This window comes from Achromobacter sp. 413638 (assembly GCF_043119405.1).
Taxonomy (GTDB): Bacteria; Pseudomonadota; Gammaproteobacteria; order Burkholderiales; family Burkholderiaceae_B; genus Achromobacter.
In genome coordinates, this window is the sequence record NZ_JBICCO010000014.1 from 1 (window position 1) to 56,437 (window position 56,437).

Below are 56,437 nucleotides of genomic sequence, written 5' to 3' on the forward strand. Positions count from 1 at the left end.
CCCCCCCCCCCCCCCCCCCCCCCCCCCCCCCCCCCCCCCCCGCTTCGACCGCCGCGTCGACCTGCTCGACCGAGGCTTCGGCCAATTCAGTCAGCAGCGCCCCGGTCTTCGGATTCAGGATCTTCTCTTTGGCTTCCGCGCCCGCGATAAAGGCGGAACCGATCAGCAGTTCATGGTCAAACACGCGACTCTCCTGTTTACGAAATTAGCTTGCGGACGGGCCATGGGCCATCAGGCCGGAACGGCGGCCACCGCGTCCACGGCCCCGGCGCCCCGGACGCCCGCGGCAAGAATGAAATCCGCCGCCTTCTCGGCGATCATGATCGTGGGCGCATTGGTATTGCCACTCACGATGGTCGGCATGATGGAGGCGTCGATGACGCGCAGGCCGCTCACGCCCCACACACGCAGCCGGTCGTCCACGACGGCCATCTCGTCGCTGCCCATCTTGCAAGTCCCCACCGGGTGGTAGACGGATTCGACGTTCTCCCTCAGGTACTGGTCGATCTGGGCATCGGTCGTGGCCTGCGGGCCGGGGGCATACTCCACGCCTCGATAGGGGTCGAACGCCTTTTGCGCCAGGACTTCCCGGCCTATGCGTATCCCCTCGCGATACACACGGATGTCATCCGGATCCGAGAAATAGTTTGGCTGAATGCGCGGGTGCTGCGTGGGATCCGCCGACTGGATCTTCAACCAGCCCCGACTCTTGGGGCGCGAAATATTGAACAGCGGCGTGAAGCCGTGCTCGGGAATGACGACCCGACCGTTTTCGCGGTACATGATCATCTCGAAGTGGTACTGGATGTCCGGGGCGATCAGATCGGGCTGGCTTTTGACGAAGGCCAGCGCTTCCACGCCGTGATACGCGCCCGGGCCTCCCTTGTCCCACATATAGCGCGCCAGGGCGGCGGCGGCGCGAACGGGACGGATGTAGGTCAGGAGCGAGTTCGGCAGCGTCGAGCGGCATTGCACGCCCACGGACAGGTGATCGTGCAGGTTCTGGCCCACGCCCGGCAGCGCCGCCGTGACCTCGATGCCCAGCGAGCGCAGATGCGCCGGATCGCCAATGCCGGACAACTGAAGCAGCTGCGGCGAGTTGATCGCGCCGCCCGACAGCAGCACCTCCTGATGCGCGCGGAGCACTTCCTTGCGGCCACGGCGAAGGAACTCGACGCCGACCGCGCGGCCGCGCTCGACGATGACGCGCGTGGCCAAGGCCTTGGTGATGATCCTGAGGTTCTTCCGCTCCTTCACCGGATGCAGGTAAGCAAAAGCCGTGCTCGCGCGGATTCCCTTGTCTTCGACGGCCTTGATCGTGCTGTCGCAGGGCCCGAATCCCTCCTGCTCGCCGCCATTGAAGTCATCCCGGTACGGGTATCCGGCCTGTACGCCAGCCTCGACGAACGCCTTCGACAAGGGGTGATGAACACCGTAGCGGCTCGTATGCAACGGTCCATCGTGCCCATGGATCGGACTGCGCGGTCCGTTCCAGTTCTCGGCGCGAAGAAAATAGGGCAGGCAATCCCGGAAGGACCAACCGCTATTTCCCAACGCCGCCCAATGATCGTAGTCCGTGGCGCTGCCTCGGATGTAGATCATGCCGTTGACACAGCTGCATCCGCCCAGGACCTTCGCCCGTGGCCAGAACAGCCGTCTGCCGGCCAGGTGCTCCTGGGGCTCGGTGTGGTAGCCCCAGTCGATCTGCCCGGTTTTCATCAATTGGAAATAGCCGGCCGGCATGCCGATGAAGGGGCTGCGGTCCCAGCCGCCGGCCTCGATCAGCGTGACGTCGACGGCCGGATTCGCGGATAGTCGATTCGCCAGGACACAACCCGCGGACCCGCCGCCGACAATGATGTAGTCCGTCACAGTGCTGCCCTCGCTCGCAGGTTATGGGGGAAAGTCATGACACCAGACCCGCGCTCATCGGCTCGAGCCGCGCATCGACGATGCGGTTGACGGCGTCGATGAAGCTATCGATGTCCTCGTCGGTCATCGGGGTCGACAGGAATGCCTTGCCGGTGCGGGCGATATGGAAGCCCGCCAAGGTCAAGGCGCGCTGAAGCGCGACAACGCGCCTGGTTTCCTCGGGGGTGGAATAGCCCGAGCGGTAGTCGGTCACTTTGCGGCCATGGCCGAACACCATGAAGCTGGACCCGAAGCCGGTGACCTGTCCTGGAAAGCCGGACCGCGCGAACGCCTGGTTCAGCGCCGCCATCAGCCGGGAATTGAGCTGCGTCATGCGATCAATCGCGGCGTCGTCAAGCAGATCCAGCGTGACCTTGCCCGCGGTCATCGTGACCGGATTGGCCGTGAAGGTGCCGCTCCACGGCAAGCCGGGCTTGCCCTGGCGATGGTCGTAGATCCGCATGAACTCGCGCCGCCCCGCCACCGCGCCGACGGGAAAGCCGCCGCCGATGATCTTGCCCAGGGTAGTCAGATCCGGCTGGATGCCCAGCAGCGTCTGGACGCCGCCGGTGTGACACCTGAACGAGATGACTTCATCCAGGATGAAAAGCGCCCCGATCTCGCGAGTCACGCGTTCAATCATGTTGGTGAAGCGCTGGGTCGCCTGCACGAACCCCAGATAGCTTGGCACCGCGTCGAGCAGGACGGCCGCGATGTCCGCGGCATTCGCCCGGATGATCCGCTCGGCGGCTTCAACGTCGTTGAAGGGGATGACCACCACGTCGTCCGTCACCCCTTTGGGCACCCCTTTTGAATAGCCGATCGAGTTCGGATCCTCGCCCCAGTTCGACGGGGAAGAATCCAGGCTGACCTCGGCGTAGTCATAAGCGCCGTGGTAAACGCCTTCCGCCTTGACGATCTTGGATCGGCCCGTGATCGCGCGGGCGGCTTTGATCGCGCTCATGACGGCTTCCGAGCCAGAGTTGCAGAATCGCACCTGTTCGAAGCTCTCGGCCCTTGCGCATATCGTTTCCGCCAGCGCCACCTCCTGCTCCGTGGGAAGCGTAAAGGCGGTTCCATTGCCGACCTGGCGCCGAACGGCCTGCACGACGCCCGGATGCGCGTGGCCGTGGATCAGCGAGGCGAAGTTGTTCAACAGGTCAAGGCGGCGCGTGCCGTCCACATCGACCACGTAAGCCCCTTGGCCATGCGAGGCGTAGACCGGGAAAGGCTCCTGCCATGGCAATGTGCGCGTGATACCGCCGGGCAGCACTTTCAAGCCGCGTTCATACAGGTCCCGGGAACGGGAAGCCAGGTCTGGCCATTGAGCCATGATTGCACTCCAAAGGGTTGAAGAACGATGAGGACGTCGCGCGCCGTCAGGCGTGACGGCGCACACGGGTATTGGCGATCGGCTCGCTGGAATAGACGCCGAACCGCGGCTGCGTGGCGCGTTCCAGCGCGCTGTAGCCGTAGTACAGCTCGGCCATCATGAACGTCCAGGTGAACAAGGCCGCGGTGTAGAACAGCGTGCGGTCCGCGTCATCGCCGGGCAACGGGACATAGTCGTACAAGACGGCGATGGCCAGGCCGCTCAGCGCCACGACAGCCGTGCCCATCGCATGCAGCGTCTCGCCCGCCTTCTGCAGCCGCCAGGCGAAGTACGCCAGAAAGACCAGGAAGACCAGGCCCATCAGCAGGTAGAACGGCGGTTTGTAGACCGCCAACGCCGGCGCATGGTCGGCCGCCACCAGCGCGGCGGCGCCCGCGAAGCCGAGCAGGAAATAGAGGACATCCGCGAGGCGCGACGGCTGGTAGTTGTGGGTCACCGCCATCATGCCGGCGACCGCGACCACCGGAAAGCCGAAGGACCGCGAGAACGCATCGAAGAAATGCGCGACGCTGTAGCCGGACTCCCACCCGAAGAGCGCCCACAGCAGGAAATGAGAGCCCGAAAGGGCCATGATGAACCATTCGATCCCGCACAGATAATTGCGCTTCCTGAGGAACTTCACGCCATAGATGACCCCGGCAAGAATCAGCAGGACATCGGCCAGCAAAAGGAAAATCGCATTCATGATGAAGGGGCCTCGGTGAGAGTCGAGCTGATTGATCCCGAGCCGGCAGCGGCGTGCCGGCCCCGGACTCATTCGTGCAGCATGGCGCCGAATCGCTTGATGCCGCGCCGCATCAGCTGTTGCGCGCCGGGCGACCACGGCCCCATTTCGAAGAAGCCATGGATCATTCCCGGACCTGGCATATGCTCCGCCGGGCTGCCGGCCGCGTTCATGGCCGAGGCGTAGGCAGCGCCCGAGTCGCGCAACGGATCGAATTGCGCCGTCATCACCAGCGCCGGCGCCAGCCGGCTCAGATCCTTGGCCCGCAGCGGCGCCAGGCGCGGATCCGTCGGGTCCAGATAGGCGCCCGCGTAATGGCGGTAGAACCAGTTGATGGTGGCCACATCGAGCAGGTATCCCTCGCCGTTCTCCACGACGCTGGGGTACTGCGCCGTCACATGATCCACGGCGGGATAGATGAGGAACTGCGCGGTCAGCGCGATACCTTCATCGCGCAACCGCTGCGCGACGACGGCCGAGAAATTGCCGCCCGCGCTGTCGCCGGCGACGCCGACATTGTGGTTTCCGCCCAGCTCGTGCGCATGCGCCACGATCCACTTCGTGGCCGCGACGGCATCTTCAACGCCGGCGGGAAATGCATGCTCGGGCGCCAGCCGGTAGTCCACCGCCACCACCACGGCCATCGCGCCGCGACAGATCTCGCGGCAGATGTTGTCGTGCGTGTCCAGGTCGCCAATGACGAATCCGCCGCCGTGGAAGTAGGCCACGGTCGGAAACGGCCCGTCGCCTTCGGGCCAGTACACGCGGGCCTTCAATGGCCCGGCGGCGCCGCCGACGGTCGTGTCCCGCACGCGGGCCACGGGTACGACCTGCTCGGGCGTCAGCGCGCCGGCCGTCGTTGCCAGATAGAAGGCCCGGCCTTCCTCCGGCGTGCCTTCGTGCAGCGGCTTCGCGCCGGCCTCGGCCAGCAGCTGCATGGCGCCGGCTATATGGGGATCGAGAGACATGGAATGACTTCCTTTGTTCAGGGATGAGGGGGTCGCCAGCGCGCCGGGTGCTCAGCGGTAGGCCAGGGCCGCTTCGTCGGGCCGTGCCGCGGGGAACGAGACCCGCTCCTCTTCGTACTCCAGGCCTTGCTTCCAGGGATGACGATCGCCCTGGCGAGGCAGCAGGTGCAGCGCCCGCATGATGTAGCCCGAGTTGACGTTCTCCGGATCGATCCAGGGCAGGCGCGGCATGTCTGCGTCCGCGACAGGCACGGTGGGAACCACCATGTCGTGGCCCGCCTGCGCCATGTGCTCGACGATGCGGCACGCCAGATCGGTGACCAGATCCGCGCGCAGCGTCCAGCTTGAGCGGAAGTAGCCCATGACGTAGGCCATGTTGGGAACGCCTTCGATCATCATGCCGCGATAGCTGACGCGCTTGGCGAAGTCCACCGATTCGCCATCAACGAAAAATGGCACGCCGCCGAATATCCGCATATTGAAACCCGTCGCGGTGACGATGATGTCGGCGTCAAGATGCGCGCCGCTGACCAACCGGACGCCCGTGGCGTCGAAGCGCTCGATGCCGTCGGTGACCACTGACGCCTTGCCGGAGCGGATGGCGGCGAACAGGTCGCCGTCGGGAACCAGCGCGATGCGTTGCTGCCATGGGCGATAGCTCGGGTTGAAATGCTTCTCCACGTCGAAGCCCTCGGGCAGGAGCGCGCGCGCCTGCTCGACGATCCACGCGCGCATTTCCTCGGGATGTTCGAAGGACATGCGAACTTCGCCGTCCACCTTGGCGACGAAGGCGCGCCGCATGATCTCGTGCACCCAGTCGGGGCGCACGCCCAGTTCGCGCAGCTGGGTCTCCAGCGGATGGATGGGAGAATCCGCCGCGAAAAACGTGGGCGAACGCTGCAGCATTGTCACGTGCGCCACGGCGTCCGCCAAGGACGGGATCAAGGTGGCGGCCGTGGCGCCCGAGCCGATGACGACCACGCGCTTGCCCGTGCAGTCGAGTTCTTGCGGCCAGTGCTGCGGATGCACCCACTGCCCCTTGAAATCACGCATGCCAGGCCACTCGGGCGTATAGCCCTTGGCGTGATCGTAGTAGCCCGAGCACATCCAGAGAAAACCCGTCGTCAGCGTCAGCGTCTCGCCCGAATGCGTGCGCGTGACCTCCAGCGTCCAGCGCCTGTCCCGGGACGACCACCGGGCGGCCGTGATCTTGTGCCCGTAATGGATATGTCGCGCCAGATCATTTTCCTCGATCAGCTCCCCCAGGTAGGCGCGGATCTCGTCGGCCGTGCCGATGGCGCGGCCGGTTTCCCAAGGCTTGAAGCTGTAGCCGTAGGTGTAGCAATCGCTGTCCGAACGCGCGCCGGGGTAGCGATGCGTCCACCAGGTGCCCCCGAAGCCGTCCATCGCTTCGAGCACGGCGAATGAGTGATCGGGAAATCGCTTGTGCGTGTTGTATGTGGCGCCAAGACCCGAAATGCCGGCGCCCACAACGATAAAGTCAAGATGCTGGCCGTTCACGAGCGCGGCCTGAGGTTGCTTGATCACGGTTCTCTCCAGGTTGCCTGCAATTGGAAATCAGAGCTTGAGGTAGTCGCCCAGTTCGCTGTAGTTGACCTGCCAGAGGCCGGGCGAACCGATGGGGTACTGCGAGCGGAATCCGAGCAGGCGCTGGACGCGCGGCGAAAGCTGTCGAACGATGTCCATGCTGACCAGGAAGGGGTAGGCCTCTTCGCCGGTGAGAAAGCCGGGGTTGAAGGCGAAGGCCACGCCTCGGCGGTACTGGTCCGTGGTCAAGTTGGCGCCGCCGCCATGAGCGGTCTTGCCGCTGTACAGGAGCACATCTCCAGCCTTCATCCTGGCGGCGATGGTCTGCTCCGGCGTGCCGCGATCCTCGAAATCCTCCCAGTGGTTGCTGCCGGGGATGATCCGGGTGGCGCCGTTCTCTTCGGTGTAGTCGGTGAAGGCGATCATGAAATTCAGGGCGGCCTCGGGCCCCTTGGGTCCCATGCCGATGAACGGATACCAGTTCTCCAGGTCGCGGTGCAGCATCTGCGCCTTGTTGCCGGGGCCGATTTCAATCACCTGCGCGGTGGTCATCCAGTACGAACCGGATTCCTCAAGGAAGATCGCGTCGAGCAGGTCATGCACCAGATCACAGTCGAGGATTTCCTCGCGGAAGGTCTTGCTGTACGTGACCAGATTTGTCAGACGCTTGGTGTTTGCGCCGTGGAATTCGGCAATCAACTCGATTTCGTGCGTCGATCCCGGCGCAAGGGCGTCCATCGGCCCCTGGATTTCGGCGTTGAAGCTGTCGATCTGTGCCTTGGCGAGGAAGTTCTTGATGATGACGCCGCCATCTTGCTTGAGGATCTGGAGGATCTCCGCGATGGGCGTCGAGGTCGTGACGGTGCGCAAAGCGCTGGTGGGCCGGGTCATGAAGCATCTCCTTTGTGTCGGATAGCGTTGACTTATTTTGTTGGTCAAATGACCAACTGAATGCATCATGAAATATGCCAAGCCATACCGTCAAGGTCGGGAAAACCCGTCCTCCGGAGATAAAATTTCGCGTTTATTCAGCTGTTTTAAACATATTCTTCGATCACGACCAGGAAAAAAATGCCCGGCATCTCCATAAGAAATCGCCCGTTATTTAATTGGTCAATTGACCTTTAATTATTCAGGACGCTTACATGGCGCCGCAGGACTGAGCCGACCGTTCCCGCAACGGGAAACGCGAGGTCGCCACGCCGATGGCCAGCCTGATCGCTCATGGGCGTGACGCGATGACCGCTCCAGGCCGATGTATTCGTCCCTTGCGACTGGCTCCGCGGGCGGCCCGGCGAAGAAATGCGCCTGTTACGATACGAATTTCCGACATCGTCAGCGCTTCCTCATTCCAGGCGCGCGTCAGTCGCCCGTCATGCCGACCCCGCAAGCCCCTTTCATCCACGAAGGGATCGCGGTCGCTGGGGAGCAGCTGGAGCGCATCGGGCCTGGGCTCCCTCGGTCTGGGGCGCGATGGATTCGATGGCCGCCCGCCACGATGCGTACTCCCCTCGCGCCGCCTGCCCCAGCCGAGGGCTCACTCGCCTCGGGCGAGAACTTGGTTGACAGCCTCATGGCGCCATCCTCGCTCTTTGCGAAACCCGGGACGGTCCACCGGATTCACTGATTGCATGCCGCCAGAATCACCAGGGATCCGACAGACTTCCATCCGTGCCATGACCAAACACCAAAGCGAAAACACGTCGTCCGCCGCCGCCAGGACAAGCGCGCAGGGCGTGAGAGCCGAGCAGTCCGAGCGCAAGCGCGCGGCCATCCTGAAAGCGTCGAAAGAGGTGCTGGCGCAAGGCTATGCAGAATTTTCGCTGCGCAAAGTGGCCGCCGCCGCCGGCGTGCGACTCAGCACCGTACAGCATCATTTCGGCGATCTGGAGTCGCTCATTCTTGCAACGATCGACTCCTCGACCGAGGAGTTCATGCGCTATTCCAGACAACTGGCGCAAGGCCAGTACGAGTCCCCGACCGATGACCTGAAGGTCTTCCTCGACGACGCCTGGACGTTTGTCCGTAACGTCAACGTGCGAAACCTCTACCTGGAAGTGTGGGCAATGGGCCGCCACCGTCCCGTCGTCGCGGACTCGATCAAACGGATCTACACCGAATACATCCAGGCGTTGATCCTCATCCTGCGCAGGATCAACCCGAACCTGACGCAAACCGAAGCCCACACCACCGCCACGTTGATCTCCTGCCTGACCGAAGGCGCCATCGTGATGGCCCACTGGGGCAGCCAGGACGCCCCCGCCCTGGGCCTTCTTGGCATACGCCTGAAAACCGCATGTCTTGCCCTTGTGGAACCGTCTGATGGATGTCGTGGCTCCATCTGAATCGATGCGTCGATCGGATTTTGCCACCGATGACAAGGCGGGCTCGACAGAGAACATTGCAGAAGGTCGGCACCAAGTTGACGGCTTTGTTGCCTGCAACGGACCAGCCGCCCCGTTGCAGCCCAAACCAAAATGGAGACTTGCGCCGGTCTCCGCGCTCGGGGCACAAACTGCTTAGTTGTTGTGCCGCGTGGTTGCCATGCGACGCCTCCCGACAGAAACCCGCCCTTCACAAGGGAGCGAGTTTTGCATTGCCATGGGCATGCTCACGGTGAACCGGCTGCCTGCCAAGCCGCGCGGCGAAGGTTCGATTCCCTCAGTTCACTCCACATGGTGCCGCAGCTCAGTGGACAGATCGCAGCGCGCCGGATTCATGCCCTGATATCCTCGCTCCGCTTCACCCGAGCCTTGATTGTGCATCGCAAAATGTTCAGCTAGAATTCAGGATCCTCATCTTCTGAAAAGGCGGCTTCGTGAGTTTGGATTCAGGCACCCGCTGTCGATTGCGCATCGACATGCATCACGTCTAACCGGATCGCAGCACGAACTCGCCCCGCTGGATCCTGTAGGACAGGATTCGGCACCCCTTCGAGCTTCGTCAAGAAGCCTCGGAAAGCCCCAACATCCCTGCCTTGATCGGCGGCACACGCTTCATGTGTGCATGCCACCCATGCCCACGAGCGCCCGGCATCTACCAATTGGAGGTGGCGATGCGCTTTTTGAAGTTTTTCCTGCAGTTTGTCAGCCCTCGCGGCGCCGTCGCTCGCCAGGCGTTGGCGCTTCGCCCAGCTCCTTCGGGACACAAAGATCGTCAAACGCGATGCTCTATCCAATGCACGATCGAACACGCAGGCGCGCCGAGAAGACGCGTGCATGCGTACCTGGTCGGCGCGGGCTCTGACATACCCCACACCAAAGTCACTTGCACGACGGCTGAATTGAGCGCCGGCGCCCCGCTATAGCTGGCCCGATGTCGATACCCATCACTCGTCGAGCGGCTCGCCGGCCGCCTCGATCGCCTTATAAGCCGGGCCAAGGGCATTCTTCCGTGGCGCACCAAAAGTGGTTGTTGAAGAATCAGCGATTCCGATGCCGATACGCCGCGAGCGCGCAATAGCGCGCGCGCTTTACGTGCCGACCTGACGCCAGGCTTGGTGACGCCTCGGACATCACGCGTCTCTACCCAGAGACAGGCGGCAAGCCATGTCGGCTCAGGAAGCTGTGGACATACCAGGTCTTGCGCGGCGCCGCTCCCGCGCACAGAACCATGTGATCTTCAGTTTTGTCCTTGTGAAGCAGGCAGTTTCCGTGACTGCCTGCAAGCGTGTCGATTTCGCAGGCCCACGATGATTCAAATAATGAAAGACATTGCATTCATCGCAATTACGTTTGGTATTTTGTGCGCAACTATCCGTGCATCGCTAAAGCGGGAACAACGACGGAGAAGGAAGGATGAATCGAATGCGCGCAGAAAGAAACCGACTCAGGTTTAAGTCATGAAACGCGCCGGGGCATCGCCCCGGCGTCGTGGGGATTGCAATCTGCCCCTGGCTAAGCTCAACGCCAACGCCAGTCCAAATGGATAAGTGCTCGCTAAGCGCGCCATAGCGAGAGGAGAATGCGCGACGTAGAGGATTCGAACCTCTGACCTATTGCTTAGAAGGCAATTGCTCTATCCAACTGAGCTAACGTCGCCCTGAAACCCGCCCCTCCCGACCACGCGCCGGGAAGATCAGCGCCCTATGCGACCACGTTGCGGTCACGTTGCGGCCAAACTGCCGCCGCGCGATGGGTTTGATGCCCGGAAAGGCTCCGGGCGGGCGCATTTTACCTTGTTGCGCGAAGCAAGGGAAAAAGACGGGAAGGCTCCCCTATTCCTCGCCCAGGTCCGTGTGCGTGGACACCCAAAGCACCAGCGCGTCTTCCTTGCTGACGCTGATGACGCGGTGTCCCATGCGGCTGTCGATGTAGAAGCTTTCGCCCGCGCGCAGCCGGGCCGGCTCGTAGAACTCGGTGTACAGCTCGACCTCGCCGCTCAGCACGTAGACGAATTCCTCGCCATGGTGGCGGCTCCAATCCTGGAATTCCTCGAACGAGCGCGCTTTGACCCGGGTGTGGAAGGGCATCATGCGCTTGTGCGACAGCGCGGTGCATAGCAGGCGGTGGTCGTAGTACGGGGTTTCGTACTGGCGCCCTTCCCCCTGTCGGCCCAGGCTGCGGCGGCCGGTGCCCATGTGGGCGTCGGACGGGGTGAACAGCTCGGCCACGTCCAGATCCAGGCCGGCGGCGATCTTGATCAGGTTGTCATAGGTGGGCGACAGCAGGCCGTTCTCGATCTTGGACAGAGCGGACGCGGACACGCCGGTGGCCGCCGCCGCCTGCTTCAGCGTCCAGTCCCGCGCCTGGCGCAGGGCTCGCAGCCGTTGTGCCAACACGCTCTGTTTGTTGCCTTGCATCTGTACACCCTGTCAGCGCGACCGGCGCTCCCGCCACCAGTCGCGCGCTTGATAAGACCAATATGTGAGCTGGACCGCCGCCCGGCCCAGCGCGCCGCCATTCCAGGCCAGTCCGAAGGGCTGGAACAGCTGATAGCGGTGGCTGTCGCCGGTGATGCCCTCGGCCACCACGCGGCCGCCGATGGAGGCGGTGTTCATGCCATGCCCGCCAAAGGCCGTGCAGTACCAGACGTCCGGCGCCAGCAGGCCGATCTGCGGCATCAGGTGGCGCGCGTAGGCCATGCGTCCCGACCAGGCGGTTTCCACGCGCAGGCCCTGCAATTGCGGGTAAACCGACAGCAGTTCGCGGCGCAGCGTCTCGGCCAGGTCGGGCGGGTCGTCGATCCGGGTGGTGATTCTACTGCCCCAGCCGATGCGCCCGCCATCGAGCACCCGGTAGTAGTTGCCGGCGCGGCGGTCGTCGCCGATGGCGGCGTCGCTGCGGATGGCTTCGCGCACGCGCTCGCCCAGCGGCTCGGTCAGCATGATGTAGGTGGCGATGGGCAGCATGGCCCGTCGCAGCGCGGGTTGCAGCGCGCCGGTGTAGCCGCCCGTGGCCAGCACCACGGTGCGCGCCTCGACCCGGCCGCCGGCGGTGGCGACCTGCTTGACCGCGCCGTCCAGCGCCAACTGCTGCGCCGGCGTATCCTCGTGGATGCGCACGCCCAGCCTCGCGCACTCCCGCGCCAGGGCGCGCGCGTAGTTGAGCGGATGGAAATGGAAGGACGTGGGATCGTCCACGCCCTGGAAATAGGCCTCTGTCACCAGCCGCTCGCGCAGCTGGGCGCGCGACAGCACGCGCACGTCGCGTTCGAAAACGCGCTGCTGTTCCTCGCACCAGCGCTGCAGCGCGTCGCCGGCGTCGTAGCGCACCACGCGCAGGCGGCCGTCGACCTTGTGGGCGTCGCGGATGTCCAGGTCGCGGATGTTGGCGCGGATGACCTCCACGCCCTCCATCGACAGCCGGTAAAGCGCGCGGTAATGATCCTCGTCCACATGGCGGCGGATGGCGTCGGCGCCGGCCGAGAACGCGGGCGAGACCGAGCCGCCGTTGCGGCCCGAGGCGCCCCAGGCGATGCGGCTGCCTTCCAGCAGCGTGACCTGCCGGCCGCGCCGGGCCAGTTCCAGCGCGACCGACAGGCCGGCCAGGCCGCCGCCCACCACGCAGACCTCGGCGCTTTCCGGGCCGGCCAGGGCCGGATAGCGGGTTCGCGGGTCGGACAGCGTGCGCTTGTAGTAGGTGTCGACGTACTCGGTGGGCATGGTGCTCGGCGGCGTCCGTTCTAGTTGAGGCTGGCGCCTTGCAGGCCGCCGGCCAGCCGCTTTTCCAGCCAGTTGGCCAGGCGCAGCAGCGGATAGCAGTACAGGAAATAGATGGCCGCGATCATGGCGTAGATGAACAGCGACTTGGCCGGGAAGGTGATGATGAAGACCTCGCCCTGGCGCGTCAGCTCGGTGATGCCGACCACGGACAGAATGGCCGTGCTCTTGATCAGCATGACGTACACACCGCTCATGGGCTGCACGATCAGCCGCAGCGCCTGCGGCAGGATCACCAGCCGCAGGATCTGCAAGGGCTTCAGGCCCAGCGCCATGGCGCCCTCGGTCTGGCCGCGCGGCACGGCCTCGATGGCGCCCCGGATGATCTCGGCCACGTAGCAGGACGTGTAGACCGACAGCGACACGAAGGCCGCCGTGGCCGAGTCCCAGTGCAGCCAGGCGATGCCGGAGCTGGGCAGCACGAAGTAGAAGATATAGAGCTGCACCAGGAACGGCGTGCCGCGCAGCACGTGGATGTACAGCCCCAGCAGCTGGTGCAGGCCGCGGATGCGGTAGCTGCGGACCACGCCGATGACGAAGCCCAGCAGCGAGCCGGCGATGATGGCGAAGAACGAGATCTTCAGCGTTTCCCAGAAGCCCTTGAGCAGGAAGGGCAGCACCACGCCGGCGGTCGACAGGTAGGATTCCAGCATGCTCACCTCGCGTTCCAGGCCGGGCCGGCCAGCCACAAGCTGACGCCGCGCGACAGCAGCAGCATGACGCCGTAGATCAGCAGATAGCCCGCGGCGATGGTCAGGAAGCTCTCGTTGGGAACGATGCGCTCGCTGTTCATCTGCACGCCGGCGGCCACCAGCTCGAACACGGTGATCAGCGACAGCAGCGAGGTGTCCTTGATCAGCACTGCCGTCTGGCCCAGCAGCGGCGGCAGCGTGTTGGCGAAGGCCTGCGGCAGCACCACGTAGCGCAGGCGCTGGCCGTAGTTCATGCCGCAGGCCTTGGCGCCCTCGACCTGGCCGCGCGGCACCGACTCGATGCCGACGCGGATGATCTCGCTCATATAGGCCGCGTGGTGCAGCGTCATCGCCATGATGCCCAGCGCCATCTCGCTCCAGCCCTTGGCGCCGGGTATCAGCATGGGCACCGCGTAATAGACCAGATAGATCTGCACCAGCAGCGGCGTGGCGCGCACGAACTGCACATAGCCGGCCACCGGCCGCCAGCAGGGCGCGCGCGGCGACATGCGCGCCAGCGCCAGCGGGATGCCGGCAAGCACGGACAGCGCCAGGCTGGCGCCGGCCGCGATCAGCGTGTTGGCCAGGCCGGCGGCGAACTGGCCCGCGTACTGGCTGACGATGCGCCAGTTGTAGTAGTCGATCAACCAATCCATGCGCGCTGCCCCTGGCGGACGGCCTCAGTGCTCTTTCTTCCAGTCGGTGGAGTACCAGTACTTCACCTGCTCGGGCAGCGTGTTGTCGGCGGTCTTGAGCGTCTGCCAGTTGTCGAGCCAGAACTTCAGGCGGAAGGCGTTGGGCGCCACCGCGAAGGCCAGCGGCTCGCGCACCATGATGCCGTCCAGCACGCGCAGGTTGCCGAAGTCCATCAGGAACTGGTTCGCGGTCGACATGGACATGATGCCGGCGTCCAGCCGTCCGCTGGACAACGCCTGGCCGACCGGCGCGCTGCCGCCGGAGAATTCCTTGAGCGTGGCCTTGGGCAGCATCTTCTTGCCCACTTCAGCGTAGGTGCTGGCGCCCAGCGCGCCCACCGTGACGCCGGCCTTGTCCAGCTCGGCGTAGCTCTTGTAGGGCGAATCCTTCGGCACCACCGCCACCGTCTCGGCGTAGAACATCGGCGCCGAGAACAGCACCTGGGCCGCGCGCTGCGGCGTGGGCGTCATGTCCGCCGCCACCATGTCGGCCTTGCCCGACAGCAACGCGGGAATCAGGCCCTTCCACTCGTAGTCCTGCAGCACCAGCTTCACGCCCAGGTCGTCGGCCATGCGCTGGGCCACCTCGACCGCCAGGCCGGTGCGCTTGCCGTTCTTGTCCATGAAGCTCATCAGCGGTCCGGAGGTCTGCACCGCCACCCGCAGCTCGCCGCGCTTGATGATGTCGCCCAGCTCGTCGGCCTGCGCCGGCAGCGCCGCCGACGCCGCCGCCCAGGCCACGCAGGCCGTGCCCAGCCATTGCTTGATCTTGAACATGCTCTACCCCTTGAATGTGTGGTCTGACGTCATGCCGGGCCTGCCATCCGCGCGCCGGCGGCGCCCGGTTTCGCCGGGCCGGCGCGCATGCCGCTCGCTGGCGGCGACTGTATCGGCCTTGCGCCGCCGCTACAGGATCTTCTCCAGGAACGCCCGCGTGCGAGCCTCCCGGGGACTGCCGAACACCTCGGCCGGCGTGCCGGCCTCGATCACGCGGCCGGCGTCCATGAACAGGGCGCGGTCGGCCACGTCGCGGGCGAAACCCATTTCATGGGTCACCACCGCCATGGTCATGCCGTCGCGCGCCAATGCGCGCATCAGCTCCAGGATGCCGCCCACGGTCTCGGGATCGAGCGCCGACGTGGCCTCGTCGAACAGCATGAGCTTGGGATCCATGGCCAGCGCGCGCGCGATCGCCACGCGCTGCTGCTGGCCGCCGGACAGCTGGCTGGGATAGCGGGCGCCGTAGTCGGCCATGCCGACGCGGCCCAGCAGCTCGTGGGCGTAGCGCTCGGCCTGGGCGCGGTCGCGGCCGCGCACCACGCGCTGCGGCAGCGCCACGTTGTCGAGCGCGTTGCGATGCTGGAACAGATTGAAGTGCTGGAACACCATGCCCACGTCGGTGCGCCAGCGATTGATGTCGGTGGCGGGATCGGTCAGGGACACGCCGTCCACCGTGATGGCGCCGCTGTCGATGGTCTCCAGGCCGTTGAGCGTGCGCAGCAGCGTGCTCTTGCCCGAGCCGGACGGGCCGACCACCACCATGACCTCGCCCCGGCGCAGCTCGCAGTCGATGCCGGCCAGCGCCAGGTGGGCGGGCTGCCCGTCGCGCCGGTAGGTCTTGGTGACTGCCTGGACTCGCAGCAGGGGTTCAACGGCCATCAATGCTCCCGATCGGGTGACGCGGGATGCGGCGCAAGCGCGCCGGCATCCGGGGGGTTTCGCATTTACAGCTTGAGTTTCGTATAGTAAATTTTTTTCCGAAATCGCCACTTAGGCATAACCCTGCCCCGCACCGCTACCCAAGGAACCGGCATGGACACTTCATCTGACATCCTGCGCGCGCTCGGACTCGACCCGGCCGCGCTCACCGGCGGCACGCTGGCCGCGCGCAGTCCCATCGACGGCGCCGAGCTGGCGCGGGTGCGCGAACACAGCGTGGCCCAGGCGCATGCCGCCATCACCCGCGCCCGTCAGGCCAGCCTGGCCTGGCGCGACGTGCCGGCGCCGCGCCGTGGCGAGCTGCTGCGCCTGTTCGGCGAAACCCTGCGCGGCCACAAGCGCGAGCTGGGCCGGCTGGTAAGCCTGGAGGCCGGCAAGATCCTGGCCGAGGGCGAAGGCGAAGTGCAGGAAATGATCGACATCTGCGACTTCGCCGTGGGCCTGTCGCGCCAGCTGTACGGCCTGACCATCGCCTCCGAGCGTCCCGGCCATCGCATGATGGAGACCTGGCATCCGCTGGGCGTGGTGGGCGTGATCAGCGCCTTCAACTTCCCGGTGGCCGTGTGGTCCTGGAACGCCGCGCTGGCGCTGGTCTGCGGCAATGCCGTGGTGTGGAAGCCGTCGGAAAAGACGCCCTTGACCGCGCTGGCCTGCCAGGCGCTGTTCGCGCAGGCCGCGCAGCGCTTCGGCGATGCGCCGGCGGGACTTTCCGAAGTGCTGATCGGCGGCCGCGAGATCGGCGAGGCGCTGGTCGATTCCCATGCCGTCGCCCTGGTGTCGGCCACCGGCTCGACCCGCATGGGCCGCCAGGTCGGCCCGCGCGTGGCGCAGCGCTTCGGCCGCGTGCTGCTGGAGCTGGGCGGCAACAACGCCATCATCGTCGGCCCCAGCGCCGACCTGGACATGGCCGCGCGCGGCATCGTCTTCGGCGCCATCGGCACGGCAGGCCAGCGCTGCACCAGCACGCGCCGCCTGATCGTGCACGACAGCGTGGCCGACGAGCTGCTGCGCCGCCTGCACCAGGCCTACGCCAGCGCCCCCATCGGCAATCCGCTGGACGCCGGCACGCTGGTCGGCCCGCTGATCGACCGCGCTTCCTACGACGCGATGCAGTCGGCGCTCAAGGCCGCGGTCGAACAGGGCGGCAAGGTCACCGGCGGCGAGCGCGCGCTGGCCGAACAGTATCCCGACGCCTGGTACGTGCGCCCCGCCATCGCCGAGATGCCGGGCCAGACCGACGTGGTCTGCCACGAGACCTTCGCGCCCATCCTCTACGTGATCCGCTACACCGACTTTTCCCAGGCGCTGGCGCTGAACAATGCCGTGCCGCAAGGCCTGTCCTCGGCCATCTTCACCAACGACCTGCGCGAGGCCGAGACCTTCCTGTCGGCCTCGGGCTCGGACTGCGGCATCGCCAACGTCAACATCGGCACCTCGGGCGCCGAGATCGGCGGCGCGTTCGGCGGCGAGAAGGAAACCGGCGGCGGCCGCGAATCGGGCTCGGACGCGTGGCGCAACTACATGCGCCGCGCCACCAACACCATCAACTACTCGCGCCAGCTGCCGCTGGCCCAGGGCATCAAGTTCGGCGAATAGGGACGGCGCGCCGGCCGGCCCGGCGCTGTTTCAATGCCTACATAAGCACAGGCGGGCTTACAGACGGTTGCGGAGGGCGATGCTACATTGCTTCGTCCTTCTGACCTCTTCTTCCCCTATGAGCATTGACCGTCCGATACACGCCCTGCACGTCCTGTCCGCCGCCCTGGCGCTGGGCATGGCCGGCACCGCCGCGGCCGGCGTGTCGTACCGGCTGGACCGCCCCTCGGCCGCCCCGGGCGACACCGTCACCATCGAGGCGGTCTACTTCAACGAAGGCAATGCCCGCGCCACCTGGGAGGCCCCGCCCGAGCTGGTGCTGCAATGGCGCGGCCAGGACGGCCAGATCGTGCGCAGCCTGGCGCGCCTGCAGGGCGAGCAGGCGCGCTACAGCGTGCCCGTCAACAACTTCGCGCGCCTGGCCTGGTCGGCCGAGGTGCCCGCCAGCGCGCGCGGGCTGCAGGCCGTTTCCATCGAGGGCCAGCCCGCCATGATGGCGCTGGACGCCACCGGCCGCGACAGCGGCACGCTGGCCAGCACGCCGGCGCAGGGTCCGGTGGTGGATGCACGCAGCGGCCAGCCGGTACCCGCGCCCGAAGTCGCCGCCGCCGGCGCCTCGCCGCAGGGCGGCCCCTCGCCCGACGCGTCCGCCGCGCCCGGCCAGGCGGACGCCTTCTCGCGCTTTCGCAGCGCGATCTCCGAATACAAGCCGGTGTATTTCGATATCGGCACGCGCGGCAAGACCACCGCGCGCTTCCAGATCAGCGCCAAGTACCGCCTCTTCAGCCCGGCCGCCAACCGGCCCGCGAACTGGTACGAGAATTTCTATCTGGGATACACCCAGACCTCGCTCTGGGATCTGCAGAGCGACTCGATGCCCTTCATCGACACCACCTTCAATCCCAGCGTCTTCTGGCTGTCCGACAATCTCTGGTCCTCGGAAAGCCAGAACTGGCGCCTGGGGGTGAACGTCGGCGCGGAGCACAATTCGAACGGCAAGGACGGCCCCGATTCGCGCTCGGTCAACGACGGCTATGTCGAACCGCGTTTCCACTATCGCCTCGACGGCGGCAGCACGCTGACCTTCGCGCCCAGGATCAAGGCGTATTTCGGCGTGGCCGGCGAGAACCCGGACTACGCCGACTACGCCGGCCGCGTCGACTGGCAGCTGCGCTGGGCCCAGGACAACGGCGCCGTGGTCACGGCCCTGTACCGGCAGGGCGACCAACAGCGCCGCACGACCCAGCTGGATTTCGCCTGGCCGCTGCAGCGCACCTGGCTGAACATGAACGGCTACCTGCACCTGCAGTATTTCAACGGCTATGGCGAGACGCTGCTGGGCTACAACCGGCGCGAGGACTCGCAGTTCCGCGTGGGCCTGTCCATCGTGCCCTGAGGCCCGGCGGCAGCCGGCGGCTCACAACGCGGCCCGCGCGCCATCGAAGGCGCGCGGGCCGCGTCGCCACTATTCCACCGCCAGCTCTTCCCAGCCCAGCTCGCGCGTGCGCGCCAGCGCCTCGGTGACCTGCCGCGCCGCATCGCGCGCGGCCTCGGCCAGAGGCTGGCCGGCCAACAGCGCGGCGGTGATGGCCGCCATGAACACGTCGCCGGTGCCATGCACCGACGGCGGAATGGCGATTTCCGGATGGCTGACCACCGTGACCTCATCGCGCGTCACCACGGCCAGGCGCAGCGTGCCGGGCTCGGCCTCGGCCGGCGCGGCGCTGGTGGCCACGATCCAGCGCGGGCCGCGCGCGATCAGTTCGCGGGCGGCGGCCACCACTTCATCCAGCGTGACCAGCTTGCGGCCGACCAGCAGCTCCAGCTCGAAATGATTGGGCGTCATGCCGTCGGCATGCGGCACCAGCAGGTCGCGGTATTGCGCGACCAGGCCCTCGTTCACGTACAGCCCGTCGTTGCGGTCGCCCATGACCGGATCGATATGCACCTGGATGTCGGGCCGGGTGGCGCGCAGCGCCGGCAGCCAGCGCGCCAGCGCGTCCGCCTGGGCCGGCTGGCCCAGGTAGCCGCAGACCACGGCCCGCGCCACGCGCGTCACGCCCCGGTCTTCCAGCCCCTGCAACAGGCCGTCGAACCAATCCATGGGCACGGCTCCGCCATGCAGCGTCGGATAGTGCGGCGTGTTGCTCAGGATCACGGTGGGCACGGCCAGCGCGCGCCAGCCGGCCTTGCGGAACACCGGCATGGCGACGTTGTTGCCGACGCAGCCATAGACGACCTGGGATTGGATGGAAATGATGTCCACCTGGACGGTGGCGGCGGGCAGCGCTGCGCCTGGCGTTGGGGCAGCGGAAGTTGCGGTCATGCTGCAAGCTCCTCGGGGGAACGGATAGGGGATCGCCGCCAAGCGGCGGCGTCCGCTTATTCTAGTCCCGCCCCCGGCTACTCCCCCGGCCGGGCCGTGACCAGCCAGCCGGCCCCGTCCAGCACGGCGCTGTCCAGCCCCGTCAGATGCGGCAGGTAGGGATAGGCCAGCGCCGACACGATCTGGCATTGCGCCAGTTGCGGGTGCTCGGCATTGAGCAGGTACTGCAGGCCGCCCGCCGCCGAGGGCACGCGCAGCAGCGCGGTCTCGCCGCGCGCCAGCCAGGCATTGCCCAGCGCGCGCGTGGCCTGCAGGTCGGTGAGCCAGTTGGCCGGCGCATCGCTGTCCTGTACCGCGCTCTCCGGCGCGACGACCTCCAGCAGGAAGTAGTGGCGCGGCAGCGCGCGCGGGTGCGCCACCTCGGCCTGGGCCAGCCGCGCGAACACGGCGGCGGCCGGACTGGCGTCCAGCACCACCACGGGCGCGCCGGGGCCATGCCAGCGGCCCGGCGGTCGCCCCCGGGGCCGCAGGTCCTGGCTGTTGCTCAAGCGCCAAAGCGCGATCATGGGCCGTTTCCTTCGTCTATGTTGACCAGCCATTGCTCGATCATCGCCGCATACCGGCCGTACTGGCACAGCAGCAGCGGCACCCGGCCGTGCAGGCGGCGCTTGGGCTGGCACAGCCAGCGGTGCGCCAGCTCGCGCTCGCCGAAAACCAGCTCGGCCAGCCACGCGACCCGCAGCGCGCGATAGAGCACGCGCAGGTCGGCCAGGTCCAGGCTGGCCTCGCGCGCCGCCTCGCGCGCGCGGCCCGGCTCGGCTTCCGGCACCAGCGGGAACCATCTGCGCATCTCGTCGGAAAAGGTGGCGCGCAGCGCCTGAATCAGGGCCGCCGCGCTCTGGACGCTGACGGGCGGATCGGCCTGGCCCAGCGCCTGCAGCAGCCTGTCATCCAGGCGCCGCGCCAGCGCGGGCACAGGCTCCGGCGCCTCAGGGCTTGGCGCTCGCGACGGCGCCGCCGGCCGCCGGGGCGGCCGCGGTTTGCTCGAAGGCGGCATTGAGGGCCGCGCCATCGATACTGACGGTTCCCGCATTCAGCAAGCCCTCCAGATAAGCGCGCGCGGCAAGTTCCTGACGCTGGCTGCGCAGCGCGGCGCGCAGTTCGCCCTTGACCTGATCGAACGGAGTCACGCTGGCCGGACGCAGGTCCGCCAGCTTCAGGATATGAAAGCCCGCGGCGGACTGCACCGGGGCCGACACGTCGCCGGTCTTGAGTTGCTCGACCGCCGGGCGCATCTCCGGCGTCAGCTGGGCCAGCGGCAAAAAGCCGATGTCGCCGCCCTGTTCGCGGCTGCTGGCATCCTGCGAATTGGCGCGCGCCAGCGCGGCGAAATCGGCCTTGGGCGCCTGGGCCCGCTTGACCAGTTCCTGCGCCTGCTTGCGCGCGGCGGCCACGGCCTCGGCGTCGCCCAGCGGGGCCGGCAGGAAGATCTGGCTGACGCGGTACAGCGCGGGCTGTGCCAGCTGCGGCTTGGCGCGCTCATACGCGGAGGCCAGGTCGGCCTCGGTCGGATAGTCGTCGGGCGCGCGGCTGACGGATTCCAGGTAGCTCTGCATCAGGATCTGTTCCTGCGCCGCCTGGAAAGCGCGCTTGACCTCGGGCTTGTCCTGCCACCCCTGCACCCGCGCCTGTTCGATCAAGGCCTTCTCGGCGAGCCGGGCGCGCAGCCATTGATCCAGGCCCGCGCGATTGTCCTTGAGCTGCGCGCGCGCCTGCGGCGGCAGCGCCTGCAGCTGGCGCTGCAGCTCGTCCCGATCCACCTGCACCGCGCCCAGCGTGGCCACGGCCGGCGGTTTGACGCCGGCGGCGGGCGCGGCGGCCGCCGCCGGCTTGGCGGCGGCTTGCGGCGCGGGCTTGCTTTCGCTGCTCTGGGCGGGACTGCCGCGCATCAGCGCGACCGCGCCGGCCGCGCCGGCGACCAGCAGCACGGCGGCGGCGATACGGACTTTCGTGGGCTGTTTCAGGATGCTGTTCATGGTCTGTCTCACAAGCTGGCAAGCGCTCGCGGCGGGCGGCGGACACGGACCGGATCCGCCATCGCGGACGCCGGCCCGGGGCGCCGCCCCGCGGGCCTTAGTGCGTCGTCGGCTCGGCCGCGGATTCGGCCTGCGCCTCGGACAGCGATTCCTGGGACTGCCCGGCTTCCTCGCCGGCGCCCGGCGTGGCGTTGGCGCGCAGGAACAGCAGGAATTCCTGCAGCAGGCGGTCCCACAGTTCGGTGGTGGCGAGCAGATAATTCTCGGACACGCCGCCGGCCACGATCACGTCCAGTTCCAGCACCAGGAAGGCGCCTTGCACGGTCAGCCGGGCGAAGCGCTTTTCCACGTTCCAGCGCTCGGCCAGGCCGGCCGGCAGCTCGCCCTGCACGCGCAGCGCGCAGCTCAGCGTGTAGTCCAGGAACTGGCCTTCCGGCAGCGCCGGGTTGCCCATGCGCGCGGCAAAGCCCACGCCCTGGCTGGCGCTGAGCAGCTGCACCATGCCGTTCTGCTCGGACACGGTGACGCGGTAGCCGGCCGATTGCAGCACTTCCTGCAGGCGTTCGGCGCTTACGTCGAGAATCAGGTTGGAGTCGGTCATCGTCATTTCCTTGCGGGTTTATTTGGTTTGGGCCTGCATCGCGGGCGAGGCCGGGACCTGCGCGTCGTACAGCTTGTCGCCGTACTCCTGCGCCTGTTCCTCGAACTTCACGCGCGCGCTGCGGGCGAAGGGCTGGCGCATGGCCATCATGTCGCCCGTGCTGACGCGCTCGTAGGCGTTCAGGATGTCCTTGCCGGCCTGGTACATCTCGCGGTTCTTGGCGACGCAGCTCTTGACCTGTTCGTCGCGCTGGGCCAGCGCGCCGGCCAGCTTGGCGCGCTCGCTTTCCTTGGTGCGCGCCAGGACCAGCAGCTCGTCGTAGGCGCCCTTGAACTTGCCCAGCTGGGCGTTGCTGGCGGCGATCTGCGACTGGGCGCTTTCCAGCACGGCGCTCTGCTGCTGCGACAGCTTCTCGGCCTGGCCCTGGGCGCGGGCAAGCTGACCGCGCAAGGCTTCCAGCTCCTTCTGCGCCGCGTCGCGCTGCGCCTCGGCCGCCGCCTTGGCGGCGTTGACCTGGGCCTGCTCGCTCTGCATCTGCTGCAGCTGCTGCGTGGTGCTGCGCAGCTGCGCGCGCAGCTTCTCTTCCATGCTTTCGGCTTGCGCGGCGCCGCCCAGCGTCAGGCCCGCGGCGCACAGCGCCGCCATGGCCGCCAGCCGGCGGCCGCGCCCGGCCGACAGCGGCGCGGACCGGCCGGATTCATCCCATACGGTGTGCATGTCCATGGCCTCAGAACCTGGCGTTGATCTCGAACTGCATGGTGTCGATGGCCAGCGGCGCGCCGTAGACTTCCTTGGTGCTCATCCAGCGCAACACGCCATAGACGTTCTTGTCGAAGGCGTAGCTGCCGCCGATGTAGTAGCCGCGCGCGTTGGTGCCGCCCTGGTGGAACGACGAATCGTTGAAGCCGTCGGGCAAGGCATCCGGCTGGATGTACTTGTAGCCGACGAAGGCCAGCCAGTCGCCCTTCTCCTTCAGGTCGAACGAACGGCCCAGCGTGGCCTGCAGCATCCAGGCATTCGGACCGCTCTGCACTTCGCCGTTCTCGTTGAAGTTGTTGACCAGATGACCCTGCGAGCGGCTCCAGATCTTGCCCTTGCTGTAGGCCAGGTTGCGGATGTAGTTGCCGTTCAGGCGCAGGCCCAGGCCGTCGAACACGCGCGTATCCCAGCGCAGGTTCACGTCCAGCAGGTCGAACTTGGACGCCAGGCCCACGAACTGCGGCTGCGGCGTGGCGCCGGGGTTGGCCGGATTGGCCATGATGTCGCGCAGCAGGAACAGCGTGTTGCCCTTCTGCATGAAGGCCGGACGCGACCAGTCGGTGTCGCAGTTCTGGTCGCCGTTCCACGGCGAGCAGGGGCTGGAGCGCTTGCCCGCGATATTGTCGAAGTGGTAGTAGGCCAGCGAGCCGCGCAGCGTGTTCCTGTTGTTGACCTTCCACTCGGCGCCGGCCTGGGCGGCCAGCAGCCATTTGTCCTCGCTCTTGCCTTCCTTGAAGGACGACGAGTTCCAGCCGTTGGCGCTGTACTCGGTGGAGAAGGCGCCCAGCGTGCCGAACAGCGTCACGTCGCGGCCCTGCAGCGGGTGCTTGAAGATCGCGGCCACGCCGTCGAAGTTCAGGTCGTTCGAGAACAGCATGTCGGTGGAATCGAACGGATTGCCGATCCGTCCGCCGGTGACGGTGGCCCACTTGGTCGGACGGTAGGTCAGGTAGGCCTGGTCCAGCCAGATGTCCTTCTTGGACATGCCGCCGCCCAGCGTCTGCGAGGTCGACACCGGGCTGTCGTCGCTGCCCGTGGCCAGGCGGATGCCGGCGGTCCAGGACTCGGACAGCTCGGCGCGCACGCCCAGGCGGGCGCGCACGCGCAGCTGGTTGCGGCGGTCTTCGCGCGTGTTCAGCATCGGCGGGTAGCTGTTGCCGCCTTGCGGATTGACGTCGTACGGCCCCTTGGCGTTCAAGCGCGCGAAATCGGTGATTTCGTTGCTGTTGCTGCCCGAGTACAGGCGCGACTCGTCGCGCACGCGCACATCGCCCTCGACCGTGATGCGCGAAACCCAGTCGGGGAAGGTGTTCGGCTGGGCCCAGTTCTCTTCCTTGGCCTGGGTCATCACTTCGGCCTTGACCTCGTCGCGGATCTGGTCGCGCACGGTCTGCGGGATGTACGGCACGCGCACGTCGCCGGCCTGCGCCACGGCGGCGCCACGGTCATTGCCGGTCGCGCGCGCGCTCTTGGCCTCGGCCTCGGCCTGCGCCACCAGCGCGTCGGCCTGGTCCTGCTTGATCACGCCCTGCTGCACCAGCAGGCGGATCAGGTTGACGGTCGCGTTCTCGGACGGGGCCGGCGCGGCCTGCGCCGGCAGCGCCACGGCGCCCGCGGCGGCCAGGGCCAGCGCGGCGGCCAGTCGGTTGAGTTGGAACTTCATTGTCTTGACACTCCAGGGATCTGTTCGGTTCGTGATTTCAGGAGGGACGGCGGCCGGTCAGCGAGGCGCGGATGGGCATGCTGACCGAGGCCGGCGGACGTTCGTCCAGCGCAGGCACCGCGCGCAAGGCCGCCACCACGCGGGCGTCGACGTCCGCATCGCCGCTGGACTTGGTGAGCTCGACGCGCGTGACCTGCCCGCTCGCCGTCAGCCAGATGTTGGCCTGCAGGCGGAAGGTCAGGTTGCGGGTGCGCTCGTCCTCGCGCAGGATCTTCTGCAGCGCGTAGGCGAGGTACTGGCTGTACGTGGCGTTGCCGGCGCGGCCGCCGCCGCCGCCCGACATGCCCTTGCCCTGGCCGGCGCCGATGTTGAAGGCGTCGTTGCCGGCCTGCGCGTCGCCATCGATCTGCATCGGGTTGGCGAGGTCGTCGGCCGGCCGAGGCGGCGCCTCGTCCTGCGGCTTGGGCGGCTCGGGCGTGGGCACGGGCTCAGGCTCGGGCACGGGCTGCTGCTCTTCCTTGGGCTGCTCGGGCTCCGGCGGTTTCTCGGGCTCGGGCGGCGGCGGAGGAGGCGGCGGCAGCGGAATGATGGCCGACACCTTCGGCGGCTCGCGCCGCACGCCGGACATGTCATTGGCCCAGCGCCACAGCAGATAGGCCGCGGCGGCCAGCGCCACGGCCACCGCCGCCAGCTTCAGCCAGCGCAGCGCCGGACGCCGCGCGCGCGGGGAATCGGATTCAGGAAACGACATGACGTTTGCCTCGGCCCCTATTGCGGCTTGCCGGTGACCAGGCCGACCTGGGCGAGTTCCAGGCGGCGCAGCAGATCCAGCACTTCCACGACCTTCTGGTACTGCACGGCGGCGTCGCCGCGCACGATGACCGGGAAGTCGGGATTGAGCGCTTTCTCGGTGCGCAGCCTGTCCTCCAGCTCGGGCAGGGTGACGGGATAGGCGTCCAGGAAGACCTGGCCGGCATCGTTGACGGAGATCGCCTTGGTCTTGGGCTGCGACAGGGCCATCGAAGAGCTGGCCTTGGGCAGGTTGACCTTGATGCCGGCGATCTGCGCGGTGGCGGTCAGGATGAACATGACCAGCACCACCATCAGCACGTCGACCAGCGGCGTGATGTTGATGCCGTCGACGGGCGCGTCGTCGTCATCATCCTGGGCGGCGGATACGGAAGCCATGGGATCTCCTTATGCTTCGGCGGCGGCGGGCTGCGCGTCGCGGACCGCGGGGCGGCCGGCAGCGCGCGGCGCGGGATGGTGGGCGGCTTCCTGCTCCTGCGTCTCGCCATGCACTTCGGCCAGGCGCGTGACGAACTCGTCGACGAACACGCGCATATCGGCGCTGACTTCCTTGTTGCGCGAGACCAGGCGGTTGTAGCCAAACAGGGCCGGGATGGCGACGAACAGGCCCATGGCGGTGGCCAGCAGCGCGGCGGCCATGCCGGGCGCGATGGCGTTGATGTTCACGTCGCCGGCCATGGCCGTGCCCAGGAACACCACCATGATGCCCAGCACCGTGCCCAGCAGGCCGATGTACGGGCCGCCGGCGATGGCGTTGGACAGCGAGCCAAGCTTGGCGCCCAGCACCTGGTTTTCCTTGGTGCGCACGGCGTCCATCGAGGCGCGGATGGCTTCGATGGTGGCGGCCGAGATCGAGCTGGTGTCGGCGCCCTGCTCGCGGCGGGTGCGGATTTCATTGACCGCCACGCGGTACAGGCGCCACAGCGAGGCATGCTCCAGCGAGCGCGCCAGGTTGGCGTCGTCGGCCAGCAGTTCCAGGCGCTTGCCGACCTTGGCGAACGATTCGCGGAAGGCGTCGTTGGCACGGGCCACGCGGGCCACGTTGCGGCTCTTGCGAATCATGATGAACCAGGACTGCACCATCATCACGACCAGGATGGCGATGATGACCCAGGCGTCGATCGGCACGGCCTTGAGCAGGAAGCCCAGGCCGCCGAAACCGAAGCCGGACTGCTCTTCGTCGGTGCCATAGGCCACCAGGCGCGATTCGGCGCCCTGCGCGGTGGCGTCGGCCAGGATCAGCGCGGCGGGGCGGGCGATCTTGGACAGGCGCACTTCGTCGATGGCGCCCACGAACGGCGCATAGACCGGACGGGCGGGCGCGGCTTCGGCCGGCGCCTGACCGTCGGCGGCGGGCGCGGCGGGGGCAGCCGGGGCGGCGGCCGGAGCCGGCACGTCACCGCCCAGGGCGGCGACGGTGTTCAGCGGCGGCAGGCTGGCGGCCAGCGACGACGAGACGCGGCCATTGACGTACAGGTTGACCTTGCTGCCGTCGGCCGTCACGGCCACGTGCTGCCAGGCTGCCGGGGCCAGGGGCTGGCCGGGCTGGCTGCGCTGGCCGTTGACCTCGACGAAGGGCACGCCTTGATTGATACCGACCAGCAGCGAATTGCCGGCGTCGCGGCGGGCATAGATCAGCTGTTCGCCTGCGGGTTGGTCGGCGCGCACCCAGGCGCTGAACGTGAAGGAACCGGCGGCCGGGATGGCCAGCGAGGGGCTCGCGGGCAGCATCAGCGGCGCGCCGCCAGCGAACTGCGCGGCGCGGCCGATCACGCCGTCCACCGCGGCGGTGGTCGGGGTCTGGGCGTGGTTGCTGTAGGCGGTGGTGTCGCGCGGCGGCGCGCCGGCGGCGCCGTCGAAGTGGTAGACCAGCGTGTAGTTCGGGTCGAAGGTCAGCTGGCCATTGGCCGAGGCCGGGGCCTTCTGGTTGCCGTAGTACATCCAGATGTCCTGGCGCTGGCCGTCGGCCAGCTCGGGCACGTCCACCCAGATCAGGGCGATGCCCAGCAGCGGATCGAAGGCTTCGAGCTGATGGTTCAGCACGGTCTGATCATCGGCCGCGACGAAACGGATGTCGGCGCCCTTCTCGCTGATGCCGTCGAAGGTGAAGTTGCCGGTGTGCAGGCGCACCAGCAGCGGCGAACGGCCGGCGGAGCCGCCCAGCGGCGCGCCTTGCGGCGTGGTGTCCACGGTGATCTGCTTGCGGTATTGCCAGTCGGCCTGCCACCAGGCGTTGGCGGCCGCCGGCGCTAGGCCGGCCAGCACGGTCAGTAGGAACATCAGTAAACGTTGCATGGTCAGGACTCCGGGAGGAATGCGGTTGCGTGCGCGCTCAGAAGCTGGCGCGCAAGTTGAAGTTCAGGCGGGGATCGTGTTTGCGGGTGTTGGGACCGTCCTTGAGCGGGTAGCCCCAGTCCAGCGAGCCGCTCAGCCAGTCCAGCACCTGCATGCGGGTGCCCAGGCCCACGCTGGCCAGCGAGTAGCTGGCGTCCTGCTCCGGCAGCGTTTCGCGCAGGCGCAGGGTGGCGGCGTCGGCGAAGGCGTAGAAGCGCCACTCGTTGACGTTGGGGCCCAGCCAGCGGGCCAGCGACGGCGTGCGCCACTCGACCGAGCCGAGCAAGCCGTCATCGCCGGTGCGCTCGGCGGCCAGGTAGCCGCGCACGCTGGTGGCGCCGCCGGCGGAGAACTGCTCGTTGGACACCAGGGCGCCGGACGAAATCTGGAAGGCGCCGCGCAGGCCCAGCTGCCAGTCGCCGAGCAGGTTGTGCGTGTGGGTGCCGTCGCCGCGCAGCAGCGCGAAGCTGGGGCTGGCGCGATAGCGTTTATCGTCGAATTCCTTCCAGCCGCTGCCGATGCCGAAGGACGAGCGCGTGGCGCCGACGATCGACAGGCCCACGCTGCTCTGCGAGGACTCGGAATAGCGGTAGCCGTTGTACGAGAACGTGAACGGCAGGTACTTCAGTGGGATGAGTTCTTCGTTGTTGCCGAAGCGCGTGGTTTCATCGAACTTCTTGTAGTCGATGCCCATCGTCAGCGAGTTGTACCACTCGCCCTGCGGCTCCATGCTGTAGGTCGCGCTGACGCCGAACGAGTGGCCCTTGCCCAGCACGTTGGTGCCGCCGATGGTGGCCACGTTGCTGTCGCTCTTGTAGCCGGAGAACTGCAGGCTCCAGCGGTTGGACAAAGGCATCGAGTACGAGCCGGACCAGACCTTGGCGTTGTCGGTCTGCTGCGGCGCGGTGAAGAAGGTCAGGCTGACGGAATGGCCCAGCTGCCACAGGTTGTCGTAGCCGATCGAGGCGGTGCTGCGCAGCTTCTTGGTGTCGGCGCTGTAGTCGTTGTTCAGGCCCACGCTGGCGTGCCAGGGGCTCTTGTCCTCGACCTTCAGGTCCACGTCCATGGTGCCCGGCATGCGGCCTTCCTTGACCAGCGGCACCACCTGGCGCGAGGCGCCCCGGTTCAGATTGGTCAGCTCGGCCTGGGCCTTGTTGAAGTTCGGCACCTCGCCTTCCTGCAGCGCGGGCACTTCGTCGCGGATGGTCAGCGGCGAATAGTGCTTGGCGCCGACCACGCGCACGCGGCCCACCTTGGTTTCCGATACCTGCAGGAAGACGATGCCGTCGGCCACCTGCTGCTCGGGCAGGTCCACGTACACCGACTGATAGCCGCGCTCCTGGTAGATGGTCTGCAGGGCCTCGCGCGCGGCCTCGATGTCGGACAGCGTGCGGTCCGGCCCCAGGTACGGATAGACCGCCTTCTCGATATCGCGCGCCTCCAGCACGGTGTTGCCGCGCACGATGTACTCGTTGACGTTGACGCGGCGCTGGTCGGCTGCCGCGGCGGCGGCATCGGCGGGCGCGGCGGCCTGCGCCCAGGCGGCGCCGGCCGCCAGCGTCAGGACGATCGCTCCCGCTGCGCGCAAGGCGCTGCCCTTACTCTCGAAATCATGCATAGCGATGCACTCAGTTCCTTTTATGAAAACCGGTCAGTGGCCGGCCGCTACCGTGCAGTGCGCTTGACAATCTCGTGACGGATTTCTGCCCGCATGTCCTCGTCCGCAGCTTCTGCTTGTTACTAGACGTACTGGCGAGCCCGGGACTGCGCGTTGTAAGAAAAATTTCACGTAACAGCGCCGGCGCCCCTGGGAAGCGCACCCGAAACAAAAAAAGGGCCCGGAAATTTCCGGGCCCAGCGCTGTTTTTTGGCCTTGCCTATATGACGCCCGCATGACGGACAGGGAATGGAATGCGGATCAGGGCGAGCGCCGCCATGTCATGGGCAGCGCGCAGTCTTGACGCCCCGCCCGCGTGAGCGGGCGCCATGCAGGAGATGGGAGATGAAGCGTCTGTGGCGCGCGGGCATGCAGGGGACGCACGGCGCGTCTTATACCCGTCACCTATGGGCGCGAGCCTGTCCCTATACTAGATTGATGCGCCCGGCGGCCTCGCGCGAGACCCCGCTGGCGCCCGAGCCGGCCCGCCGGCACACAAGAAAACAAGGAGCGCGCATGCGCCTGCACACCCTGTTCCTGGCGGCGGCCCTGGCCGCCGCCTCCTCGATGGCCGCCGAAACGCAGGGCCAGCCATCCGGCGCGGCAACGTCCGGCGCGACGACGCCCGACACCAAGACCGGCAAGGCGGCCACGGCCTGCATCGACACCGAGGTCAACGGCTACCACGCCCTGTCCTATGAATGCCTGAACCAGAGGATGGCGCCGGACGCCGCGCCCAAGCCGCCGCCCACGCTGGAGTCCGAGGCCATCACCCACCGCCCGCCCAACCAGATGGGCCTGCCCACGCCGGCCACCATCGGCAACCGCATGGGCAATACCTTCGGCACCTCGGCCTACCCGCAGCGGCCCTAGCCCTGAGGCGCGCGCCGGCAGCGCTCAGCCCTGGCGCGAGATGAAATAGATCTTCTTGACGAACTGATCGACTTCCCAGCGGCCGGTATAGCCTTCGGGCATGACAAAGCTCGAGCCTGGCACCAGCTCGTGGACGGTGCCGTCCGGATCCACCAGGCGCGCCGCGCCCTCGACGATATGGCCGAACTCGACATAGCCGGTGGTGTTGGCCTGGAAGCTGCCGGCCGTGCTTTCCCAGACGCCGGCCTCGGCCTTGCCGGCCAGCCCTTCGAAGGCCGTTTCGGTGCGGAACGCGGCGTCGCCGGAAATGGGACGCCGGGGCTTGCCCGGCACGGGATGCTTCAGGGGGCCGGGATCGATGCGGACCAGCCGCGATTGGTCATGTTTCAAAGCGGATCTCCAGATGGGGGGGCCGGCGGGGCGCAATGCCGCCGAGGGCACCAGGAATAGACAGTGGAATCGCGCGACCTCAGTGGGCAGCCACCACCAGCACCTCGGCCTGCGTCCGTCCCACGGTACGCATGCGGTGTGGCAGTTCGGAATCGAAGTACAGCGAATCGCCGGCGTCGAGCCGGAACTGGCGCTCGCCCACCTGGACCTCGATGGCGCCCTTGAGCACCAGCAGGAATTCCTCGCCCGGATGCGGGAACACCGCCGTCGCGTCGGGGAATTCGCGCGGCGGGTGCACCACGAAGGGTTCCATGGCCTTGACCTTGCGGCGACCGGCCAGCGATTCATAGCGGTATTCCGCGCCCAGCCCGCCGCGCTGCAAGGCCTCGCGATCGGCCACGCGCACCAGGCTGACGAGTTCGTCCTGCGCGTTCTGGTCGGAGCCGACCAGCTGCGACACGCCCACGCCGTAGGCTTCGGCCAGGCGCAGCACGGTGGAAATCGACGGCTCGCTCAGCCCTCTTTCCAGCTTGGAAAGATAGCTCTTGGTCAGGCCCGTGCGTTGCGCCAGCTGCTCCAGGGACAGGGCTTGCTGGCGGCGCAGGGTCCGCAATCGGTGAGGCAGGTCGATCATGGGCAGGCGTGGAGCGGAAAACAACAGATAAGCATGCCCTAAACGCGCCTGTCCGTCGAGCGGCCCCGCCCCGAGCGGACCAGCGGCCGACGCCGGCCCCAAGCGCTGCCGGGCGGACTGACGCACGCGCCGCCGCCCTGGAGCGCGGCCAGCCTCAGCCCAACACGTCGCGATGCGTCCTGAGCGCCCGCCGCGCGTAGTAGGCGAAACCCGCCTGCGAGCGGCGCGGCGTCAGGATCCAGTCGTGCGCCTCGCGCCCCAGCGCCGGCGGGATCGGCTGGATCTTGCCGGCCGCCATCGCCAGCAGCTGCATGCGCGCGGCGCGCTCGAACTGCAGCGCCAGCACGCAGGCTTCCTCGACCGAGCCGGCCGCCACCAGCATGCCGTGGTGCGACAGCAGGATGGCGCGCTTGTCGCCCAGCGCCGCCGAGATGATCTCGCCTTCCTCATTGCCGACCGGCACGCCGGGCCAGTCCTTCAGGAAGGCCACGTCGCCGTACAGCGGACAGTTGTCCATGTGCGAGATTTCCAGCGGCACCTCCAGCATCGACAAGGACGCGGCGTGCAGCGGATGCGTGTGGATGATGCAGTTCACGTCCGGCCGCGCGCGGTAGATCCAGGAGTGGAAGCGGTTGGCGGGGTTCGGCATGCCGCCGCCCTCCTGCACCCGCAGATCCTCGTCCACCACCAGCAGGTTATCCGCCGTGATCTCGTCAAAGCCCAGTCCCAGCCGCTGCGTGTAGTAGCGCCCGGCCTCGGGCGCGCGCGCCGTGATCTGCCCGGCCAGCCCGGAATCATGCCCGCCGTCGAACAGGATGCGGCAGGTCAGCGCCAGCTTCTGGCGCAGCGTCCATTCCGGCGCGTCGAGCTTGCGCTCCATGTCGGCCTGCGCGCGCGCGATCAATTCCTCTTTCGACAAGTGCATGGTGTCGGCCATTTCTATGCTCCTTCAAGCCGTTTCCAGCAACGGCGTAAAACCCGGCAAGGCCCGCATGCGGGCCAGCCAGGCATGGACATGGCGCAGGGCCGACAGGTCGTAGCCGCCCTCGTGCGCCATGCTCGTATAGGGATACAGCGCGATGTCCGCGATGGTCGGCGCGTCGCCGACCAGGAACTCGCGCCCCGCCAGGTGCGCATCCATCAGCGCCGCCGCCTTCATGCCCTGGCGCCGCCATTCCCGCATGGCCGGATCATCCACCCGGGCCGTGCCGCGCAGATGGATCAGCAGGCGCGGCTGGGCAAAAGCATGCATGTGCTGCGTCTGCTCGAAACTCAACCAACTGCTCACCCGCGCCTGCGCCAGCCGCTCATCGGGCAGCCAGCGCGTGCCCTGCCCCAAGTACCACAGAATCGCCTGCGACTCGGCCAGCCACAGCCCCTCGGGCGTCAGCAGCGCCGGCACCTGGCGCCACGGATTGATGGCGGCAAAGGCCTCGGTCTCCAGATCGCCCTGCACGATATCGAAGGTCCGGCGACGCAGCGCCAGCCCCATGTAGCCGCAGGCCAGCCGGATCTTCCAGGCATTGCCCGAGCGCAGCGTGTCGGCCAGCTCCAGCGGCTGCCCCGCGAGCGGATGTACAGGCATGTTCATTTCAGTTGTCCAGAAAACATGGCGCGCCACCAACGACGCAGAAAGCAGATATCGGCAAGAAGTAGATATCGGCATGAAGCAGTCCTCCTCAAGCGGGGCTGCGCGGATCCGGCTCCGCCGGTCCGCAGCAGCGCCCCCTGGGGGGAGCGCGCCAGCGCTCGGGGGGGGACATTTACTCTATCTTGATGTCGGCGCGCTTGACGATCTCGGCCCACTTTGCCTTCTCGGCCGCGATGAAACGCTGGTATTCCTCGGGCGCGCCGCTATAGAGCTGCGTGCCCTGCGCCGCCAGCTTCTGCTGCAGCTCGGGCGAGGCCAGCGTCTGGCGCAGCGCGGCGTTCAGCTTCTGCGCCACCTCCGGCGGCGTGCCCGCTGGCGCGAAGAACGCGTTCCATGAGCTGATCTGCAGGCCCGCGTCGCCCGCCTGCGCGCTGGACGGCACGCCCGGCGCCGAGGGCAGCGGCCGGTCGCTGGCCACCGCCAGCGCGCGCAGCTTGCCCGCCGCGACGTGCGGCATGATGACCGGACTGGCATCCATCACCACGTCCACCTGCCCGCCGATGGCCGCGTTCACCGCCTCGCTGCCGCTCTTGAACGGGACATGCACGATGTCCAGGCCCGCCGTCATCTTCAGCAGCTCCAACCCCAGATGCGGCGAGCTTGCCTGCCCGGCCGACCCGAAATTGAGCTTGGCCGGGTTGGCCTTGGCATAGGCCGCGAACTGCGCGAAATCCTGGGTCGGCAGGCTCGCCCGCACCGCCAGCAGGTACGGCGATCCCGACACCAGGCCGAGCGGCACATAGCTGTCCGCGTCATAGGCCAGCTTGCGGTAGATCAGCGGGTTGACCACCTGCGTGCCCACCGTGCCCATGAAGATCGTGTAGCCGTCCGCCGGCGCGCTGGCCGCCAGTTGCGCCGCGATCACCCCGCCCGCGCCGGGCCGGTTCTCGACCACGACCGGCTGGCCCAGCGCGTCGCCCAGGCCCTTGCCGACCTGGCGCGCCACGATGTCCGTGATGCCTCCCGCGCCGAACGGCACCACCAGCCGCACGGGGCGGTCCGGATAGGCGGCCTGCGCCGCGACGCCCCAGGCTGCCGTCAGCGCCAGCATGGCGCTCATGGTCCAACGTTTCATGCTCTTCCCCTTGCTTGCGCGGTGCGTCCGCGCCGCGGCGTGCGCGCCATCGCGCCGCCTAATGACACAAAGTGTCCTATAGAGCATTGATTTTCCGCAAGTGGGATCTTGTGGGGATAAACCCTGAGTGCAAGCGACATCACCGCTTTCCGGCGCAGCAGTGCGCCTGCGCCAGCGGTTCCCACGCCGTGGCGGCCTGCCGCCTGAGCTACCATTGCGCCCATGGGATTCTTCGCCCGCCGCCAATTCAAAGGCATCGAGGTTGTGCGCATCATCGATGACGCGCGCGGCTTCGCGCCGCACTTTCACGATGAGTTCGTGCTCAGCGTGAATGTGCAGGGACTGGAGCGGATCCGGCTGGACGGACGGAATTTCGATGCCGCCTCGGGCGACGTGACGCTCTACAACCCGGCCCAGGTTCAAAGCTCCAGCGTCGTCAGCCAGCCCTGGCAGTTCGCGAGCATGCATGTCGATCCGGCCATCCTGTCCGAGCAGTGCGGCGTCAGCCGGGAAACCGTCTTCGACAAGCCCCTGTTGCGCGCGCCCGCGGTCGCATCCGGGATGCTCCGGGCCATCGCGTCCGCGCTGGATCGCGACACGCCTGACAGCGTGGCCCAGGAAGGCCTGACGGCGATCCTGGACGCGCTGCTGAAAATCGCGGGTTCGCCCCAGCCCGAGGACACCGGGCTCATCCCCCCAGCCATCTTCCGAGTGGCCGAGCGCCTGCGCGACGATCTCGCCTTGCCGTCGCTGGCGGAGCTGTCCGAAGAAGCGGAAATGACGCCGGTGCAACTGGTGCGGGCGTTTGCAAGGGTCTATCGGATGCCGCCGCTGGCATGGGCCTGGAACCGGCGCGTGGTCCTGGCGCGCGAGCGCATCGCCCGGGGAGAACGCATCGCCGCCGTGGCCGCCGATCTGGGCTTTGCGGACCAATCCCACCTGACGCGCAGATTCCGCGCATGCTTCGGCGTCCCGCCCAGCCTGTGGCGCAAAGGGTGAAATGGCGTTCAAGACAACGCGCGACGCCTGCGGCAAGATTCCGGCGTCATCCCATCACGGAACATTCCCATGCCTCCCTCCGTTGCCATCGGCTACAGCGACGTGCCCCGTGGCCATATCGCCAGTGTCGTGACCGATCTGGAAATGCTGTCCAGGCCGGCCACGGCGGACGTCCCCCTGCCCGACGGCGTCACGCTGACCCCGGCGTCCTGCCTCGGTCTGGATGCCTACCGGGCCCTGTTCCGGCAAATCGGCGCGGACTGGCTGTGGTTCTCGCGGCTGTTCATGAGCGACGAGGAGCTGGCCGCCACGCTTGGCGATCCCAATGTCGACGTCCGCATCGTCCGCAGCGCCGGGAAGGACGTGGGCATGCTGGAGCTGGACTTTCGCGTGGCGGGCCAGTGCGAACTGACCTTCCTCGGGCTGGCGGCGGAATGCACGGGCAAGGGCCTGGGCCGCGCGCTGATGAGCCGGGCCGTGACGCTGGCCTGGGCGCGTCCCATCACGCGCATGTGGCTGCATACCTGCACCTATGACCATCCCTCGGCCCTGGGTTTGTACATGCGGGCGGGCTTCAGGCCCTGCGCGATGCGGGTGGAGGTTCAGGTCGATCCGCGCCTGACCGGTCACCTGCCCAGGAGCGCGGCCCCGCAGGTGCCCATCATCGCGTGACCCGCTCGGCCGCCTCGCCATCGCGGCCACGCCCTGGCGACGATGCGGGCCCGCCCGAGCGACGCGCTTGCGCATGAATACGCGCAATGGATCGCCCGCATGGTCGTCAAACGGGCTGCGACGCTCAAGGCCCGCCGAAGCGATCGGGAAAAGCCAGGGTGGGAACGCCAAGCTCCAGCGCCGGGAAAATGAATCTATTTAGAATCAAATAAATCTTGTGTAAATTATAAGAATCCAAATAGAATCTCACCACCTCCCACCGCGCATCCGCCTCATTGCACGAACCCGGCCGCATCGCCACGGCTCTTCTGGCCGCAGACGGGCCTGGATGCGGGGTGGCTTTCATCGCGCCCAACGCCTTTCATTGACCATGGCCCGTCCCAGAAGCAAAGACAAGGAAATGGCCTTGCTACGCTCGGCCGTCAAGATCATCGCGACGCGAGGACTGCGCGCGTCCACCATGATGATCGCCCGACTCGCCGGCGTCGCGGAAGGAACGCTGTTCCTTTATTTTCCGACCAAGGACGTCCTGCTGTCCGCGGTCTTCGAGCATCTGCTCCAGGACCTGGAGGCGGGCCTTGGCGCGCCCGCCGCCGGCGTGTCGTCGCGGCAGACCGCGCAATTCCTCTGGAACCGCTATATCGATTGGGGCGCGGCCAATCCCGATGCGTATTCCACGATGAATCAATTGCTGGCGTCGGACCGCCTGTCGGCCGGGCAGTTGCGCAGAGTGGAAACGCTGTATGCCTTCCCGGACCTCCAGGCCTGCCGGCGACGCTTTGCCGGCCTGACGGACCGGGAAGCATTGGCGCTTTCCGACGCGACGGAGAAAGCCATCGCCGATACGACAGTGCGCCTGGCCATGACCCGGCCACAACACGCCGAGGCCTACAAGATGGCGGGATTCGACATGCTGTGGGCCGCGGTGACGCGGGGCGCGGAGCCCCCGGGACTCAACCCGCGCGCCCAGCGGCCTTGATCATATCGGCCGCCTTCCCGACGGACATGATGACGGTCCAGACAGCCTGCGCGCCCGCCACGCGCCGGAAACCCGATATCGCATGGGAAGACGCGATGAAGCGTCAGGCTTCATAACGCCGGACCGGGCCGCCGGCCAATATTTCACGCCGGGCGCCCGTCTTTCATCCACCTGAAACAGTTTTCCCTCAAAGTCGCGGCTGCCTACAGGGGAGAACCTTTCATGATCCGCGCCAAGACACTGATGTCCGCCTTGGCCGCGACCGCCCTGGTCGCGGCATGCTCCAGCGATGACGACAAGGCATCCACGCCAACGCCGCCTGTCGCGCAGGCGCCCAAGAACATCCTGTTCTTCCTGGGAGACGGCATGGGCATCACGACGCTCACCGCCGCCCGCATCTACAAGGTCGGCGAAGATGGCGACCTGACCATCGACACGCTGCCGGAAACGGCGTTTGTCCATACGTACTCGAACGATGCCCAGGTGACGGACAGCGCGCCCTCCATGGCCGCCTACATGACCGGCGTGAAGATGAACAATGAAGTCATCTCCATGAGCGCGGACACCAAGGCCACCGACGCCAACGGCAAGCCCTACCACGCCAGCTATGACGCCACCTGCCCGGCCGGCAACGGCACGCCGGTGGAAACGCTGCTGGAAATCATGAAGGCCAAGGGCTACGGCACCGGCGTGGTCACGACCACCCGCATCACGCACGCGACGCCCGCCGCCACCTACTCGCACGTCTGCCACCGCGATGCCGAGAACACCATTGCCGCGGCGCTGGTGCCCGGCGGCGCCGGCTTCAACGCCAGGCTGAACGACGGCATCGACGTATTCTTCGGCGGCGGCACGGATTACTTCCTGCCCAAGGAAAACGGCGGCAAGCGCAACGACAAGCGCAATCTCATCGACGAGATCAAGACCAGGTACGGCTACGCCGCGAATCGCGCCGATTTCGACGCGCTGCCCACCGACGGCCGCAAGATCGCCGGCCTCTTCACCAAGAGCCACATGGCCTACGACCTGGACCGCGACCCGGCCAAGGAGCCCAGCCTGGCGGACATGACCGGCAAGGCGATCGACGCGCTGGCCGCCAGGAACAAGGGCTTCTTCCTGATGGTGGAAGGCGGCCGCATCGACCACGCGCTGCACGCCACCAACGCGCGCCGCGCGCTGCAGGACACCGTGGCCTTCGACGATTCGATCAAGCTCGCGCTGGACAAGATGCGCAAGGTGGATCCGGATCTGAAGAACACGCTCATCGTCGTCACCGCCGACCATGACCATACGCTGCAGATGAACGGATACGCGGCCCGCACCGGCAAGACCGAACCGGGCAAGCCCGGCGTGCTGGGCCTGGTCAAGAACTACGTCGGTCCGGCCGTGCCGACCAAGGACGTGGACGGCAACCCCTACACCATCATCGGTTTCGGCAACGGCCCCAAGCGCCTGGCGACGCGCGGCCCGATCGACGACACCGCGCTGGAAGACAAGAACTACCTGCAGGAAGCCGTGATCCCGATGGATCCGGCCAGCGACTCGGAAACCCACGGCGGCGCCGATGTGTTCCTGGGCGCCATCGGCCTGAACGCCGACAAGTTCTCGGGCGTGATCACCAATACCGACGTATTCGGCCTGATCCGCAAGGCAGTCAATCTGTGATGAAGACGACCTCACGCCTCGAACCGAAAACGCCCAAGGACACGATCATGAACCATTGCATTTCACGCCTCAGCCGCGCCGTCCTGCTCGCCCTGCCCCTGGCGGCGGGCGCCCCGCTCGCCCACGCCGCGGGCGAGGCCAAGAACGTCATCTTCTTCCTGGGAGACGGCATGGGTCCGGTCACCGTGACCGCCGCCCGTATCTACAAGGGCGAGAAGCAGCTTGCCGCCCAGCCCGGCTCGCTGGTCAGCCCGGAGCGCGCCAACCTTTCCATGCAGTTGCTGCCTTACGCCGCCCGCATCAAGACCTTTTCGCTGGACGGCCAGACCACCGACAGCGCCCCGTCCATGGCCGCCTACATGACCGGCGTGAAGATGCGCAACGAGGTCATTTCCATGTCGGCCGACACGGTGGCCGTGGACGGCGCGGGCAAGCAATACGTCTCGGGCGAAGACAGCACCTGCCCCCCGACCAACGGCACGCCCGCCCAGACGCTGCTGGAACTGGCCAAGGCCAAGGGCCGCGCGGTCGGCGCCGTGTCGACCACGCGCGTCGGCCACGCCACGCCGGCCACCACCTATGCCCACGTATGCAACCGCAACGGCTACAACACCATCGCCGAACAATCGACGCCGGGCCATGCGAACTACAACACCCGGCTTGGCGACGGCATCGACGTGCTGCTGGGCGGCGGACAGCGCAACTACCTGCCCAAGCCGCTCAACCCGGCCAGCAAGCGCACCGACGGCGTCAATCTGGTGACGGCCTTCCAGGCCAGGGGCTATACCTACGTCGATACGGGCACCGCGCTGCGCGCGCTGAATCCCGCGGCCACCGGCAAGCTGCTGGGCCTGTTCTCGCAAAGCGAGATGGCCTATGAACTGGACCGCGTCAAGCCGGCCCTGGGCTATGACCAGCCCAGCCTGGCCGAGATGACGGACAAGGCGCTGGGCGTGCTGAGCAAGAACAGCAATGGGTTCTTCCTGATGGTGGAAGGCGGCCGCATCGACCATGCGCTGCACGGCACCAACGCCAAGCGCGCGCTGGAAGACACGCTGGCCTTCGACAGCGCGATCCAGACCGCGCTGGATTTCATGGAAAAGAAGGACCCCGGCCTGAAGAACACGCTGATCGTGGTCACCGCCGACCATGACCACGCCATCGCGTTCAACGGCTATCCCAAGATCGGCAACCCCATCCTGGGCACGGTCAAGTCCTATGCGGATGGCAAGCCCGCGCTGGCCGCCGACGGCAAGCCCTACACCACGCTGGTGTTCGGCAACGGCGGTCGCCCGAACGCCGACGCCGACAGCAAGACCAACCCGGAAGACGGCAACAAGGCCTGGATCGCGCCGGCGCGCGGCGCCGCGCGCGACGATCTGAGCAACGTCAATACCTTTGACGACAACTTCCTTCAGGAAGTCGGCGTCGTCCTGGGCAAGCCCGGCGCGGAAACCCACGGCGGCGGCGACGTCATGCTGTTCGCGGGCGGCGCTGGCGCGAAGATCTTCAAGGGCACCATGGACAACACCAAGGTGTTCGGCAAGGTCCGCGAGGCGGCCGGCCTGTGAAACCCTTGAACGCAACCGTCAGGCGCGGCCTCGCCTGCCTGCTGCTGGCCTGCCTGCCGGCGGCGGCGGGCGCGGCGGACAATGCGCCCGAACCGGCCCCGGCCGCCCCGGCGCCCGCGCTGCCCGCCCCGCCCGATCTGAACCTGCGCATCGAACGCTATGCGTCGTCGATCGGCAGCGACGGCGTGCAGCGTGAAACCCGCTACGCCGACCTGATGTACCGGCGCGCGGACCTGGTATGGATCGAGCGCGACTATCCGGCCGCGCTGCGCGCCAGCGTGGAACATGGACACGACGACGGACAAGCGGGCCAGGATCCGCATGCCGGCCATTCCCATGCAAACACGACGGGCTCGCCCCTTTGGGTGCGGCGCGATGCCGCCGGCAAGGATCAGGTGCGCATGGTCCTGCGCAAGCAGCACAAGGTGCTGGACATCGACGAGGCCAACTACGGCAACGTCGGCTACAACGGCTCCTGGGCGGCCACCTATGGCATCGCGGACCCGAGACAGTTGCAGCGCATGCAGCCCGACGGCGCGCCGGCCCAAGGCGTGCAGCGCTACCGCCAGGCGCGCGGCGAATCGCAGGTCCTCATCGACTGGGATATCCAGGGGCAGTACGCGCGCCGGATCGAGATCCAGGGTCCGCACGGCCTCTCGGTCAGCAAGGTCACGGTGACCGACGCGGCCGCGCCGTCCCCCGCGCCCTGGACCCTGCTGAAAGACTACGAAACGGGCGACTACTCCGACCTGCTGGACTAGCGTGCCCACGCGCGGGCCTCAACCCGCGCGCGCGGCGGCCTTGATCATGTCGGCCGCCTTCTCCGCGATCATGATGACGGGCGCATTGGTATTGCCCGAAGTGACCATGGGCATGATCGAAGCGTCGACCACCCGCACGCCCTTCAAGCCATGCACCTTGAGTTCATGATCCACCACGGCGGCGGGATCCCTGCCCATGGCGCAGGTGCCGACCTGATGATGATAGGAGACCACGGCGCTGCGCACATAATCGGCCAGCTGCCTGTCGGTCTGCTTGTCCTCGCCCGGATAGATTTCGCGTCCGCGCCAGGGCTGCAAGGCGGGCTGGGCGGCGATCTGGCGCATCTGCCTGATCGACGCGACCAGCACATCGACGTCATGCTGGGTGGCCAACACGTTGGGATCCAGCAGCAGGCGATCGTCCACGCCGGCGCCGGTCAAGCGTAGCTGGCCCCGGCTGGTCGGCATCACGCAGGCCGCGCACAGGGTGAAGGCATTGGCGGGACCTGTCTGTTCAGGCGTGTAGTACGGCACGTTGAAGAACAGGGGCTGCATGTCCGGTCCGTCCAGCGCCGGATCCGTCTTGGCGAACAGCTGCGCGTGCAGGACGGTGAGGCCGGGGTCGTCCGGCGCGGGAATGGCCTGCCTGCCTTCGTAGATGACCGGCACCAGCATGTGATCGTGCAGGTTCTTGCCCACGCCGGACAGGTCATGCACCACCCTGATATTGTGCTGGCGCAATTGCGCCGCCTCCCCCACGCCGGACAGCATCAGCACGCGCGGCGACTCGATGGCGCCGCCCGACAGGATGGCTTCGCGCCGCACGCCAGCGCGATAGAACCCATTGCCCTGCTCATAGACCACGCCGACGCAGCGCTTGCCCTCGAACGACAGCTGCTGCACGCGCGCATTGGTGATCAGCGACAGGTTGGGTCGCTCCAGCGCCGGACGCAGGAAGGCCACGGCGGTGCTGACGCGCTTGCCGTCCTTGATGGTGAGGTGATTGAAGCCCACGCCCAGGATGTCCGCGCCATTGTGGTCGCGGTTGAGCGGGTGGCCGGCCTGCACGGCGGCATCCACCATGGCCTGGGTCACGACATGGGGCTGGTACCGCGTCGTCACATGCATGAGGCCGCCGGCCCCATGGTAGTCATCGGCGCCCCGGTCATAGTCTTCCGACTTCTTGAAGTAGGGCAGCACGGACTGATAGCCCCAGCCGGGGTTGCCCTGCCTTTCCCAGGCGTCGTAGACCGAGGCATGGCCGCGCACATAGATCATGCCGTTGAGCGAACTGCTGCCGCCCAGGGTCTTGCCGCGCGGCCAGAACAGCTTGCGGTCATGAGCATGCACCTGCGGCACGGTGTCATAAGCCCAGTCATAGGGGCTCTTCCACAGCTCGATCAGGCGCAGCGGCGTGGAGATCTTCTCGGAGTTGTCGGGGCCGCCGGCCTCGATCAGCAACACCTTCACGCCGGGATCCTCGGTCAGCCTGTTGGCCAGCACGCAGCCGGCCGATCCGGCGCCGACGATGACGTAGTCGAAACTGTCCGACCGGTCCTCCGCCGCGTTGACCCTCGCGCCCATCAGGCCGCCGGCCATCAGCGTGCCGCTGGCGACGCCCATGGCCTGCATGAAGCGGCGACGGGAGAACACGGTTCGGGGAAACTGCTCATCGTTGCTCACGGTGTCTCCTGGAAGGCAGGCCTCGCGCGCGTGGCCCGCTCATTGACTGCAATGAATGCTCGTCGTTCCTGTGGACAGATCGAGGCCAGCTTAGCGCCGGGTGTCGACGCCTGCTTGTCGGCGCGTGCATGAAGATTTGTCATGCCGTGCAGGCTTCCCCCTGGCGCCCGGGCTCGACGCGCGTCCATGCCGCCAAGATGGCGGGTCATCCGTCGCTCAGGCGCCGGACGATGATACGCGCCCAGCCGCGCTTGCCCAAGAGTGCGCGCAACCCATACGCTCGCGCGCGAGCACGCTACACGCCACCGCCCCCCGTCGCCTTGTTCACCGCCACGAACGCCAAGGCCCGTCCCTCCGACGCCTCGACCGCGGCCAGCTCCGCCTGGCGATGCCCGACCGACGCGGTCAGGCGTTCCAGCAGATTGATCATGCCGCGCCCGTACAACAGCCCCGCGTGCGCGTCCGCCCGCCGCGACGCCTGCAATTGCGCGTCGATCCGCTGCGCGCGCCGTTCTTGCGCCGCCCAGGCGCCCAGGGCGTTTTCGGTTTCCTCGACGGCCTCCAGCACGACCTGCCGATAGCCCAGGATGGCCGCGGCCAGTTCGGCCTCGCGCGCGCCGGCCACGGCCCGTCGCAAGCCCCAGTCCAGCAGCGGCAGGGTCAAGGACAGCCCGCCCGACGCATGGGTGCTGCGGCCCGGCAAGGGCTTGCCGGTCAGGTTGCCGGTGATCTGGATATCGCCGGACAGGGTCAGGCGCGGGTATAGCTCGGCGATCGACACCCGCAGTTCGGCCGCGGCCTGCAGCACCTGCTGTTCCGCGCGACGGATGTCCGGCCGGACGCGCACGACATCGGCCGGCAGCGGCGCGGTCGGCTCGCCGCGCGGCCGGGGCTGGCCGGCTGACGCCAGCAGCCCGGGCGCGATCTGGCTCTCTCCGGTAAGCACCGCCAGACGCTGCGCGTGCTGCCGCGCCAGTTGCGCCGACAGCGGCAGCTGGGCGGCCGTTTCGGCTTCCAGCACGCTGGCGCGGTCCACATCGAAATCGCTGGCGATGCCGGCGCGCCTGCGCTCCTGCACCAGGGCGAGCAGATGGCGCTGGTCGTCCAGCAGGCCGGACAGCACCTGATGGCGCCGCTGCGCGCCGCGCAGTTCGATATAGGCGCGCACGGCCTCGGCGGCCACCGACACCCTGGCCGCGCGCAAGTCGGCTTCGGCGGCGCCGGCGCTCGCGCGCGCCGCGTCCGTGGCGGCGGCGATGCGGCCGAACAGGTCGAGTTCCCAGCGGGCGTCGAAACCGGCCTGGTAATAGCCGATGGACCGTTCTTCCTGCGCCAGCGGCAATTCGCCCTGCCCGGCTTCGGCGCCGGACAGCTCGTTCGCGCCGTGCGGACCAGACAACCTGTGCTGGCGCTGGGCGGCGCCGTGCAGGCCGATCTGCGGCAAGGCCTGGGCCGCGCTGGAACGCGACAGGGCGCGCGCCGCCTTGAGCCGTTGCGCCGCCTGGGCCAGCGTCAGGTTGCCCGCCAGCGCGCGTTCGGCCAGCGCATCCAGCTCCGCGTCCTCGAAGGCCGTCCACCAGCGCGGCGGCGCCTCCGTCCGCGCGGCCACCTCGCCCCGGTTGTACCAGTCCGCCGGCAAGGCCTGCCTGGGCTCCGGCCTCGGTCCCATCGACACGCAGCCGGGAAGCGCCAACGTCGCCGCCAGCAGCCCCAGCCACCGCCGCCTGCCCTCAAGTTCCATGTTCCCGCGCACCTTCATCGCTTGCCACCACCCGTCGCCATTTGACGATTCGTTGAGATGAAAACATAATAGATCGACCAATCAGTCTATTAATAATATCCCACTCCAGGCCCGGCTTCGAACATGAATCGTCATTCGCGCGTCCGCCGCGCGCCGGTGTACGGCGCCATCATCGCGGGCGGCATCACGCTGTTCGGCAATGCCGTGGCGGCGGTCGCGCTGCCGTGGCTGGTGCTCGGCATTACCGGCAGCGCGGCCTGGACCGGCGCGGCCGCCGCGGCCGGCATGGTGCCGCTGATCATCGGCGCCTTCTTCGGCGGCCAGATGCTGGAGCGCCATGGCGCCAGGCGCGTCGCGGTGGCTGCCGACCTGGTCAGCGCCGGCAGCCTGATCGCCATCGCGCTGCTCCATGAAAACGGCCAGCTCGGCATGACGGCGCTCATGGCCCTGATCGCGCTGGGCGCGCTGTTCGACGGGCCGGGCATGGCGGCGTCGGAATCGCGCTACCCCGAACTGGCCCGCCTGGCGCGAATGCCGTTGGAACGCGTCACGGCGATGGACGAGCTGGCCGACGGCGCCGCCACCATCGCGGGCCCCATCGCCGCCGGCCTGAGCATCGCCCTGGTCGGACCTGAACTGACCTTGTGGCTCACGGCGCTGTGCTCGATCACGGCGGCGGCGCTGAACGCGATCTATCTGCCCGGCAGGCGGCGGGCCGCGCGCGGGAAGGTGGCGCGGCAAGGCGCGCTGATCGGCGTGCGTTTCCTGTGGTCCGAGCCGCCGCTGCGCGCGCTGGTGCTGACGGGCATGGCCGTGGTCAGCCTGTTCAGCGCCCTGGACGCCGTGGTCATGCCGGTCTTCCTGCGCGACAGCGGCCGGGACGCCGCCGACCTGGGCAGCTTCCTGGCCCTGGCCGGCGGCGGCGCCATCGTGTCCGCGCTGGCCTACGCCCGTCATGGGCAGCGCCTGGGGCCTCGGCGGATCCTGCTGGCCAGCCTGGCGCTGGAAACCCTGGCCTTCGCGCTGCTGGCGCTGCAGGACGGCGACGCGCTGATGCTGCTGTCCGGCGCGCTGGCCGGGCTGGGCGTGGGCCCGCTCAATCCGCTGATCAGCACGGCGCTGCTGCGCGGCACGCCCGCCGCGATACGCGGCAGAGTCCTGAGCGCCTTCAACGCGCTGGCGCTGGTCGCCACGCCGCTGGCCGTGCTGTTGGCCGGCGCCGCCATCGAACTGGCGGGCACGCGCGCCGTCATGATTTGCCTGGCCGCCATGTTCGCGCTGCTGGCCCTGCCCTACCTGCTTGCCCCCGCCCACGAGGCGGTTCGCGCCGCGCGCCCCGCCTCGCCCACCAACCGGGAATCCTCCCGATGACCTCGACGTCCCCCATGAGCATGAACGCCGCTTCCCGGCGCAAGACCCTGCTTGCCCGCCACCGATACAGTCTCGCCGCCGCCTGCGCCCTGGCGCTGGCCGCGCTTGCCGCGCTGGCGTTGCGCGCCGCGCCCGCCGCCGTGGCAGAGACGCCGCAGGCCGCGCCGGCCTTGCGCGTCACCACCGTCGTGGCCGGCCCGGGCACGGTCCCGATCCGCATCGCGGTGAGCGGATCCCTGGTTGGCAGGGACGAGATCGCCATCCGCACGCCGTTGCAGGACCAGCGCATCGCGGCGGTGCTGGTCGAGGAAGGCGATTGGGTGCGCGCCGGCCAGCCGCTGGCCACGCTGGAAACGGATACCCTGGACGCGCAGCTGCGCCAGGCGCAGGCGACGCTGGGCCGGGCGCGGGCGCAGGTGCAGCAGCAGGAAGCGCTGAACGCCGAGGCCCAGACCCAGTTGCGGCGCATCGCGCCCCTGGTCCGCTCCGGCTCGGTCAGCGCGCAGCAGATCGACCAGCAGCAGGCGCAGGCGCGTTCCAGCGCCGCCGCGCTCGCCGCCGCCCGCGCCGAACAGGAACAGGCCCGCGCCGGGGTGGCGCAGGCACAGGCGCAACGCGACAAGGCCGCGCTGCTGGCGCCGGCCGACGGCATCGTGTCCGAGCGCCACGCGCGGGCCGGCGCATTGGGCGGCGACGCGCCGCTGTTCAAGCTGATCCGCGACGGCCTGCTCGAACTGGACGGCGAGGTGCCCGAAAGCGCGCTGGCCGGCATCCTGCCCGGCATGCCCGCGCGGGTGCGAGTGCCCGGCGCGACGGATGCGGTGGCCGGCAGCGTTCGCCGCGTATCGCCCAAGGTGGACGAGGCGACGCGCATGGGCCGTGTCCGGATCGCACTGGAGGCGGCGCCGGCGATCCGGGCGGGCAGCTTCGCCGCCACGACGCTGGAGACCGGCCAGGACGCGCTGCCGGTCGTGGTGCCGCAGCGCGCGGTGACATTCGGCGCGCAAGGCGCGGCCTCGGTCATGGTGCTGGACGCCGCCGGCCGCGTGGCCCGGCGCGCGGTCACGCTGGGCAGGCTCAATGGTTCGGTGGCCGAAGTCCGGTCGGGACTGGACGCGGGCGAACGCCTCGTAGCCACCGCGACCGCCTTCATCAAGGAAGGCGACATCGTGACGTCCGCGCAGCCGGAGGCGCCGGCGCGATGAGCATGCAACTGTCTTCCTGGGCGATCCGTCGGCCCATCCCCACCATCGTGCTGTTCCTGGTGCTGGCGATCGCCGGCTGGACATCCTTTCTCGGCCTGCCGATCAACGCCAATCCGCGCGTGGATTTTCCCGTGGTGACGGTCGCGGTGCCCCAGGTCGGCGCTGCGCCCACCGAACTGGAACACGCCGTCACGCTGCGGGTGGAGCGCGCCGTCTCCGGCCTGGCCGGCATCCGCCACATCACGTCCACGGTGGCCGACGGCATTTCCATCACGACGGTGGAATTCCAGTTGGGCATAGACCCGGGCCGGGCCGCCAATGACATCCGCGATGCCATCGCGCAGATCCGCGCCGACCTGCCCCAGACGATCGAGGAACCCATCATCACCCGCGTCGATATCGAGGGCGGCGCCATCCTGAACTACGCGGTCAGCACCCAGGCCCTGGGCCTGGTCGACGTCTCGTGGTTCGTCGACGATGTGGTCAGCCGGGAACTGCTGTCCGTGCCCGGCGTGCAGAAGGTGCAGCGCCTGGGCGGGGTGGAGCGCGAAGTCCGGGTCGCCCTGCGCGCCGACCGGCTGGAGGCACTGGGGCTGGGCGCGGACCAGGTCAACGCGCAGCTGCTGCGCGCCAACGCCAACGTCCCCGGCGGCCGCGCCACGCTTGCCGGCGCCGAGCAATCGATACGCGCGCTCGGCAGCGCCGCCAGCGTGCAGGCGCTGGGCGCGACGCCCATCGCATTGCCCGACGGCCGCTGGACGCGGCTCGACGATATCGCGGTCCTGCGCGATGGCGCCGGCGAGGCGCGCACGCGGGCCAGGCTGGACGGCCAGGAGGTGGTGGGCTTCGCCGTGTTCCGCGCCAAGGGGTCCAGCGATACACGCGTCGCGCAGGGCGTGGAGCACGCCCTGGAACAACTGCGCCGCCAGCACGCCGACGTCGACATCCAGCTGGTGTCCTCGTCCGTGGCCTATACGCTGGCCAGCTACGACGCGGCCATCATGACGCTGGTCGAAGGCGCCGCGCTGACCGTGCTGGTCGTCTTCCTGTTCCTGCGCAGCTGGCGGGCCACGCTGGTGGCGGCGATCGCGCTGCCGCTGTCCATCCTGCCCGCCTTCGCGGTCATGGCCTGGTTCGGCTACACGCTGAACAGCATCACGCTGCTGGCGCTGACCCTGGTGATCGGCATCCTGGTGGACGACGCCATCGTCGAGATCGAGAACATCGAGCGCCATCTCGACATGGGCAAGCGGCCCTACCGCGCCGCGCTGGATGCGTCCGACGCCATCGGCTTCGCGGTCGTGGCCATCACGGCCACCATCGTCGCGGTGTTCCTGCCGGTCAGCTTCATCGGCGGTTTCGTCGGCCAGTATTTCGCGCCCTTCGGCGTCACCGTGTCGGCGGCCGTGCTGGCCTCGCTGCTGGTGGCCCGGCTGGTGACCCCGCTCATGGCGGCGTACCTGCTCGCGCCCAAGCCGCCGGCCGGCCAGCGCCAGGAAGCCGGCCATGCCACCGGCCTGCTCGGGCGCTACCTGCGCATGCTGGACTGGGCGCTGCGGCATCGCCGCAAGAGCCTGGCGCTGGCCGCCGCCTTCCTGGCCGCGTCGCTGGCGCTGGCGCCGCTGCTGCCGTCGGGCTTCATGCCCGTCAGCGATCTCAGCCTGAGCCGGGTCGACGTGTTCTTTCCGCCGGGCACGCCACTGTCCCAGACGGACGGCAAGCTCGACGAGATGGCGGCGCGGCTGCGCCAGCGGCCCGAAGTGCGCGCCGTCTTCACCACGGCGGGCGGCGAGGACGCGTCCGGCGCGACCGACGTCGCCAACGGGCAATTGCTGATCCGGCTGGTGCCGGCCGACCAGCGCGAACTCAGCCAGAAGGCGTTCGAGCATGCCGTGCGGCCGCTACTGGACGCGTTCCCCGACACGCGCTATGCCTTCCGCGGCGACAGCGCGGCGCGCGACGTGTCGATCATCCTGGCCGGCGCGGATGCCGACGCCCTGTCGCGGGCCGCGCATGCGCTGGAACGCGACATGCGCGCGCTGCCGGGCCTCGCCAACGTGCAGGTCAAGGAACCGCTGCCGCGCCCCGAACTGCTGATCCGCCCGCGCGCGGACGAAGCGGCGCGGGCGGGCGTCACCGCCGCGTCGATCGGCACGGTGGCGCGCATCGCCACCGTGGGCGACACCAATGCCAATTCGGCGCGCTTCAACTTCGCGGACCGGCAGGTGCCCGTGCGCGTGCTGCTGCCCGCGCTCGAACAGGGCGACCTGCAGGCGCTGGGCAATCTGCGCGTCTCGACCGACAGCGGCGCGACGGTGGCGCTGCGCAGCGTCGCGGACATCGGATACGGCAGCGGCCCGGCCCGCATCGAGCGGTCCGCGCGACTGCGCAGGATCTCGGTGGACGCGGACCTGTCCGGAACGACGCTGGGCACCGCGCTGGAAGCCATCGACGCCTTGCCCGCCCTGCGCGAGCTGCCGGCCGGCGTGCGCCGGATCGAGTACGGCGACGCGGAGTACATGCGGGAAATGTTCGAGAAGTTCAGCGTCGCCATGACCTTCGGCGTGCTGATGGTGTATGCGGTGCTGATCCTGCTGTTCCGGGATTTCCTGCAGCCCCTGACCATCCTGACATCGCTGCCGCTGGCGATCGGCGGCGCCGTCGGCGGGCTGCTGCTCTATGGCGCGGCCATCGACCTGCCTGTGGTGATCGGCCTGCTCATGCTCATGGGGATCGTGACGAAGAACTCCATCCTCATGGTGGAATTCGTGATCGAGAAGCGCCGCCATGGCCTGGTGCGCCACGAGGCGCTGATGCAATCGGGCGCGGAACGCGCCCGACCCATCATCATGACCACCATCGCCATGGTGGCCGGCATGGTGCCCGCGCTGCTCATCACCGGCGCCGACGCCGGCTTCCGCGCGCCGATGGCCGTGGCGGTCATCGGCGGGCTGATCACCTCCACCCTGCTGAGCCTGATCTTCGTCCCCGTGGTCTTCAGCTACATGGACGACCTGCGCAACTGGCTGGCGCCCAGGCTGGCGCGGCTGACATCCGTCACGCAGCGGGACCGCGACGAAGAGGAGGCATGAACAAGCGCCGCGAACCGGCGCGCGGCCGGCCCGCTACGGGTCGACCGAGCGCATGTCGCAACTGGTCTCCTCGGACCCGCAGATGCCACGGAACCACGCCCGCCCCCGCTTGCGGTCCTTCGGCGCCAGCGGCTCCAGCTTCTCGTCGTTGCGCATCTCGTAGTCCAGCAGCAGCCACTCACCGTCGCAGGCGACGATGCCGCGCAGCGCGACCCGGTCGCGCAGCCAGTCGCCCTTCAGGTCGAGCAGCCGCTCGCTGCCGGCGTCGGGACGCGCATAACCGCGCGCCGACTGCACGCCGACCTGCATGTCCCCGGCCTCGATCCATCCCTCGCCTTGGTACACCGGCCGGGGCTTTTCGCTCATCTCGTCGCTGGCGCCCTTGATCTTGAGCCAGCCATCGCGCGCCTCGACCAGGTCGAACGTGACGCTGTAGTAGTCCAAGGCCGGATCGAGACTCTCGCCACGCGTCGTCGGCAGGCTGCCGACCACCTTGGCGGTCGCGGACGCCCCCGCGCGCACCGCGATCGCTGGCTTGTCATTGACCGTCCAGCCGGAGAATCGGCAGACGGTCGGTCCCGGCGGCGTCCAGGCCGCCGTTCCGGCATAGGCCTGGGCATTGAGCGCGGGCGACAGGGTCAGCGCGACAAGCGCCAGCAGCATGCGTCGAACAGTCATGGGGGTGGTCACACCGTCTGTTTGAGCTGGCGCGATGCGGTTGTGCCAGCAAAGGTTGGCATAGGGCGGATCCCGGGATCCGCCTTGCGCGAAGCGCGGGTTGCCGCGCCAGAAAAAGCGTACCATGGCCGGCCCGGACTTCTGCCGGGCGATACAGATTGCCTTGGCGGCTTCGCGCCGTCCCTGTCTTTGCCCGCCAAGAGCACTCTCATGACGCGACGAGCAGCGGCCATGCCTTTCAGAGAAATCTATTCGCGATGCACCCCGTATTAGCCACTGCCCTGGCCAAGATCCGCCAAGAACGCGATGAAAAATCCTATTCAGCGTCGTTGGATGCCGTCTCAGCCATCGTTCGCCACTTCGGCGAAGTCAATTTGGCAGAGGTACTTTTCTCGGAAATACCCAGGACGGTGCCGTTCGAACTTGTTGCCGAGCTGTTCGACCTGCTCGCCTGGCAGACCAACGACAACGGCGCCAGCATGGCCAGAACAACTGAAGCATGGCTACGCGAGGGATCCGACAGTCGAAAACTCCTGATCGCCTTGCATCTTGAGGTTTACCCGTTCGTCGACGGCGGAGAAATGGAGCGTGTCCTGCTTCCACTCGCCAAAACCAATGCTCGCGTGTCCGCCCGGTGTATGGCTTTGATTCACGCGCGCCGTAGCGCGAGCCATGTAGGTTGACGATTCGGCGAAGCGGACCTGTCAAGATCAATCGGACCGGCCCCATTGTTCCCGCTCATACACCCGGCTCTTGCCCCTTCACTTCCCCTCATCCGCCTCCACCCCCACCATCATCCGCAAACATCGCAGGAACACCGGCCGCAGTTCCTCCGGCAGCGGCGCCAGCACTTGCGCCTCGACCTGCGCGTCGCGCGGCAGCACGCGCATCAGCAGGTCCAGGCCGGCCTCGGTGATTTCAAGCGCGTAGGCGCGCGCATCCTCGGCCGAGCGCGTGCGCCGCACATAGCCCTTGGCCGTCATGCGGGCGATCATCTCGGCGAAGGAATTGCGGTCCAGCGCGATCAGTTCGGCGATGCGGCTCTGGGTGGCGCCGGGATGCTGGTGGACGGTGATCAGCAGGGCCTTCTGCCGGGGTGTCAGGTCCTCGTCGGGAAATGCCTGCGCGAACAGCGCCTCGGCCCGGAAGTGGGCCCGCCGCAACAGATGCGACGCCACCTGGGTCAGATCGAAGTCCCGCAAGGCGCGGGACGAGGCCGGACGGCGGGCGGTCGGACGGGAGGCGGTCATCGGGCTTTCCATGGAATAGGCCTGGCGATTGTAGGCACAGGCGGCCGCCGCCGAAAGACGCTGGCTCCCGGCCCGGCCTCCGCCCGTCTCCGCGCGGCCAGGCGACGCCGACGCGGCAGCGCTCGCCTTGGGCAAAACCCGGCGTTGACTTCGCCGGACGCGCCGCCTAAGATCGTCAATATAGTACGTATACGTATTTTATTGCCGGTACCCGCCACGCCGCGCGACCTGTTCCCAGGAATTCCGATCATGACGATCCGCCAGCTACGCAATTACATCGACGGCCGTTTCGAAGACGGCGCCTCGACCTTCGACAAGCACAGCCCGGTCGATCACGCGCTGATCGCCCAGGTCCACGAGGCCAGCCGCGAGCAGGTCGACCGCGCCGTCGCCGCCGCAAGGCGCGCCTTGCCGGCCTGGGCCGCCCTGCCGGTGGCCGCGCGCACCGATCAGCTGCTGGCGCTGGCCGACGGCATCACCCGCCGCTTCGACGACTTCCTGCAGGCCGAGATCGGTGACACCGGCAAGCCGGTGTCCTGGGCCAGCCAGATCGACATCCCGCGCGGGGCCGCGAATTTCCGCGCCTTCGCCGAGCTGGCGCGCACGCTGGACATGGAAAGCTACATGACCGACACGCCCGACGGCCGGCAGGCGCTGAACTATGCGTACCGCAAGCCGCTGGGCGCGGTCGGCGTGATCTCGCCGTGGAACCTGCCGCTGCTGCTGCTGACCTGGAAGGTGGCGCCGGCGTTGGCCTTCGGCAACACCGTCATCATGAAACCGTCGGAAGTCACGCCGTCCACCGCGACCCTGCTGGCCGAGGTCGCCCACGAGGTCGGCCTGCCCCCCGGCGTGCTCAACCTGACCCATGGCTTCGGTCCGGGTTCGGCGGGTGAATTCATCACCACGCATCCCGACATCGACGGCATCACCTTCACCGGCGAATCGGCCACCGGCGCGGCCATCATGCGCGCCGTGGCGCCGGGCGTGAAGCCCGTGTCCTTCGAGCTGGGTGGCAAGAACGCCGCGCTGGTGTTCGCCGACGCCGACTTCGAGGCCGCCGTCGACGGCACCGCGCGCTCGGTCTTCGCCAACTGCGGCCAGGTCTGCCTGTGCACCGAGCGGGTCTATGTCGAGCGCCCGATCTACGAGCGCTTCGTCGCCGCGCTGGCCGAGCGCGCGCGGGCGCTGCGCATCGGCTGGCCTGGCGATCCGCAGACCGGCATGGGCCCGCTGGTGTCGCGCGAGCATCGCGACAAGGTGCTGGCGTATTTCGCGCTGGCGCGCGAGGAAGGAGCCACCGTCGTCACCGGCGGCGGCGTGCCCATGTTCGGGGACGCCCGCGACGCCGGCGCCTACGTGGAACCGACCATCTGGACCGGCCTGCCCGAGACCGCGCGCTGCATCAAGGAGGAAGTGTTCGGCCCGGTCTGCCACGTGGCGCCGTTCGACACCGAGGAAGAAGCCATCCGCCTGGCCAACGACAGCCGCTACGGCCTGGCCGCCGCCGTCTGGACCCAGAACCTGACGCGCGGCCACCGCGTGGCGCAGGCGATGAAGGCGGGACTGGCCTGGGTCAACTGCTGGTTCCTGCGCGACCTGCGCACGCCCTTCGGCGGCAGCGGCCTGTCCGGCATCGGCCGCGAAGGCGGCCGTCACTCGCTGCACTTCTACACCGAACCCACCAACGTCTGCATCAAGCTGTGATGCCCCTCGCTTCCAAGGTACCCGCCATGACCCATTCCCCCGTCAATGCCACCGTCGTCGCCGGCAAGGCCACCCCGCGCGGCAAATACCCCCACATCAAGCGCGCCGGCGATTTCCTGTTCGTCTCCGGCACCAGCTCGCGCCTGCCCGACAACCGCATCGCCGGCGCCGAGGTCGACGCCATGGGCACCGCCACGCTCGACATCCGCGCGCAGACCCGCGCCGTGATCGAGAACATCCGCGACATCCTGGCCAGCGCCGGCGCCGGCCTGGCCGACGTGGTCGAGATCAGTACTTTCCTGGTCAACATGAACGACTTCGGTGGCTACAATCAGGTCTACGGCGAGTTCTTCGACGCCGATGGGCCGGCGCGCACCACCGTGGCGGTCCATCAGCTGCCGCACCCGCAATTGCTGATTGAAATCAAGGCGGTCGCCTACAAGCCGCTGGCGCGCTAGCGGACAGGCGCGGCGATGGCGCCAGACCGTCTTCCGGCCCTTCCTTCGGAACAGGATCGCCGCCCCGGCCCGCAAGCCGGGACGGCCGCGCGCATGTCGAACTTCCGCATCACGCCCAACGCGCTCAGCCACAAGCTGAAGCTGCACCAGTTGCAGATCTTCGAACGCGTGCTGGCGCGCCGCTCGCTGTCGCGCGCCGCCAGCGAGATGCACCTGACCCAGCCCACCGTCACCAAGGCCATCCACGATCTGGAGGCCTTTTTCGGCGCGACGCTGTTCGAGCGCTCCAACCGCGGCGTCACGCCGACCGAGCTGGCGCTGGTGCTGGGCCGGCGCGTGCACGCCATGATGGCCGAGATCCGCTACATGGCCGACGACATCGACGCGGTGCTCGGCGGCGCCAGCGGCCACGTGGTCGTGGGCACGCTGATCGCGGCCTCGGCCAAGCTGCTGCCCGAGGCCATCGCGCGGCTGATGACCGAGCATCCCGGCATCCAGGTCACGGTGCGCGAGGGCCCGTCGGCGCAGCTGCTGCCGGCGCTGGCCACGGGCGACGTCGACATCGTGGTCGGGCGGCTGCCGGGCGCCGACATGGCCTCGATCTCGGGCGTGGCCGTCGACCATCACAAGCTGTACCGCGAGGACCTTTGCCTGGTGGCCGGCGCCAGTCATCCGCTGGCCGGGGCCGCGCGGGTGTCGCTGGCCGAGCTGGCGGACCACATCTGGATCCTGCCCGCCCCCACCTCGCCGCTGCGCGCCTCGATCGAGCGCAGCTTCTTCGACGCCGGCGTGCGCCTGCCCACGCGTCACGTCGAATCGCTGTCGCTGCTGACCAATATCGGCATCCTGATGCACAGCGACGCGCTGGCGCTGATGCCCTACGACGCCGCGGCCCAGTTCCTGGCCATGGGCGTCCTGGCGCGCCTGCCCACCGACGCCTTCGGAGCGTTCGGCGACGTCGGCTATTCGATCCGCGCCGACCGGCCCTTGACGCCGGCCTGCCTGCGGCTGGTCGACTACCTGAAGCGGGTCGCGGCGCAGCGCGACGCCAGTCCGGACCCCGCCTGATCCGCCCGGCCGTATCCGGGTAAGCCCGTTCAGGGAAACCCCGCGATAGATAAGCCGCATATCCAACCGCGCAATTTCTATTGCACGGCAGCCGCCTTCCCCCCCTAGACTTCCAGTCATCGAAGTCCGCAAGCGCCACCGGAGTCCCCCATGCCCGCCTACGGCCCGCCCTTGAATTTCCAGCGCTGGATCCAGGATCACGCGCATCTGTTGCAGCCGCCCGTCGGCAACCAGCAGATCTGGCAGGACGCCGATTTCATCGTCACGGTGGTCGGCGGCCCCAACCTGCGCACCGACTACCACGACGATCCGCTGGAAGAGTTCTTCCACCAGGTGCGCGGCAATGCCTGGCTGTCGCTGTGGATCGACGGCAAGCCCGAACGCGTGGACCTGAAGGAAGGCGACATCTTCCTGCTGCCGCCGCACGTGCGCCATTCGCCGCAGCGGCCCGAGACCGGCAGCGCCTGCCTGGTCATCGAGCGCCAGCGCCCGCCCGGGCTGCTGGACGGCTTCGAATGGTATTGCCCGCAGTGCGGCCACCTGGTGCACCGGGTCGAGGTGCAGCTCAAGAGCATCGTCACCGACCTGCCGCCGCTGTTCGAAGCCTTCTATTCCAACGAAGCGCGGCGCACCTGCCCCGGCTGCGGCGCGCTGCATCCCGGCAAGACGCAAGCCCCCGCCGCCCAGGCGGCGCCCGCCTGACGCCCCACTCTACCTGTCTTACCCATGACCCTGAAAATCGATATGCACGCGCACTTCTTCCCGCCCATCACGCGGCAGGAAGCGGCGGCGCTGGACCCGGTCGACGCGCCCTGGCTGCGGCGCGACGGCGACGGCTCGACCGGCCAGATCATGGCCGGCGACCGCCCGTTCCGCCCGGTCGACGCCACGCTGTGGGACCCCGCGCTGCGCGTGGCGCAGATGGACCGCCACGGCGTCGACCTGCAGATCCTGTGCGCCACGCCGGTGATGTTCGGCTATGCCTATCCGGCCCGGGCCGCGGCGGACTGGGCCGCGCGCATGAACGACCTGGCGCTGGAGCACTGCGCCCATGCGCCCGACCGCCTGAAAGCGCTGGCCCAGGTGCCGCTGCAGGACCTGGACCTGGCCTGCCGGGAGGCTTCGCGCGCCCGCGCCGCCGGCCACCTGGGCGTGCAGATCGGCAACCATGTCGGCCCGCGCGACCTGGACGACGACACACTGGTGAACTTCCTGGTGCATTGCGCCGACGAGGGCATCCCGGTGCTGGTGCATCCCTGGGACATGATGACCGACGGCCGCATGAAGCGCTGGATGCTGCCCTGGCTGGTGGCCATGCCCGC

Annotated in this window: 51 protein-coding genes, 1 tRNA gene and 1 pseudogene (1 of these 53 cut by a window edge); 19 read left to right on the forward strand and 34 right to left on the reverse strand. The window is 68.0% G+C overall.

All coding sequences use genetic code 11. The annotated features are described in order from the left end of the window. From ACEU5R_RS08085 to ACEU5R_RS08115, 7 genes and pseudogenes are all read right to left on the reverse strand, one after another. Positions 1–184: pseudogene (locus tag ACEU5R_RS08085) on the reverse strand (hypothetical protein); the annotation flags it as partial. A 47-nt stretch (positions 185–231) separates the two neighbouring features. After that, complete coding sequence (locus ACEU5R_RS08090) at positions 232–1,872, reverse strand: choline dehydrogenase (protein ID WP_392409773.1); 1,641 nt, start codon at positions 1,870–1,872, stop codon at positions 232–234. Between the two features lie 34 nt (positions 1,873–1,906). Next, the gene (locus tag ACEU5R_RS08095; RefSeq protein WP_103275575.1) at positions 1,907–3,244 is read right to left on the reverse strand and encodes an aspartate aminotransferase family protein; all 1,338 of its coding nucleotides are present in this window, start codon (positions 3,242–3,244) and stop codon (positions 1,907–1,909) included. 46 nt (positions 3,245–3,290) lie between these two features. Further along, the gene (locus ACEU5R_RS08100) at positions 3,291–4,061 is read right to left on the reverse strand and encodes a hypothetical protein (RefSeq protein ID WP_233772516.1); all 771 of its coding nucleotides are present in this window, start codon (positions 4,059–4,061) and stop codon (positions 3,291–3,293) included. After that, complete coding sequence (locus ACEU5R_RS08105) at positions 4,058–4,996, reverse strand: alpha/beta hydrolase (RefSeq protein WP_103275577.1); 939 nt, start codon at positions 4,994–4,996, stop codon at positions 4,058–4,060. Before ACEU5R_RS08105 ends, ACEU5R_RS08100 begins: the two co-directional genes overlap by 4 nt. Positions 4,997–5,047: 51 nt before the next feature. Beyond that, entirely contained in the window at positions 5,048–6,544 is a 1,497-nt protein-coding gene (locus ACEU5R_RS08110; RefSeq protein ID WP_103275578.1) for an NAD(P)/FAD-dependent oxidoreductase, read from the reverse strand. Positions 6,545–6,574: 30 nt separating this feature from the next. Next, positions 6,575–7,435 carry a phytanoyl-CoA dioxygenase family protein gene (locus ACEU5R_RS08115; RefSeq protein ID WP_103275579.1) on the reverse strand — a complete coding sequence of 287 codons (861 nt, stop codon included), beginning with the start codon at positions 7,433–7,435 and terminating at the stop codon, positions 6,575–6,577. A 785-nt stretch (positions 7,436–8,220) separates the two neighbouring features. On the opposite strand from ACEU5R_RS08115, the gene ACEU5R_RS08120 reads away from it, so the two are divergent. Next, entirely contained in the window at positions 8,221–8,889 is a 669-nt protein-coding gene (locus ACEU5R_RS08120; protein WP_392409774.1) for a TetR/AcrR family transcriptional regulator, read from the forward strand. A gap of 1,621 nt (positions 8,890–10,510) precedes the next feature. On the opposite strand, the gene ACEU5R_RS08125 is transcribed toward ACEU5R_RS08120, so the two are convergent. The 7 genes from ACEU5R_RS08125 to ACEU5R_RS08155 all read right to left on the reverse strand — a co-directional run bounded on the left by ACEU5R_RS08125 (position 10,511) and on the right by ACEU5R_RS08155 (position 15,750). Continuing rightward, positions 10,511–10,584 (reverse strand) — tRNA-Arg (locus tag ACEU5R_RS08125). A gap of 176 nt (positions 10,585–10,760) precedes the next feature. After that, a complete protein-coding gene (locus ACEU5R_RS08130) occupies positions 10,761–11,345 on the reverse strand; it encodes a helix-turn-helix domain-containing protein (RefSeq protein WP_103275581.1) in 585 nt (194 codons plus the stop codon). 12 nt (positions 11,346–11,357) lie between these two features. After that, positions 11,358–12,647 carry an NAD(P)/FAD-dependent oxidoreductase gene (locus tag ACEU5R_RS08135; RefSeq protein WP_392409775.1) on the reverse strand — a complete coding sequence of 430 codons (1,290 nt, stop codon included), beginning with the start codon at positions 12,645–12,647 and terminating at the stop codon, positions 11,358–11,360. A 20-nt stretch (positions 12,648–12,667) separates the two neighbouring features. Further along, on the reverse strand, positions 12,668–13,357 hold the full coding sequence (locus ACEU5R_RS08140; protein WP_392409832.1) for an amino acid ABC transporter permease: 690 nt from the start codon (positions 13,355–13,357) through the stop codon (positions 12,668–12,670). Between the two features lie 2 nt (positions 13,358–13,359). After that, a complete protein-coding gene (locus tag ACEU5R_RS08145) occupies positions 13,360–14,052 on the reverse strand; it encodes an amino acid ABC transporter permease (protein ID WP_103275583.1) in 693 nt (230 codons plus the stop codon). A gap of 24 nt (positions 14,053–14,076) precedes the next feature. Next, the gene (locus tag ACEU5R_RS08150) at positions 14,077–14,868 is read right to left on the reverse strand and encodes an ABC transporter substrate-binding protein (RefSeq protein WP_392409776.1); all 792 of its coding nucleotides are present in this window, start codon (positions 14,866–14,868) and stop codon (positions 14,077–14,079) included. A 129-nt stretch (positions 14,869–14,997) separates the two neighbouring features. Next, positions 14,998–15,750, reverse strand: coding sequence for an amino acid ABC transporter ATP-binding protein (locus tag ACEU5R_RS08155; protein WP_392409777.1), 753 nt, complete (start codon positions 15,748–15,750; stop codon positions 14,998–15,000). A gap of 153 nt (positions 15,751–15,903) precedes the next feature. Between ACEU5R_RS08155 and ACEU5R_RS08160 the strand changes: the two genes are divergently transcribed. Together ACEU5R_RS08160 and ACEU5R_RS08165 are read left to right on the forward strand one after the other, a co-directional pair. Then, entirely contained in the window at positions 15,904–17,406 is a 1,503-nt protein-coding gene (locus ACEU5R_RS08160) for an aldehyde dehydrogenase family protein (RefSeq protein ID WP_392409778.1), read from the forward strand. 118 nt (positions 17,407–17,524) lie between these two features. Beyond that, positions 17,525–18,802: a phospholipase A gene (locus ACEU5R_RS08165; protein ID WP_392409779.1), complete on the forward strand. Its 1,278-nt coding sequence runs from the start codon at positions 17,525–17,527 to the stop codon at positions 18,800–18,802. Between the two features lie 69 nt (positions 18,803–18,871). Here ACEU5R_RS08165 and pdxK read toward each other — a convergent pair whose 3' ends face one another. From pdxK to ACEU5R_RS08220, 11 genes are all read right to left on the reverse strand, one after another. Further along, positions 18,872–19,732, reverse strand: a complete 861-nt coding sequence (pdxK, locus tag ACEU5R_RS08170) for a pyridoxine/pyridoxal/pyridoxamine kinase (protein WP_392409780.1) — start codon at positions 19,730–19,732, stop codon at positions 18,872–18,874. Positions 19,733–19,809: 77 nt separating this feature from the next. Next, positions 19,810–20,298 carry an RES family NAD+ phosphorylase gene (locus ACEU5R_RS08175; protein ID WP_392409781.1) on the reverse strand — a complete coding sequence of 163 codons (489 nt, stop codon included), beginning with the start codon at positions 20,296–20,298 and terminating at the stop codon, positions 19,810–19,812. After that, positions 20,295–20,708: an MbcA/ParS/Xre antitoxin family protein gene (locus ACEU5R_RS08180; RefSeq protein ID WP_233772517.1), complete on the reverse strand. Its 414-nt coding sequence runs from the start codon at positions 20,706–20,708 to the stop codon at positions 20,295–20,297. The genes ACEU5R_RS08175 and ACEU5R_RS08180 overlap by 4 nt, the downstream gene beginning before the upstream one ends. Positions 20,709–20,721: 13 nt before the next feature. After that, a complete protein-coding gene (locus ACEU5R_RS08185; RefSeq protein WP_392409782.1) occupies positions 20,722–21,768 on the reverse strand; it encodes a peptidylprolyl isomerase in 1,047 nt (348 codons plus the stop codon). A 97-nt stretch (positions 21,769–21,865) separates the two neighbouring features. Further along, positions 21,866–22,369 (reverse strand): YbjN domain-containing protein, encoded by a 504-nt coding sequence (locus tag ACEU5R_RS08190; protein WP_103275592.1) that lies wholly within the window; start codon positions 22,367–22,369, stop codon positions 21,866–21,868. Positions 22,370–22,387: 18 nt separating this feature from the next. After that, on the reverse strand, positions 22,388–23,086 hold the full coding sequence (locus ACEU5R_RS08195; protein WP_392409783.1) for a DNA repair protein: 699 nt from the start codon (positions 23,084–23,086) through the stop codon (positions 22,388–22,390). Between the two features lie 10 nt (positions 23,087–23,096). After that, positions 23,097–24,791 carry a putative porin gene (locus ACEU5R_RS08200; RefSeq protein WP_103275594.1) on the reverse strand — a complete coding sequence of 565 codons (1,695 nt, stop codon included), beginning with the start codon at positions 24,789–24,791 and terminating at the stop codon, positions 23,097–23,099. 37 nt (positions 24,792–24,828) lie between these two features. Next, positions 24,829–25,542: an energy transducer TonB gene (locus tag ACEU5R_RS08205; RefSeq protein ID WP_103275595.1), complete on the reverse strand. Its 714-nt coding sequence runs from the start codon at positions 25,540–25,542 to the stop codon at positions 24,829–24,831. Between the two features lie 17 nt (positions 25,543–25,559). Further along, entirely contained in the window at positions 25,560–25,979 is a 420-nt protein-coding gene (locus tag ACEU5R_RS08210) for a biopolymer transporter ExbD (protein WP_103275596.1), read from the reverse strand. A 9-nt stretch (positions 25,980–25,988) separates the two neighbouring features. Then, positions 25,989–27,896, reverse strand: coding sequence for a DUF2341 domain-containing protein (locus tag ACEU5R_RS08215; protein WP_392409784.1), 1,908 nt, complete (start codon positions 27,894–27,896; stop codon positions 25,989–25,991). Between the two features lie 37 nt (positions 27,897–27,933). Then, positions 27,934–29,553, reverse strand: coding sequence for a ShlB/FhaC/HecB family hemolysin secretion/activation protein (locus ACEU5R_RS08220; protein ID WP_103275598.1), 1,620 nt, complete (start codon positions 29,551–29,553; stop codon positions 27,934–27,936). Between the two features lie 555 nt (positions 29,554–30,108). Here ACEU5R_RS08220 and ACEU5R_RS08225 point away from each other — a divergent pair. Continuing rightward, complete coding sequence (locus tag ACEU5R_RS08225; RefSeq protein ID WP_392409785.1) at positions 30,109–30,465, forward strand: hypothetical protein; 357 nt, start codon at positions 30,109–30,111, stop codon at positions 30,463–30,465. A 24-nt stretch (positions 30,466–30,489) separates the two neighbouring features. Here the strand turns inward: ACEU5R_RS08225 and ACEU5R_RS08230 are convergent, their stop codons facing one another. The 5 genes from ACEU5R_RS08230 to ACEU5R_RS08250 all read right to left on the reverse strand — a co-directional run bounded on the left by ACEU5R_RS08230 (position 30,490) and on the right by ACEU5R_RS08250 (position 34,215). After that, a complete protein-coding gene (locus ACEU5R_RS08230) occupies positions 30,490–30,855 on the reverse strand; it encodes a cupin domain-containing protein (protein ID WP_103275602.1) in 366 nt (121 codons plus the stop codon). A 79-nt stretch (positions 30,856–30,934) separates the two neighbouring features. Then, positions 30,935–31,489, reverse strand: a complete 555-nt coding sequence (locus tag ACEU5R_RS08235; protein ID WP_392409786.1) for a helix-turn-helix domain-containing protein — start codon at positions 31,487–31,489, stop codon at positions 30,935–30,937. A 154-nt stretch (positions 31,490–31,643) separates the two neighbouring features. Beyond that, positions 31,644–32,426: an aldolase gene (locus ACEU5R_RS08240; protein ID WP_392409787.1), complete on the reverse strand. Its 783-nt coding sequence runs from the start codon at positions 32,424–32,426 to the stop codon at positions 31,644–31,646. Between the two features lie 12 nt (positions 32,427–32,438). Further along, on the reverse strand, positions 32,439–33,074 hold the full coding sequence (locus ACEU5R_RS08245) for a glutathione S-transferase family protein (protein WP_392409833.1): 636 nt from the start codon (positions 33,072–33,074) through the stop codon (positions 32,439–32,441). A 178-nt stretch (positions 33,075–33,252) separates the two neighbouring features. Beyond that, complete coding sequence (locus tag ACEU5R_RS08250; RefSeq protein WP_103275606.1) at positions 33,253–34,215, reverse strand: tripartite tricarboxylate transporter substrate binding protein; 963 nt, start codon at positions 34,213–34,215, stop codon at positions 33,253–33,255. A gap of 222 nt (positions 34,216–34,437) precedes the next feature. Here ACEU5R_RS08250 and ACEU5R_RS08255 point away from each other — a divergent pair, with 222 nt between their 5' ends. The 6 genes from ACEU5R_RS08255 (at position 34,438) to ACEU5R_RS08280 (ending at position 40,862) form a co-directional block, all read left to right on the forward strand. After that, positions 34,438–35,214: an AraC family transcriptional regulator gene (locus tag ACEU5R_RS08255; RefSeq protein WP_392409788.1), complete on the forward strand. Its 777-nt coding sequence runs from the start codon at positions 34,438–34,440 to the stop codon at positions 35,212–35,214. 69 nt (positions 35,215–35,283) lie between these two features. Beyond that, positions 35,284–35,886: an N-acetyltransferase gene (locus tag ACEU5R_RS08260; protein WP_103275608.1), complete on the forward strand. Its 603-nt coding sequence runs from the start codon at positions 35,284–35,286 to the stop codon at positions 35,884–35,886. A 370-nt stretch (positions 35,887–36,256) separates the two neighbouring features. Then, positions 36,257–36,865 (forward strand): TetR/AcrR family transcriptional regulator, encoded by a 609-nt coding sequence (locus tag ACEU5R_RS08265; protein ID WP_392409789.1) that lies wholly within the window; start codon positions 36,257–36,259, stop codon positions 36,863–36,865. A 222-nt stretch (positions 36,866–37,087) separates the two neighbouring features. Beyond that, entirely contained in the window at positions 37,088–38,530 is a 1,443-nt protein-coding gene (locus ACEU5R_RS08270; RefSeq protein ID WP_392409791.1) for an alkaline phosphatase, read from the forward strand. A gap of 47 nt (positions 38,531–38,577) precedes the next feature. Then, positions 38,578–40,101, forward strand: coding sequence for an alkaline phosphatase (locus ACEU5R_RS08275; RefSeq protein WP_103276600.1), 1,524 nt, complete (start codon positions 38,578–38,580; stop codon positions 40,099–40,101). A 5-nt stretch (positions 40,102–40,106) separates the two neighbouring features. Beyond that, the gene (locus ACEU5R_RS08280) at positions 40,107–40,862 is read left to right on the forward strand and encodes a hypothetical protein (protein ID WP_392409792.1); all 756 of its coding nucleotides are present in this window, start codon (positions 40,107–40,109) and stop codon (positions 40,860–40,862) included. Between the two features lie 18 nt (positions 40,863–40,880). Here ACEU5R_RS08280 and ACEU5R_RS08285 read toward each other — a convergent pair whose 3' ends face one another. Together ACEU5R_RS08285 and ACEU5R_RS08290 are read right to left on the reverse strand one after the other, a co-directional pair. After that, complete coding sequence (locus ACEU5R_RS08285; RefSeq protein WP_392409793.1) at positions 40,881–42,545, reverse strand: GMC family oxidoreductase; 1,665 nt, start codon at positions 42,543–42,545, stop codon at positions 40,881–40,883. Between the two features lie 295 nt (positions 42,546–42,840). Then, positions 42,841–44,286, reverse strand: a complete 1,446-nt coding sequence (locus ACEU5R_RS08290) for an efflux transporter outer membrane subunit (protein ID WP_392409794.1) — start codon at positions 44,284–44,286, stop codon at positions 42,841–42,843. A gap of 123 nt (positions 44,287–44,409) precedes the next feature. Here ACEU5R_RS08290 and ACEU5R_RS08295 point away from each other — a divergent pair, with 123 nt between their 5' ends. Genes ACEU5R_RS08295 through ACEU5R_RS08305 form a run of 3 tightly spaced genes read left to right on the forward strand, consistent with a single transcriptional unit; the run spans position 44,410 to position 49,954 of the window. Further along, entirely contained in the window at positions 44,410–45,657 is a 1,248-nt protein-coding gene (locus ACEU5R_RS08295; protein WP_392409795.1) for an MFS transporter, read from the forward strand. Then, positions 45,654–46,862 carry an efflux RND transporter periplasmic adaptor subunit gene (locus ACEU5R_RS08300; RefSeq protein WP_392409796.1) on the forward strand — a complete coding sequence of 403 codons (1,209 nt, stop codon included), beginning with the start codon at positions 45,654–45,656 and terminating at the stop codon, positions 46,860–46,862. Before ACEU5R_RS08295 ends, ACEU5R_RS08300 begins: the two co-directional genes overlap by 4 nt. Beyond that, the gene (locus ACEU5R_RS08305; protein ID WP_392409797.1) at positions 46,859–49,954 is read left to right on the forward strand and encodes an efflux RND transporter permease subunit; all 3,096 of its coding nucleotides are present in this window, start codon (positions 46,859–46,861) and stop codon (positions 49,952–49,954) included. Before ACEU5R_RS08300 ends, ACEU5R_RS08305 begins: the two co-directional genes overlap by 4 nt. Positions 49,955–49,987: 33 nt before the next feature. On the opposite strand, the gene ACEU5R_RS08310 is transcribed toward ACEU5R_RS08305, so the two are convergent. Beyond that, the gene (locus ACEU5R_RS08310) at positions 49,988–50,632 is read right to left on the reverse strand and encodes a hypothetical protein (RefSeq protein WP_392409798.1); all 645 of its coding nucleotides are present in this window, start codon (positions 50,630–50,632) and stop codon (positions 49,988–49,990) included. Between the two features lie 257 nt (positions 50,633–50,889). Here ACEU5R_RS08310 and ACEU5R_RS08315 point away from each other — a divergent pair, with 257 nt between their 5' ends. Next, on the forward strand, positions 50,890–51,315 hold the full coding sequence (locus tag ACEU5R_RS08315; RefSeq protein ID WP_392409799.1) for a hypothetical protein: 426 nt from the start codon (positions 50,890–50,892) through the stop codon (positions 51,313–51,315). Between the two features lie 78 nt (positions 51,316–51,393). Here ACEU5R_RS08315 and ACEU5R_RS08320 read toward each other — a convergent pair whose 3' ends face one another. Continuing rightward, positions 51,394–51,882: a MarR family winged helix-turn-helix transcriptional regulator gene (locus ACEU5R_RS08320; protein ID WP_103275616.1), complete on the reverse strand. Its 489-nt coding sequence runs from the start codon at positions 51,880–51,882 to the stop codon at positions 51,394–51,396. Between the two features lie 249 nt (positions 51,883–52,131). Between ACEU5R_RS08320 and ACEU5R_RS08325 the strand changes: the two genes are divergently transcribed. The 5 genes from ACEU5R_RS08325 to ACEU5R_RS08345 all read left to right on the forward strand — a co-directional run. Beyond that, positions 52,132–53,589: a 2-hydroxymuconic semialdehyde dehydrogenase gene (locus ACEU5R_RS08325; protein WP_392409800.1), complete on the forward strand. Its 1,458-nt coding sequence runs from the start codon at positions 52,132–52,134 to the stop codon at positions 53,587–53,589. 26 nt (positions 53,590–53,615) lie between these two features. After that, the gene (locus ACEU5R_RS08330; protein ID WP_392409801.1) at positions 53,616–54,047 is read left to right on the forward strand and encodes a RidA family protein; all 432 of its coding nucleotides are present in this window, start codon (positions 53,616–53,618) and stop codon (positions 54,045–54,047) included. A gap of 93 nt (positions 54,048–54,140) precedes the next feature. After that, positions 54,141–55,115: a LysR substrate-binding domain-containing protein gene (locus ACEU5R_RS08335; RefSeq protein WP_233772521.1), complete on the forward strand. Its 975-nt coding sequence runs from the start codon at positions 54,141–54,143 to the stop codon at positions 55,113–55,115. 150 nt (positions 55,116–55,265) lie between these two features. After that, entirely contained in the window at positions 55,266–55,817 is a 552-nt protein-coding gene (locus tag ACEU5R_RS08340) for a 3-hydroxyanthranilate 3,4-dioxygenase (protein ID WP_392409802.1), read from the forward strand. Between the two features lie 24 nt (positions 55,818–55,841). Further along, positions 55,842–56,437, forward strand: partial view of an amidohydrolase family protein gene (locus ACEU5R_RS08345; RefSeq protein WP_392409803.1) — the 5' portion only. The gene runs 406 nt beyond the window's last position; the window shows 596 of its 1,002 coding nt (coding positions 1–596); it begins with the start codon at positions 55,842–55,844; its stop codon lies off the right edge, out of view.

Bases quoted from the DNA above. Each gene is read 5' to 3' on its own strand.
- ACEU5R_RS08240 (WP_392409787.1), bottom strand. From the start codon at position 32,426: ATGGCCGACACCATGCACTTGTCGAAAGAGGAATTGATCGCGCGCGCG.
- ACEU5R_RS08145 (WP_103275583.1), bottom strand. From the start codon at position 14,052: ATGGATTGGTTGATCGACTACTACAACTGGCGCATCGTCAGCCAGTAC.
- ACEU5R_RS08185 (WP_392409782.1), bottom strand. From the start codon at position 21,768: ATGAACAGCATCCTGAAACAGCCCACGAAAGTCCGTATCGCCGCCGCC.
- ACEU5R_RS08100 (WP_233772516.1), bottom strand. From the start codon at position 4,061: ATGAGTCCGGGGCCGGCACGCCGCTGCCGGCTCGGGATCAATCAGCTC.
- ACEU5R_RS08335 (WP_233772521.1), top strand. From the start codon at position 54,141: ATGTCGAACTTCCGCATCACGCCCAACGCGCTCAGCCACAAGCTGAAG.
- ACEU5R_RS08255 (WP_392409788.1), top strand. From the start codon at position 34,438: ATGGGATTCTTCGCCCGCCGCCAATTCAAAGGCATCGAGGTTGTGCGC.
- ACEU5R_RS08215 (WP_392409784.1), bottom strand. From the start codon at position 27,896: ATGCAACGTTTACTGATGTTCCTACTGACCGTGCTGGCCGGCCTAGCG.
- pdxK (WP_392409780.1), bottom strand. From the start codon at position 19,732: ATGACCGCAACTTCCGCTGCCCCAACGCCAGGCGCAGCGCTGCCCGCC.
- ACEU5R_RS08340 (WP_392409802.1), top strand. From the start codon at position 55,266: ATGCCCGCCTACGGCCCGCCCTTGAATTTCCAGCGCTGGATCCAGGAT.
- ACEU5R_RS08310 (WP_392409798.1), bottom strand. From the start codon at position 50,632: ATGACTGTTCGACGCATGCTGCTGGCGCTTGTCGCGCTGACCCTGTCG.
- ACEU5R_RS08260 (WP_103275608.1), top strand. From the start codon at position 35,284: ATGCCTCCCTCCGTTGCCATCGGCTACAGCGACGTGCCCCGTGGCCAT.
- ACEU5R_RS08265 (WP_392409789.1), top strand. From the start codon at position 36,257: ATGGCCCGTCCCAGAAGCAAAGACAAGGAAATGGCCTTGCTACGCTCG.
- ACEU5R_RS08175 (WP_392409781.1), bottom strand. From the start codon at position 20,298: ATGATCGCGCTTTGGCGCTTGAGCAACAGCCAGGACCTGCGGCCCCGG.
- ACEU5R_RS08195 (WP_392409783.1), bottom strand. From the start codon at position 23,086: ATGCACACCGTATGGGATGAATCCGGCCGGTCCGCGCCGCTGTCGGCC.
- ACEU5R_RS08120 (WP_392409774.1), top strand. From the start codon at position 8,221: ATGACCAAACACCAAAGCGAAAACACGTCGTCCGCCGCCGCCAGGACA.
- ACEU5R_RS08210 (WP_103275596.1), bottom strand. From the start codon at position 25,979: ATGGCTTCCGTATCCGCCGCCCAGGATGATGACGACGACGCGCCCGTC.
- ACEU5R_RS08165 (WP_392409779.1), top strand. From the start codon at position 17,525: ATGAGCATTGACCGTCCGATACACGCCCTGCACGTCCTGTCCGCCGCC.
- ACEU5R_RS08290 (WP_392409794.1), bottom strand. From the start codon at position 44,286: ATGGAACTTGAGGGCAGGCGGCGGTGGCTGGGGCTGCTGGCGGCGACG.
- ACEU5R_RS08205 (WP_103275595.1), bottom strand. From the start codon at position 25,542: ATGTCGTTTCCTGAATCCGATTCCCCGCGCGCGCGGCGTCCGGCGCTG.
- ACEU5R_RS08200 (WP_103275594.1), bottom strand. From the start codon at position 24,791: ATGAAGTTCCAACTCAACCGACTGGCCGCCGCGCTGGCCCTGGCCGCC.
- ACEU5R_RS08140 (WP_392409832.1), bottom strand. From the start codon at position 13,357: ATGCTGGAATCCTACCTGTCGACCGCCGGCGTGGTGCTGCCCTTCCTG.
- ACEU5R_RS08105 (WP_103275577.1), bottom strand. From the start codon at position 4,996: ATGTCTCTCGATCCCCATATAGCCGGCGCCATGCAGCTGCTGGCCGAG.
- ACEU5R_RS08115 (WP_103275579.1), bottom strand. From the start codon at position 7,435: ATGACCCGGCCCACCAGCGCTTTGCGCACCGTCACGACCTCGACGCCC.
- ACEU5R_RS08235 (WP_392409786.1), bottom strand. From the start codon at position 31,489: ATGATCGACCTGCCTCACCGATTGCGGACCCTGCGCCGCCAGCAAGCC.
- ACEU5R_RS08320 (WP_103275616.1), bottom strand. From the start codon at position 51,882: ATGACCGCCTCCCGTCCGACCGCCCGCCGTCCGGCCTCGTCCCGCGCC.
- ACEU5R_RS08095 (WP_103275575.1), bottom strand. From the start codon at position 3,244: ATGGCTCAATGGCCAGACCTGGCTTCCCGTTCCCGGGACCTGTATGAA.
- ACEU5R_RS08270 (WP_392409791.1), top strand. From the start codon at position 37,088: ATGATCCGCGCCAAGACACTGATGTCCGCCTTGGCCGCGACCGCCCTG.
- ACEU5R_RS08150 (WP_392409776.1), bottom strand. From the start codon at position 14,868: ATGTTCAAGATCAAGCAATGGCTGGGCACGGCCTGCGTGGCCTGGGCG.
- ACEU5R_RS08135 (WP_392409775.1), bottom strand. From the start codon at position 12,647: ATGCCCACCGAGTACGTCGACACCTACTACAAGCGCACGCTGTCCGAC.
- ACEU5R_RS08330 (WP_392409801.1), top strand. From the start codon at position 53,616: ATGACCCATTCCCCCGTCAATGCCACCGTCGTCGCCGGCAAGGCCACC.
- ACEU5R_RS08160 (WP_392409778.1), top strand. From the start codon at position 15,904: ATGGACACTTCATCTGACATCCTGCGCGCGCTCGGACTCGACCCGGCC.
- ACEU5R_RS08130 (WP_103275581.1), bottom strand. From the start codon at position 11,345: ATGCAAGGCAACAAACAGAGCGTGTTGGCACAACGGCTGCGAGCCCTG.
- ACEU5R_RS08315 (WP_392409799.1), top strand. From the start codon at position 50,890: ATGCACCCCGTATTAGCCACTGCCCTGGCCAAGATCCGCCAAGAACGC.
- ACEU5R_RS08220 (WP_103275598.1), bottom strand. From the start codon at position 29,553: ATGCATGATTTCGAGAGTAAGGGCAGCGCCTTGCGCGCAGCGGGAGCG.
- ACEU5R_RS08155 (WP_392409777.1), bottom strand. From the start codon at position 15,750: ATGGCCGTTGAACCCCTGCTGCGAGTCCAGGCAGTCACCAAGACCTAC.
- ACEU5R_RS08225 (WP_392409785.1), top strand. From the start codon at position 30,109: ATGCGCCTGCACACCCTGTTCCTGGCGGCGGCCCTGGCCGCCGCCTCC.
- ACEU5R_RS08300 (WP_392409796.1), top strand. From the start codon at position 45,654: ATGACCTCGACGTCCCCCATGAGCATGAACGCCGCTTCCCGGCGCAAG.
- ACEU5R_RS08250 (WP_103275606.1), bottom strand. From the start codon at position 34,215: ATGAAACGTTGGACCATGAGCGCCATGCTGGCGCTGACGGCAGCCTGG.
- ACEU5R_RS08245 (WP_392409833.1), bottom strand. From the start codon at position 33,074: ATGCCTGTACATCCGCTCGCGGGGCAGCCGCTGGAGCTGGCCGACACG.
- ACEU5R_RS08325 (WP_392409800.1), top strand. From the start codon at position 52,132: ATGACGATCCGCCAGCTACGCAATTACATCGACGGCCGTTTCGAAGAC.
- ACEU5R_RS08305 (WP_392409797.1), top strand. From the start codon at position 46,859: ATGAGCATGCAACTGTCTTCCTGGGCGATCCGTCGGCCCATCCCCACC.
- ACEU5R_RS08190 (WP_103275592.1), bottom strand. From the start codon at position 22,369: ATGACCGACTCCAACCTGATTCTCGACGTAAGCGCCGAACGCCTGCAG.
- ACEU5R_RS08275 (WP_103276600.1), top strand. From the start codon at position 38,578: ATGAACCATTGCATTTCACGCCTCAGCCGCGCCGTCCTGCTCGCCCTG.
- ACEU5R_RS08295 (WP_392409795.1), top strand. From the start codon at position 44,410: ATGAATCGTCATTCGCGCGTCCGCCGCGCGCCGGTGTACGGCGCCATC.